57 protein-coding genes, 2 tRNA genes and 1 riboswitch (2 of these 60 only partly in view) are annotated in these 55,965 nt (G+C 62.5%); of the genes, 31 read left to right on the forward strand and 28 right to left on the reverse strand.

The genetic code is table 11. The features are described 5' to 3' along the window. On the forward strand, positions 1-927 hold the final stretch of the coding sequence (locus tag P8R33_RS03565) for an acetyl-CoA carboxylase biotin carboxylase subunit (RefSeq protein ID WP_278327611.1). 972 nt of this gene lie to the left of the window's left edge; 927 of the gene's 1,899 nt are visible here — the last part of the coding sequence; its start codon lies off the left edge, out of view; it ends in the stop codon at positions 925-927. Positions 928-1,066: 139 nt separating this feature from the next. Further along, positions 1,067-2,617, forward strand: coding sequence for an acyl-CoA carboxylase subunit beta (locus P8R33_RS03570; RefSeq protein ID WP_278327612.1), 1,551 nt, complete (start codon positions 1,067-1,069; stop codon positions 2,615-2,617). Here P8R33_RS03570 and P8R33_RS03575 read toward each other — a convergent pair. Next, positions 2,614-3,879: a multidrug effflux MFS transporter gene (locus P8R33_RS03575; RefSeq protein WP_278327930.1), complete on the reverse strand. Its 1,266-nt coding sequence runs from the start codon at positions 3,877-3,879 to the stop codon at positions 2,614-2,616. The genes P8R33_RS03570 and P8R33_RS03575 overlap by 4 nt on opposite strands. 65 nt (positions 3,880-3,944) lie before the next feature. On the opposite strand from P8R33_RS03575, the gene dinB reads away from it, so the two are divergent. Next, complete coding sequence (gene dinB / locus P8R33_RS03580; protein WP_278327613.1) at positions 3,945-5,072, forward strand: DNA polymerase IV; 1,128 nt, start codon at positions 3,945-3,947, stop codon at positions 5,070-5,072. Here dinB and P8R33_RS03585 read toward each other — a convergent pair. From P8R33_RS03585 to P8R33_RS03600, 4 genes are all read right to left on the reverse strand, one after another. Next, entirely contained in the window at positions 5,069-5,539 is a 471-nt protein-coding gene (locus P8R33_RS03585) for an NUDIX domain-containing protein (RefSeq protein ID WP_278327614.1), read from the reverse strand. The genes dinB and P8R33_RS03585 overlap by 4 nt on opposite strands. Further along, complete coding sequence (locus P8R33_RS03590) at positions 5,527-6,147, reverse strand: 6-phosphogluconolactonase (RefSeq protein ID WP_278327615.1); 621 nt, start codon at positions 6,145-6,147, stop codon at positions 5,527-5,529. Before P8R33_RS03590 ends, P8R33_RS03585 begins: the two co-directional genes overlap by 13 nt. Positions 6,148-6,219: 72 nt before the next feature. After that, on the reverse strand, positions 6,220-6,681 hold the full coding sequence (locus P8R33_RS03595) for a Dps family protein (protein ID WP_278327616.1): 462 nt from the start codon (positions 6,679-6,681) through the stop codon (positions 6,220-6,222). 90 nt (positions 6,682-6,771) lie between these two features. Further along, entirely contained in the window at positions 6,772-7,332 is a 561-nt protein-coding gene (locus tag P8R33_RS03600) for a TMEM165/GDT1 family protein (RefSeq protein ID WP_278327617.1), read from the reverse strand. Between the two features lie 79 nt (positions 7,333-7,411). Between P8R33_RS03600 and P8R33_RS03605 the strand changes: the two genes are divergently transcribed. Further along, positions 7,412-8,206 carry an SDR family oxidoreductase gene (locus tag P8R33_RS03605; RefSeq protein ID WP_278327618.1) on the forward strand — a complete coding sequence of 265 codons (795 nt, stop codon included), beginning with the start codon at positions 7,412-7,414 and terminating at the stop codon, positions 8,204-8,206. After that, the gene (locus P8R33_RS03610) at positions 8,203-9,282 is read left to right on the forward strand and encodes a PLP-dependent cysteine synthase family protein (RefSeq protein WP_278327619.1); all 1,080 of its coding nucleotides are present in this window, start codon (positions 8,203-8,205) and stop codon (positions 9,280-9,282) included. Before P8R33_RS03605 ends, P8R33_RS03610 begins: the two co-directional genes overlap by 4 nt. Before the next feature lies 1 nt (position 9,283). Here the strand turns inward: P8R33_RS03610 and P8R33_RS03615 are convergent. Continuing rightward, a tRNA-Gly gene (locus tag P8R33_RS03615) sits at positions 9,284-9,357 on the reverse strand. Between the two features lie 158 nt (positions 9,358-9,515). Here P8R33_RS03615 and P8R33_RS03620 point away from each other — a divergent pair. The 9 genes from P8R33_RS03620 to mmsB all read left to right on the forward strand — a co-directional run bounded on the left by P8R33_RS03620 (position 9,516) and on the right by mmsB (position 17,657). Continuing rightward, on the forward strand, positions 9,516-10,730 hold the full coding sequence (locus P8R33_RS03620; protein ID WP_278327620.1) for a DUF819 family protein: 1,215 nt from the start codon (positions 9,516-9,518) through the stop codon (positions 10,728-10,730). A gap of 89 nt (positions 10,731-10,819) precedes the next feature. Next, complete coding sequence (locus P8R33_RS03625; protein WP_278327621.1) at positions 10,820-12,313, forward strand: CoA-acylating methylmalonate-semialdehyde dehydrogenase; 1,494 nt, start codon at positions 10,820-10,822, stop codon at positions 12,311-12,313. A gap of 3 nt (positions 12,314-12,316) precedes the next feature. Next, positions 12,317-12,784, forward strand: coding sequence for a hypothetical protein (locus tag P8R33_RS03630; protein WP_278327622.1), 468 nt, complete (start codon positions 12,317-12,319; stop codon positions 12,782-12,784). A gap of 10 nt (positions 12,785-12,794) precedes the next feature. After that, positions 12,795-13,097, forward strand: coding sequence for an I78 family peptidase inhibitor (locus tag P8R33_RS03635; RefSeq protein WP_278327623.1), 303 nt, complete (start codon positions 12,795-12,797; stop codon positions 13,095-13,097). After that, a complete protein-coding gene (locus P8R33_RS03640; RefSeq protein WP_278327624.1) occupies positions 13,094-13,483 on the forward strand; it encodes a RidA family protein in 390 nt (129 codons plus the stop codon). The genes P8R33_RS03635 and P8R33_RS03640 overlap by 4 nt, the downstream gene beginning before the upstream one ends. A 49-nt stretch (positions 13,484-13,532) precedes the next feature. Next, positions 13,533-14,678 carry an acyl-CoA dehydrogenase family protein gene (locus tag P8R33_RS03645; RefSeq protein WP_278327625.1) on the forward strand — a complete coding sequence of 382 codons (1,146 nt, stop codon included), beginning with the start codon at positions 13,533-13,535 and terminating at the stop codon, positions 14,676-14,678. Between the two features lie 11 nt (positions 14,679-14,689). Then, entirely contained in the window at positions 14,690-15,736 is a 1,047-nt protein-coding gene (locus P8R33_RS03650; protein WP_278327626.1) for an enoyl-CoA hydratase/isomerase family protein, read from the forward strand. Further along, positions 15,733-16,515 (forward strand): enoyl-CoA hydratase-related protein, encoded by a 783-nt coding sequence (locus P8R33_RS03655; protein ID WP_278327627.1) that lies wholly within the window; start codon positions 15,733-15,735, stop codon positions 16,513-16,515. The genes P8R33_RS03650 and P8R33_RS03655 overlap by 4 nt, the downstream gene beginning before the upstream one ends. 275 nt (positions 16,516-16,790) lie before the next feature. Continuing rightward, entirely contained in the window at positions 16,791-17,657 is an 867-nt protein-coding gene (mmsB, locus tag P8R33_RS03660) for a 3-hydroxyisobutyrate dehydrogenase (RefSeq protein ID WP_278327628.1), read from the forward strand. Here the strand turns inward: mmsB and P8R33_RS03665 are convergent. Beyond that, entirely contained in the window at positions 17,644-18,366 is a 723-nt protein-coding gene (locus P8R33_RS03665; protein WP_278327629.1) for an Nmad3 family putative nucleotide modification protein, read from the reverse strand. The two genes, mmsB and P8R33_RS03665, sit on opposite strands and share 14 nt — an antisense overlap. Positions 18,367-18,431: 65 nt before the next feature. On the opposite strand from P8R33_RS03665, the gene P8R33_RS03670 reads away from it, so the two are divergent. Together P8R33_RS03670 and P8R33_RS03675 are read left to right on the forward strand one after the other, a co-directional pair. Further along, positions 18,432-19,244 carry an NTP transferase domain-containing protein gene (locus P8R33_RS03670; protein ID WP_278327630.1) on the forward strand — a complete coding sequence of 271 codons (813 nt, stop codon included), beginning with the start codon at positions 18,432-18,434 and terminating at the stop codon, positions 19,242-19,244. An 18-nt stretch (positions 19,245-19,262) separates the two neighbouring features. Next, a complete protein-coding gene (locus tag P8R33_RS03675; RefSeq protein ID WP_278327631.1) occupies positions 19,263-20,528 on the forward strand; it encodes a lipopolysaccharide biosynthesis protein in 1,266 nt (421 codons plus the stop codon). Here the strand turns inward: P8R33_RS03675 and gcvPB are convergent. The 10 genes from gcvPB to P8R33_RS03725 form a co-directional block, all read right to left on the reverse strand. Then, positions 20,525-22,207, reverse strand: a complete 1,683-nt coding sequence (gene gcvPB / locus P8R33_RS03680) for an aminomethyl-transferring glycine dehydrogenase subunit GcvPB (RefSeq protein ID WP_278327632.1) — start codon at positions 22,205-22,207, stop codon at positions 20,525-20,527. The two genes, P8R33_RS03675 and gcvPB, sit on opposite strands and share 4 nt — an antisense overlap. Beyond that, positions 22,204-23,571: an aminomethyl-transferring glycine dehydrogenase subunit GcvPA gene (gene gcvPA, locus P8R33_RS03685; protein ID WP_278327633.1), complete on the reverse strand. Its 1,368-nt coding sequence runs from the start codon at positions 23,569-23,571 to the stop codon at positions 22,204-22,206. The genes gcvPB and gcvPA overlap by 4 nt, the downstream gene beginning before the upstream one ends. Before the next feature lie 39 nt (positions 23,572-23,610). Then, the gene (gene gcvH, locus P8R33_RS03690; RefSeq protein WP_278327634.1) at positions 23,611-23,982 is read right to left on the reverse strand and encodes a glycine cleavage system protein GcvH; all 372 of its coding nucleotides are present in this window, start codon (positions 23,980-23,982) and stop codon (positions 23,611-23,613) included. A gap of 4 nt (positions 23,983-23,986) precedes the next feature. After that, positions 23,987-25,177 (reverse strand): glycine cleavage system aminomethyltransferase GcvT, encoded by a 1,191-nt coding sequence (gcvT, locus tag P8R33_RS03695; RefSeq protein ID WP_278327635.1) that lies wholly within the window; start codon positions 25,175-25,177, stop codon positions 23,987-23,989. Between the two features lie 154 nt (positions 25,178-25,331). Continuing rightward, positions 25,332-25,427: riboswitch (glycine riboswitch) on the reverse strand. Positions 25,428-25,500: 73 nt separating this feature from the next. Further along, a complete protein-coding gene (locus tag P8R33_RS03700) occupies positions 25,501-25,743 on the reverse strand; it encodes a hypothetical protein (RefSeq protein ID WP_278327636.1) in 243 nt (80 codons plus the stop codon). Between the two features lie 40 nt (positions 25,744-25,783). Next, positions 25,784-26,704 carry a sulfite exporter TauE/SafE family protein gene (locus tag P8R33_RS03705; protein ID WP_278327637.1) on the reverse strand — a complete coding sequence of 307 codons (921 nt, stop codon included), beginning with the start codon at positions 26,702-26,704 and terminating at the stop codon, positions 25,784-25,786. Continuing rightward, positions 26,701-29,325, reverse strand: coding sequence for a methionine synthase (metH, locus tag P8R33_RS03710; RefSeq protein WP_278327638.1), 2,625 nt, complete (start codon positions 29,323-29,325; stop codon positions 26,701-26,703). The genes P8R33_RS03705 and metH overlap by 4 nt, the downstream gene beginning before the upstream one ends. A 3-nt stretch (positions 29,326-29,328) precedes the next feature. After that, complete coding sequence (locus tag P8R33_RS03715) at positions 29,329-30,375, reverse strand: homocysteine S-methyltransferase family protein (RefSeq protein WP_278327639.1); 1,047 nt, start codon at positions 30,373-30,375, stop codon at positions 29,329-29,331. Position 30,376: 1 nt separating this feature from the next. After that, positions 30,377-31,276 (reverse strand): methylenetetrahydrofolate reductase, encoded by a 900-nt coding sequence (gene metF, locus P8R33_RS03720; protein WP_422785440.1) that lies wholly within the window; start codon positions 31,274-31,276, stop codon positions 30,377-30,379. A gap of 17 nt (positions 31,277-31,293) precedes the next feature. Continuing rightward, a complete protein-coding gene (locus P8R33_RS03725; protein WP_278327641.1) occupies positions 31,294-32,265 on the reverse strand; it encodes an ArsR/SmtB family transcription factor in 972 nt (323 codons plus the stop codon). 133 nt (positions 32,266-32,398) lie between these two features. On the opposite strand from P8R33_RS03725, the gene P8R33_RS03730 reads away from it, so the two are divergent. Continuing rightward, positions 32,399-34,432, forward strand: a complete 2,034-nt coding sequence (locus P8R33_RS03730) for a glycoside hydrolase family 3 C-terminal domain-containing protein (RefSeq protein ID WP_278327642.1) — start codon at positions 32,399-32,401, stop codon at positions 34,430-34,432. Positions 34,433-34,434: 2 nt separating this feature from the next. Here P8R33_RS03730 and P8R33_RS03735 read toward each other — a convergent pair whose 3' ends face one another. Further along, positions 34,435-38,019 (reverse strand): hydantoinase B/oxoprolinase family protein, encoded by a 3,585-nt coding sequence (locus P8R33_RS03735; protein WP_278327643.1) that lies wholly within the window; start codon positions 38,017-38,019, stop codon positions 34,435-34,437. A gap of 122 nt (positions 38,020-38,141) precedes the next feature. On the opposite strand from P8R33_RS03735, the gene P8R33_RS03740 reads away from it, so the two are divergent. Together P8R33_RS03740 and P8R33_RS03745 are read left to right on the forward strand one after the other, a co-directional pair. Next, the gene (locus tag P8R33_RS03740) at positions 38,142-40,232 is read left to right on the forward strand and encodes a RelA/SpoT family protein (protein ID WP_278327644.1); all 2,091 of its coding nucleotides are present in this window, start codon (positions 38,142-38,144) and stop codon (positions 40,230-40,232) included. Next, positions 40,229-40,594, forward strand: a complete 366-nt coding sequence (locus tag P8R33_RS03745) for a VOC family protein (RefSeq protein ID WP_278327645.1) — start codon at positions 40,229-40,231, stop codon at positions 40,592-40,594. Before P8R33_RS03740 ends, P8R33_RS03745 begins: the two co-directional genes overlap by 4 nt. Here P8R33_RS03745 and P8R33_RS03750 read toward each other — a convergent pair. The 3 genes from P8R33_RS03750 to P8R33_RS03760 are packed head-to-tail and all read right to left on the reverse strand — an operon-like array spanning position 40,591 to position 42,388. Beyond that, positions 40,591-41,025, reverse strand: coding sequence for an META domain-containing protein (locus P8R33_RS03750; RefSeq protein ID WP_278327646.1), 435 nt, complete (start codon positions 41,023-41,025; stop codon positions 40,591-40,593). The two genes, P8R33_RS03745 and P8R33_RS03750, sit on opposite strands and share 4 nt — an antisense overlap. Next, complete coding sequence (locus P8R33_RS03755; RefSeq protein ID WP_278327647.1) at positions 41,022-41,336, reverse strand: DUF1905 domain-containing protein; 315 nt, start codon at positions 41,334-41,336, stop codon at positions 41,022-41,024. Before P8R33_RS03755 ends, P8R33_RS03750 begins: the two co-directional genes overlap by 4 nt. Continuing rightward, positions 41,333-42,388, reverse strand: a complete 1,056-nt coding sequence (locus P8R33_RS03760) for a peptidylprolyl isomerase (protein ID WP_278327648.1) — start codon at positions 42,386-42,388, stop codon at positions 41,333-41,335. Before P8R33_RS03760 ends, P8R33_RS03755 begins: the two co-directional genes overlap by 4 nt. Positions 42,389-42,687: 299 nt before the next feature. Between P8R33_RS03760 and P8R33_RS03765 the strand changes: the two genes are divergently transcribed. Next, positions 42,688-42,778: transfer RNA gene (locus tag P8R33_RS03765), tRNA-Ser, on the forward strand. Between the two features lie 210 nt (positions 42,779-42,988). After that, positions 42,989-44,134 carry a tyrosine-type recombinase/integrase gene (locus tag P8R33_RS03770; RefSeq protein ID WP_278327649.1) on the forward strand — a complete coding sequence of 382 codons (1,146 nt, stop codon included), beginning with the start codon at positions 42,989-42,991 and terminating at the stop codon, positions 44,132-44,134. Here the strand turns inward: P8R33_RS03770 and P8R33_RS03775 are convergent. Further along, on the reverse strand, positions 44,131-44,673 hold the full coding sequence (locus P8R33_RS03775; RefSeq protein WP_278327650.1) for a hypothetical protein: 543 nt from the start codon (positions 44,671-44,673) through the stop codon (positions 44,131-44,133). The genes P8R33_RS03770 and P8R33_RS03775 overlap by 4 nt on opposite strands. Positions 44,674-44,899: 226 nt before the next feature. Between P8R33_RS03775 and P8R33_RS03780 the strand changes: the two genes are divergently transcribed. The 5 genes from P8R33_RS03780 (at position 44,900) to P8R33_RS03800 (ending at position 48,895) form a co-directional block, all read left to right on the forward strand. Beyond that, positions 44,900-45,112 (forward strand): excisionase family DNA-binding protein, encoded by a 213-nt coding sequence (locus P8R33_RS03780; RefSeq protein WP_278327651.1) that lies wholly within the window; start codon positions 44,900-44,902, stop codon positions 45,110-45,112. Positions 45,113-45,238: 126 nt separating this feature from the next. Further along, positions 45,239-46,171 carry a hypothetical protein gene (locus P8R33_RS03785; RefSeq protein ID WP_278327652.1) on the forward strand — a complete coding sequence of 311 codons (933 nt, stop codon included), beginning with the start codon at positions 45,239-45,241 and terminating at the stop codon, positions 46,169-46,171. 865 nt (positions 46,172-47,036) lie between these two features. Beyond that, positions 47,037-47,654, forward strand: coding sequence for a hypothetical protein (locus P8R33_RS03790; RefSeq protein ID WP_278327653.1), 618 nt, complete (start codon positions 47,037-47,039; stop codon positions 47,652-47,654). After that, positions 47,651-48,001 carry a DUF3768 domain-containing protein gene (locus tag P8R33_RS03795; protein WP_278327654.1) on the forward strand — a complete coding sequence of 117 codons (351 nt, stop codon included), beginning with the start codon at positions 47,651-47,653 and terminating at the stop codon, positions 47,999-48,001. The genes P8R33_RS03790 and P8R33_RS03795 overlap by 4 nt, the downstream gene beginning before the upstream one ends. Positions 48,002-48,037: 36 nt before the next feature. Next, on the forward strand, positions 48,038-48,895 hold the full coding sequence (locus P8R33_RS03800) for a hypothetical protein (RefSeq protein WP_278327655.1): 858 nt from the start codon (positions 48,038-48,040) through the stop codon (positions 48,893-48,895). Positions 48,896-49,434: 539 nt separating this feature from the next. Here P8R33_RS03800 and P8R33_RS03805 read toward each other — a convergent pair. After that, a complete protein-coding gene (locus P8R33_RS03805; protein WP_278327656.1) occupies positions 49,435-49,563 on the reverse strand; it encodes a hypothetical protein in 129 nt (42 codons plus the stop codon). A 45-nt stretch (positions 49,564-49,608) separates the two neighbouring features. Here P8R33_RS03805 and P8R33_RS03810 point away from each other — a divergent pair, with 45 nt between their 5' ends. The 4 genes from P8R33_RS03810 to P8R33_RS03825 all read left to right on the forward strand — a co-directional run bounded on the left by P8R33_RS03810 (position 49,609) and on the right by P8R33_RS03825 (position 52,330). Then, complete coding sequence (locus tag P8R33_RS03810; RefSeq protein ID WP_278327657.1) at positions 49,609-49,956, forward strand: thermonuclease family protein; 348 nt, start codon at positions 49,609-49,611, stop codon at positions 49,954-49,956. Positions 49,957-49,963: 7 nt separating this feature from the next. Then, complete coding sequence (locus tag P8R33_RS03815) at positions 49,964-51,121, forward strand: hypothetical protein (protein WP_278327658.1); 1,158 nt, start codon at positions 49,964-49,966, stop codon at positions 51,119-51,121. Between the two features lie 113 nt (positions 51,122-51,234). Next, positions 51,235-51,447 (forward strand): DUF6961 family protein, encoded by a 213-nt coding sequence (locus P8R33_RS03820; RefSeq protein ID WP_278327659.1) that lies wholly within the window; start codon positions 51,235-51,237, stop codon positions 51,445-51,447. Between the two features lie 217 nt (positions 51,448-51,664). After that, positions 51,665-52,330: a hypothetical protein gene (locus P8R33_RS03825; protein ID WP_278327660.1), complete on the forward strand. Its 666-nt coding sequence runs from the start codon at positions 51,665-51,667 to the stop codon at positions 52,328-52,330. Positions 52,331-52,625: 295 nt separating this feature from the next. Here P8R33_RS03825 and P8R33_RS03830 read toward each other — a convergent pair whose 3' ends face one another. The 4 genes from P8R33_RS03830 to P8R33_RS03845 form a co-directional block, all read right to left on the reverse strand. Then, the gene (locus P8R33_RS03830) at positions 52,626-53,132 is read right to left on the reverse strand and encodes a hypothetical protein (RefSeq protein ID WP_278327661.1); all 507 of its coding nucleotides are present in this window, start codon (positions 53,130-53,132) and stop codon (positions 52,626-52,628) included. A 2-nt stretch (positions 53,133-53,134) separates the two neighbouring features. Then, positions 53,135-53,638 carry a YfbU family protein gene (locus tag P8R33_RS03835; RefSeq protein ID WP_278327662.1) on the reverse strand — a complete coding sequence of 168 codons (504 nt, stop codon included), beginning with the start codon at positions 53,636-53,638 and terminating at the stop codon, positions 53,135-53,137. A gap of 161 nt (positions 53,639-53,799) precedes the next feature. Then, positions 53,800-54,294, reverse strand: coding sequence for a hypothetical protein (locus P8R33_RS03840; protein ID WP_278327663.1), 495 nt, complete (start codon positions 54,292-54,294; stop codon positions 53,800-53,802). 215 nt (positions 54,295-54,509) lie between these two features. After that, entirely contained in the window at positions 54,510-54,776 is a 267-nt protein-coding gene (locus tag P8R33_RS03845; protein WP_278327664.1) for a hypothetical protein, read from the reverse strand. Positions 54,777-55,068: 292 nt separating this feature from the next. On the opposite strand from P8R33_RS03845, the gene P8R33_RS03850 reads away from it, so the two are divergent. Next, the gene (locus P8R33_RS03850; protein WP_278327665.1) at positions 55,069-55,665 is read left to right on the forward strand and encodes a recombinase family protein; all 597 of its coding nucleotides are present in this window, start codon (positions 55,069-55,071) and stop codon (positions 55,663-55,665) included. An 87-nt stretch (positions 55,666-55,752) separates the two neighbouring features. Here the strand turns inward: P8R33_RS03850 and P8R33_RS03855 are convergent, their stop codons facing one another. After that, positions 55,753-55,965: the 3' end of a calcium-binding protein gene (locus tag P8R33_RS03855; protein ID WP_278327666.1), read on the reverse strand. Its footprint extends 10,203 nt past the window's final position; the window shows 213 of its 10,416 coding nt (coding positions 10,204-10,416); its start codon lies beyond the right edge, outside the window — the gene reads right to left on this strand; its stop codon occupies positions 55,753-55,755.

Below are 55,965 nucleotides of genomic sequence, written 5' to 3' on the forward strand. Positions count from 1 at the left end.
GCCATTCCGCTGAAGCAAGAGGAGTTAGGCATTAACGGCTGGGCGATGGAAGCGCGGCTCTATGCCGAGGATCCAACTTCAGGTTTTCTTCCCAGCATAGGACGCTTGGAACGCCTCGATCTCATGGACCACTCAGGCCGCAGCGACACTGGGGTGGTCCAAGGCAGCGAGGTTACTCCCTTCTACGATCCCATGATCGCGAAGATGATCGTGCACGAACCTAATCGATCGGATGCGATTGCTGGGCTCATCGACAAGCTGGAAACTGCCGTCGTTTGGCCGGTAAAAACGAACAAGGGCTTTCTGGTCAGGTTGCTCAACGATAAGGACGTACAGGACGCCGATCTCGACACCGGCTTGATTGCTCGAAAGTTTGACCAGCTAACAAAACGTCCAGTACCGTCCGACCGCGTCTTGAGTGATGCGGCAGCGTGGCTACTGCGCGAAAGCAGCGACTTCGATAGCGTCGTGACTGGCATTGGCGCCTTCCGCCTTAATGCGGCCCCGCCAAAAAGCATGCGGCTCACAGTTGACGGCGAGGAGCGCGAATTCGAATTTTCACCCACGCCTGAGGGTCAATATTTTGAACATGGGTTTGCTCCCATAGAGCAACCAGCCCATCAGTTCGTTCAGATTGAAGGCGACGTCATCGCAATTTCCCTTCCTCGAAACGACGCAGGCGGTGCCGCCTCCGCCGCCGATGGCGCGATCCTCGCCCCCATGCCGGGCAAGGTCATCGCGGTCGATGTGGCCGAGGGAGATGCGGTCACGGCGGGCCAGCGGCTTATGGTGCTCGAGGCGATGAAGATGGAGCACGCGCTCACCGCGCCGTTCGACGGGACCGTCACCGAACTTAACTCCAGCGAGGGTGGGCAGGTGCAGGTTGAGGCGGTGCTGTGCGTGGTGGAGCCTGTCGAAGAGGGCTGAATCCCTCTCCCATTCAGGGGAGAGGCAGCGAGACTTGGCGGCTTGCCGCCTAGTCGCAGCGGAGAGGGGTCTGCGGCGGGCATTGCGCGTCACGCCCCCACCCCCTAACCCCCTCCCCTGAAGGGGAGTGGGAACAGGCATGACCTGGCAGCGTGAACTCGAAGAACTGCGCCAGCGCGTAGCCCTTGCCGAGCAGATGGGCGGCGCGGACAAGGTTGCGCGCCAGCACGGGCGCGGGAAGATGGATGCGCGCGCCCGGCTCGCCGCGTTGGTCGACGACGGGTCTTTCCGCGAAATCGGCAAGATCGCGGGCAAGGGCTCCTATGACGCGGACGGCAATCTCGAGTCCCTCCTCCCCGCGCCGTTCCTGTTCGGCAAGGCCACGATCAACGGCCGCCCCGTGGTCGCCACGGCGGACGATTTCACCATTCGCGGCGGCGCGGCGGATGCCGGGATCAGCCGCAAGATGGTACAGGCGGAGAAGATGGCGCATGAGCTCAAGCTCCCCATCGTCCGCATGATCGATGGCACCGGCGGCGGCGGATCGGTCAAGACGCTGGAGCAGATTGGCGCGACATACATTCCCGCCGTGCCCGGCTGGTCGGACGTGGTGAAAAACCTCGATACCGTGCCGGTCGTCGCGCTAGCGCTCGGCCCGACGGCAGGTCTGGGTGCGGCACGGATCGTCGCCAGCCATTATTCGATCATGGTCAAGGGCCTCAGCCAGATCTTCGCCGCCGGACCGGCGGTGGTCGATGGCCTCGGCGATAGCTACAAGGGCTCGGACGATCACCAGCAGGCCAAGGAAGATCTCGGCGGCAGCGGCATCCACACGCGCAACGGCGTGGTCGACGACGAGGTCGCCAGCGAAGCGGAGGCCTTCGCCCGCGCGCGGCATTTCCTCAGCTTCATGCCCGAGCATGTCGGCCAGCTCGCCCGCCGCACGGAATGCCGCGATCCAATCGACCGACGCGAGGATGCGCTGCTCTCCCTCGTCCCGCGCGAGGACAAGCAGGTCTATTCCATGCGCCGCTGCATGGAGATGGTGTTCGACCAGGGAACCGTGTTCGAGATCGGCAAGATGTGGGGCCGCGCCTGCATCACCGCGCTTGCCCGACTAGACGGCTGGCCGGTGGCGGTGCTCGCCAGCGACCCGAGCTATCTCGGCGGCAGCTGGGATGCCAAAACCAGCGAGAAGGTCGAGCGGTTCGTAAAGCTCGCCGACCGGTTCCGCCTGCCGATCGTCCACCTGGTCGACAATCCCGGCTTCATGATCGGGCGCGAGGCGGAGATGGCGGGCACGATCCGTTACGGCGTGCAGGCGATGAATGCGGTCTACAAGGCCACCGTCCCGCTCGCCAGCGTGGTACTGCGCCGCGCCTATGGCATCGCCGGCAGCGCGATGAGCAATGCGGAGACCTATCAATACCGTTTCTGCTGGCCGAGCGGCGACTGGGGCAGCCTGCCGATCGCAGGCGGGCTGGAAGTCGCCTACAAGTCCGACCTCGAAGCGGCCGAGGACCCGGAGGCAGAACTCGCCGCGATCCGCGAGCGGCTGGACAAGGTCACCAGCCCGTTCCGCAGTGCGGAGCGCTTCAATGTCGAGGACATCATCGACCCGCGCGACACGCGGCCCTTGCTGTGCGAATTTGCGGATCTTGCCTGGCGCAGGCTTCGCGCAGAGGCTTAGTCCGTCTCCGGCTCCGGCGGACCGAACAAGGCGCCGCGCTCGCTGAACAGAACGAACACCAAACTCAGCACCGCGGTGCACAGCAATGCCAGCGCCAGCGGTCGGGCCGTGCCGTCGTAGGCATAACCGATGAACGCACCGAGCAGCGCGCCGCTGGTCATCCGCAGGAACCCCTGCGCCGAGCTGGCCGCGCCGGCGATATGCTTGAAAGGTTGCAGCGCGATACTGCCGAAATTGGCCCCGATGAAGCCGAGCAGGCTCATGTTGGCGGCCATGAGCGGCACGAAGGTCCACAAGCTTTCGTCCGGCTGATTGGCGAAATAGAGCTGGGCCGCCGCCACTGCGATGAAGGCGAACAGGGCCACGTGGCTGACACGCCTTGCGCCATACCGCTCCACGATGCGGCTGTTCGACCAGTTCGCGATCGCCATGCAACCGGCACAGATCGCGAAGATCAGCGGGAAGCGGTCGCCCGCGCCGAAGGCTTCGCCGATCAGCTGCTGGCTGGAATTGATGAAACCGAACAATCCGCCGAACACCAGCGCGCTGCCGAGCGTGTAGCCGATCGTCTCGCGCAGGGTGACGGCCGTGCGCATATTGCGCGCGATCACCGGTATGCGGATTTCCTGCTTGTCGTCCTCGTGCAGCGTTTCCGGCAGGCGGGTGTAGACCCACAGGCTCATCACGCAGCCCGCCACGGCCATGGCTGCGAAGATCCAGCGCCAGTCGCCGAATGCCAGCAGCACGGCCTGCCCGATGCTGGGCGCGACGGCGGGCACGAGCAGGAAAATAACGAAGATCAGGCTCATCATGCGCGCCATCTTGTCGCCGCCCACGCGGTCGCGGATGATGGCAGGCGGCAGGGCGATGATGCCGGCGGCGAAGAAGCCCTGCGCCGCCCTCAACCCCACGAGCATGTCGAATGTCGTCGCCAGCGCGCAGGCGACCGACAGCACGATGTAGAAGAACAGGCCGGTGAAGAGCACGGGCCTGCGCCCATACCGATCTGCAAAAGCACCCGGCACCAGCGTTCCGATCCCGGCGGCGAGCAGATAGGCGCCGACCACGAACTGTCGGTCGTTACCCTGCGCCCCGAGATCGCTCGCCACCGCGTCCAGCGCGGGCAGGATCGCGTCGATCCCGAAGGCGTTGAGCGCCATCAGCAGCGCCATCATCCAGATCAGCTCGCGCTCGCCGATGCGCGGGCGCGTCGCCGCTGCGGCCGAAGGGCGTTCGCCCGAAGCTAGCTGATCGTTTCGCATCTGCACAAAATGGCAGGTGGCTCACAAGGTTCCGCTTTGCAACCCACTGCCCTATCTATTCCTGCATGAGCGATGGCGAAAAACGCACGGGTGACGAGGAGGGAGGCGAGGCCGACGGCCTGCGCAAGATCATCCATGTCGACATGGATGCGTTTTTCGCCAGCGTCGAACAGCGCGACAATCCGGACCTGCGCGGCAAGCCGGTCGCCGTGGGCGGGTCGAGCGGGCGCGGAGTCGTCGCGGCAGCCAGCTACGAAGCGCGCAAGTTCGGCGTGCGCAGCGCTATGCCCTCGGTGACGGCCAAGCGGAAATGCCCGGAGCTGATCTTCGTCAAGAGCCGCTTCGACGCCTATCGCGAAGTCAGCCAACAGATCCGTGCGATCTTTCGCCACCACACCGACCTTGTCGAGCCGCTGAGCCTGGATGAGGCCTATCTCGACGTCACCGAGGACAAGCTCGGCATCGGCAGCGCCACCCGCATCGCGGAGCTCATCCGGCAGGAAATCCGCGCCAAGACGCGCCTTACCGCCAGTGCGGGGGTGAGCTACAATAAGTTCCTCGCCAAAATCGCCAGCGACCAGAACAAGCCCGACGGGCTGTGCGTCATCCGCCCCGGCGAAGGCGCGGAGTTCGTGAGCACGCTACCGATCCGGCGATTCCACGGTGTCGGCCCGAAGGGCGCGGAGAAGATGGCGCGGCTCGGTATCGAAACCGGCGGCGATCTCGCGGCCAAGGACATCGAATGGCTGCGCGCGCATTTCGGCAGCTTCGCCGATTATCTTTACCGCGCGGCCCGCGGGATCGATCTCAGGCCCGTACGTTCCAGCCGCATCCGCAAATCCGTCGGAGGAGAACGCACTTTCAGCCGCGACCTCTCCTCAGGCAGCGAGCTGCGCGAGACGATGGAGGAGATCATCGACATCGTGTGGGGCTATATCGAGCGGGCCGAAGCGAAGGGTCGCACGGTGACGCTCAAGATGAAATACAACGACTTCACGATCTTCAGCCGGGCAAAGACCGTGGATACGCCGATCACCGACCGGGAAAGTTTTGCCGGTATCGGCCGCGCACTGCTGGAAGAGGTCCTGCCCCTCCCCATGCCGATCCGCCTGATGGGCCTGACGCTGTCGAAGCTGGAAAGCAATGGCGAGGCCGAGAAGCCCCGCCCGGACGCCCAGCTCAGTCTGCTCTAGCTGCGGCGCTTGGTATAGACCTCCAGCCGCCGCCTTGCGCTGGGGGCCAGCGGCTCTGGCAGCGAATGGGTCGGGAAAAAGCGCGCCTCCACCACTTCGCGGCCGTCAGGCTTGGGCATGTCGTCGACCAAGCCGGTGAAGACATGCGCCATGTGCGGGGCGCCGGACAGCGTTTCATGCACCTCGCCAAGCGGTTTGAGGCCATCGATCTCGCAGCCGGTTTCCTCGCGCAGTTCTCGCCGGGCGGCATCTGCGGGGGCCTCGCCTCGCTTGAGTCCGCCGCCAGGGATGTACCAGCCCGGCGGACCGTAACTATGCCGCACGAGCAGCACCTGCCCTTCCAGATCGCGGGCAATCACGCAGACACCAGGCGGCGTCACGCCGCGCCATTTGCGCCAGTGATGCCGCATCTTGTGAGCGACACGCATGGCTTGGCGAACCAGCGGCGCGGGGATCAGACGAAGCATGTCACCTGTTGCTTAGCCGCGCCGAGCAGGCGTGCAATCGGCAAATCGTTCTCTTCCGCCGCCGCCGCATCGAACACCGCACGCTTTTCCTGCCCGCGCATGACGAAAACGAGCGCGTCGCTGGCAAGCAGCGAGGGCATGGTCAGGCTGATGCGGTCGAAGGGGGCTTCCGGCGGAAGCGGATCGGGCGTCAGCCGCAGGATCGGCCGCGGATCGTCGACCTTGGGATCGGTATTGGGGAAGAGCGAGGCGATGTGCCCGTCCGCGCCCATCCCCAGCCACGCGAGATCGAAATGGGGCACGGCCTCCATCACCGTCAACGTGACGACCTCGGCCCCCGCAGGCTCGAACAGGGCACGCAGCTTGCCGGTATTCGACGCCTCGTGATCTTCCGGCACGATCCTGTCGTCGCCGGGCCACACGACGAGTCGCGACCAGTCGAGGTCGTCCTGGAGCAGCTTTTCCATGATGGGAAAGGGCGTCGAGCCGCCGGGGACAGTGATGGTAACCGGCCCTTCGCTCTTCTCCATCCGCGTGCCGATTTCGCGCACGAACCAAGCGGCAATCGCCGCATCGTCCGCATTTTCGATCAATGTAATGTCAGCCATGCCCTCTGATACACGAAGGCCGCCCGCACCCAAGGGTGAAGGCGGCCGCTCATGTCACGAATAGCTATTCGCTTATTTGGACGTCTGGTTGAGAAACCAGATCCGCTCCTCGCACTGGTCGATCCAGTCGTCCACGATACCGCTGGTGGCGTTGTCGCCGACCTCTTCGGCCGCTTCCTTCACTTCGCCGAGGCGCTTGTGGAGCAGGCGGTTATCGTCGCGCAATTCCGCGACCATGGCATCGGCGGTGAGAGTGACGTCGTCCTGGTCCTTGATGCGAGTCTCGGACTGCACCATGCCGATCGAGGTTAGCGTGTACTCGTCGTTCTTGCGCACGCGTTCGCCGAGGTCGTCGACAGTGCCGATCAGCTGGGCGGCCTGTTCGTCGAACAGGACGTGGAGGTCGCGAAAACGCGGCCCCGCAACATGCCAGTGGAAGTTCTTCGTCTTGAAATAGAGCGCCATCGTATCCGCCAGCGCGCCATTGAGCGCAGTGACGAGTCCGACTTTTGCGTTGTCGCCGAGTTCGGCCATATCGAATTTCCCTTTTGTCTTCGGATTACGTATTTTCAACCGACAGCCGATCAATCGGTTTCCATGACCTTCCTTGAGATTGTGATCGATCTAGCCGATCAAGCCGCGTGCTGTCAGGCCGAGCCAGATTGCGAGCAGGAACAGCACGGCACCAAGGCACAGGCGCACGGCTCGCAATGGGAGGTGCTCCAGCCTGTCGCCCAGAAACCAACCGAGGCAGACCGCTGCCGAGCCCCCGATTGCGCCGCCGATGCCCGCCAGCATCGGCGATGCGAGCGCGGCCGCGAAGGCTGCGATCAGGAAGCGCGAGGCATCGGTCAGCTGCCTCAGGAACAGCACGATCCCGATGGCGCCGAGCGAGCGCGTTGGTTCTTGTGGCATGCGAGCGCGATTGGGCCAGGCACACTCGACCGCGGCCAGCAGCATGGCGATTGCGACGAACATGGTCGCCGCATCGCTCGAAAGCTGCCCGGCAAGTGTGCTCCCGAACCACGCGGCGATGAACGCCGTGGCGATGGCCATCGCCACGGCCATCAACAGCAATGCATACGAGGCTCCTAATCGCTCGCGCAGATGCGCGACGAGCAGCTGGTCGCGCGATCCCGTCGCCGCGAGAAAGCTCGCCACCATTGCGAACAGGAAGGATGTCATCTGCGATCGCCCCTTTGGCTTTGCCGTGCGCCCGTGCGATAGCACGCTTGGCTTTCAGGCAAAGGGTGAGGAGCAGGCAATGGAACTCAAGGCAGGTATGGCAGCAGTCGTCACGGGCGGGGCGTCGGGCCTCGGCAAGGCCAGCGCGCAGGCACTGGCAGATGCGGGCCTCAAGGTGACGATTTTCGACATCGACGAAGATGGCGGCAAGGCGCATGCAGAGGCCATCGGCGGCACATTCGCCAGAGTCGACATCACCGACGAGCAGTCGGTGGTCGACGGCTTCGCAGCAGCACGGGCTGCCCACGGGCAGGAACGCGTGACGGTCCATTGCGCGATGACCAGTCGGCGCGGCAAGACGCTCGGCTGGGACAAGGAAAACGGGCGCTACAAGCGGCTCGCGACCGAGGATTATGCCTTCGGAGCCGAGGGCATTCTCGTCTCTTCCTATCGCATTGCCAGCCTGTCCGCGCTCGGCATGGCGAACTCCGACCCGCTGAACGAGGATGGAGAGCGCGGCTGCGTCACGCTGACCGCCAGCGTGGCGGCGCAGGACGGGCAGATCGGCCAGGTGATCTACGGCAGCTGCAAGGCCGGGGTGAACGGCCTCGTCCTGCCGATGGCGCGCGATCTGATGGACATCGGCATCCGAGTGAATTCGGTGATGCCCGGCATATTCGCGACGCCGCTGATGCTGGGCATGAAGGACCGCAATCCGCAAATGTGGGACCAGCTCAACGCCAGCGTCCCCTTCCCCAAGCGGCTCGGGCATCCTGGGGAATTCGCCTCGCTGATCCTGGAGATCGCGCGCAACAGCTACATCAACGGTCACCAGTTCCGGCTGGACGGAGCGATCCGGATGCCTCCCAAGTGACGGGAAAACCGCGAGCGAACGATCGCGGCTGGGTGAACTGGGCGATCGGGCGGATCGAGGCGGATTTCACGCGCTCGGCCGACACGCATCTCATACCCCTGCCCGTCCCCGCACTGCCGGACATCGCGATCTATCTGAAGGACGAGTCCAGCCACCCGACCGGCAGCCTCAAGCACCGGCTGGCCCGCTCGCTGTTCCTCTATGGCCTGTGCAATGGCTGGATCTGCGAAGGCACACCGGTGATCGAAGCGTCGAGCGGATCGACTGCGGTTTCCGAAGCGTATTTCGCCCGCATGCTGGGCCTGCGCTTCATCGCTGTGGTTCCGCGCTCGACTGCAAAGCCGAAGATCGAGGCGATCCAGTTCCACGGCGGCGAATGTCATTTCGTCGATGCGCCGGGCGAGATGTATGCCGCCGCCCAAGCGCTCGCCGATGATCTCGGTGGCCACTATATCGACCAGTTCACCTTCGCCGAGCGGGCTACCGACTGGCGGGCGAACAACAACATCGCCGAATCGATCTTCGCACAGATGGCGCGCGAACCGCATCCGGTGCCGCGCTGGATCGTCTGCGGGGCCGGAACAGGCGGAACATCGGCCACCATCGGCCGCTTCGCCCGCTACAACCGGCACGATACGAAAGTCTGCGTCGCCGATCCCGAAGGCTCGGTCTTCCACCGCCACTGGGCCGACCGGTCGGTTACCAGGGTCGAGCATCCCTCCGGTTGCATCGAGGGGATCGGCCGCCAGCGGGTCGAGCCGAGCTTCCTGCCCGACGTGATCGACAGGATGGAAGCGGTGCCCGACGCCTGCTCGATTGCCGCCGCGCATGAAGTCAGCGACCGGCTCGGCCGTCGCTGCGGCGGATCGACCGGCACGAATGTATGGGCCTGCGCCATGATCGCCGCCGAAATGGCTGCGCGAGGCGAGGCAGGCTCAATCGTCTCGATCCTGTGCGACGACGGCGCGCGCTATGCCGACACGATCTTCGAAGACGGCTGGCTCGATGCGAAGGGTCTTAGCGTGACAGAACCGCGCGAGCGGATCGGGGGGTTCTTCGATAAAGGCGACTTCTGAGTGGAGCGGGTGAAGGGAATCGAACCCTCGTCGTCAGCTTGGGAAGCTGCTGCTCTACCATTAAGCTACACCCGCGCGCCGAACGGCGGCATTTGCCGCAGCGTGGAGACAAGGTCAACGCGAGAAACGCGTTCCTCGTAGCGATGTGGAGCTTGAGGACCAACACCTTGGCGTGCGCAGACGGAAGACGCTAGGCAGGCGCGCAAGATAACAGACGGGACACCACACGCATCATGATCAGCGACGATCGCATCATCCTTGGCCTGCTGGGCGCCTTGCTCGCCTTCGTTTTCGCAACGCGGGACCGGCCTGGCTGGCAGCGGTTCTACGTCTTCGTGCCGATCATTCTCGTCTGCTATCTCGTCCCGTCGCTATTCGTGACCACCGGGTTGATCGACACGAGCGAGAGCCAGCTGTGGCCGGTCGCGAAGGATTATTTCCTGCCCGCCGCGCTGTTTCTGATGACGCTGAGCATCGACATCAAGGGTATCCTCGGCCTCGGCAACAAGGCGATCATCATGTTCCTGACCGCCACGGTCGGGATCATCCTTGGCGGGCCGCTGGCGCTGTGGATCGTCGCGCAGTTCGAACCCTCGGTGATCGGATCGGGCGACACTGCGGCCTGGCGCGGACTGGCGACGCTGGCGGGCAGCTGGATCGGCGGCGGCGCGAACCAGACCGCGATGCTCGAAGTCTATGGCTATCCGCTGGAAGGCTTTGCCGCGCTGCTGGCGGTCGACATCATCGTGGCGGAAATCTGGATGATATTCCTGCTCTACGGGGCCGGAGCGACCGAAAGGGTCGACCGCTGGCTGGGTGCGGACAGTTCCTCCATCGCCAGACTGCGCGACAGCATGGCGGATTATTCCGAACGCATCGAGCGCGTGGCAAAGGCCAATGACTATGTGCTGCTCTTCGGCGCGACCATGGCCGTCGTCGGCGCGTCGCACCTGCTCGGCGGCTGGATCGGAGGCTGGTTTGCCAGCATGCAGGGGGAGGACGCGACACTCGCTAGCGAGTTCTTCTGGGTGGTCGTCATCTCCACCACCGCCGGCCTCGCCGCCAGCTTCACCCGCGCCCGCGAACTGGAGGGCATCGGCGCGAGCAAGTTCGGCGTGCTCTTCATCTTCCTGCTGGTGGCGATCATCGGCACGCGCATGGACGTGACCAAGATCATGGACGCCCCCGCATTCATGGCCATCGGCGCGATCTGGATGCTGTTCCACATCGTCCTGCTGCTGGTGGTGGCCAAGATCATCAAGGCGCCGTTTTTCTTCGTCGCGGTCGGCAGCAAGGCCAATGTCGGCGGGGCGGCGAGCGCGCCGGTGGTGGCGGCCGCTTTTCATCCGGCCCTTGCCCCCGTCGGCGTGCTGCTCGCTGTCCTTGGCTATGCGTTGGGCACCTATGGCGCGATCCTGTGCGCACAGATGATGGCGGCGATCGGATAGCCGCAAGCGATGCCGGTTTCATTTGATACCGGTTGATTTCGCAACCTTGGCTTGCCAGAGCCGTTGGCACGAAAAGAGAGGAATCTTTCATGCGCCAAGTCGACCATTTGATCGCCGGGGATAGCCCCGCCGCCACTCGCAAGCACAAGATCTGGAACCCCTCGACGGGCGAGGTCCAGGCCGAAGTCGCGCTGGGTGATGCCGCGCTGCTGCAGAAGGCTGTCGATGCCGCGAAGAAGGTCCAACCCGAATGGGCGGCGACCAATCCGCAACGCCGCGCGCGGGTGATGTTCGAATTCAAGCAGCTGGTCGAGGCGAACAAGCAAGAGCTGGCCGAACTGCTCTCCAGCGAACACGGCAAGGTCGTGGAGGATGCGCATGGCGACGTGCAGCGCGGGCTCGAGGTGATCGAGTTCGCCTGCGGCATCCCGCAGGCGCTGAAGGGCGAGTACACGCAGGGCGCAGGTCCCGGCATCGACGTCTATTCTATGCGCCAGCCGCTGGGCATTGGTGCAGGCATCACCCCGTTCAACTTCCCCGCCATGATCCCGATGTGGATGTTCGGCATGGCGATTGCGGCTGGTAACGCCTTCATCCTGAAACCGTCGGAGCGCGATCCTTCCGTTCCGGTGCGGCTCGCCGAACTGTTCCTCGAAGCGGGCGCGCCCGAGGGGCTGCTGCAGGTCGTCCATGGCGACAAGGAAATGGTCGATGCAATCCTCGACCATTCCGATATTCCCGCGATCAGCTTTGTCGGCTCGTCGGACATCGCGCAGTATATCTACTCGCGCGGAACGGCGAACGCGAAGCGCGTGCAGGCCTTCGGCGGTGCGAAGAACCACGGCATCGTCATGCCGGACGCCGATCTCGACCAAGTGGTCAACGACCTTGCCGGTGCCGCATTCGGTTCGGCTGGCGAGCGCTGCATGGCGCTGCCCGTGGTGGTCCCCGTGGGCGAAGACACCGCCGACAAGCTGCGCGAGAAACTGATTCCCGCGATCAACGGCTTGCGTGTCGGCGTGTCGAACGACCCCGATGCGCATTACGGCCCCGTCGTCACGCCCGAGCACAAGGCGCGCGTCGAAGGCTGGATCGACACGGCCGAGAAGGAAGGCGCCGAAGTCGTCATCGACGGTCGCGGTTTCAGCCTGCAGGGCCATGAGGACGGCTTTTTCGTCGGCCCGACGCTGCTCGACCGCGTCACGCCGGACATGGAAAGCTACAAGGAAGAAATCTTCGGCCCCGTGCTCCAGATCGTGCGCGCGAAGGATTTCGAGGAAGCCGTGAAGCTCCCGAGCGAGCACCAGTACGGTAACGGCGTCGCCATCTTCACCCGCAACGGCCACGCGGCCCGCGAATTCGCGAACCGCGTGAATGTGGGCATGGTCGGCATCAACGTGCCGATCCCGGTACCGGTCAGCTACCACAGCTTCGGCGGCTGGAAGCGTAGCGGCTTCGGGGACATCGACCAATACGGCATGGAAGGCCTCAAGTTCTGGACCAAGGCCAAGAAGGTAACCCAGCGCTGGCCCGACGGCGGCGGCGACGGCAGCAACGCCTTCGTCATTCCGACGATGGGCTGATACATGACCCGCCTAGCCCTCGCATCGCTTGCCGTGTTCACGCTGCTCGCCTGTTCGCCCGGCCAGACCACGCCGGACGATCCCGCCCCGCAGCAGACCGCCATCCCGGTCGAGCCCGATGGCGGTATCGGCGACGGCGCACCGCCCTTGCCGGAGCTTATCGGCACGATCCCGCCACGCTTTCGCGGGGTGTGGGATTATGTCGAAGGAAGCTGCGCCCCGGCGTCCGACCTGCGGCTCGAGATCGGCGAGGACTCCATCACCTTCTATGAATCCGCGGGCCAGTTGACCGGTATCGAGGACAGCGGGACCGGGAGCGTGATCGTCACGCTCGCCATGGAAGGCGAAGGCGAAACGTGGGAAGATCGCCGCGAGCTGGTGCTTGAAGATGGCGGAGCGCGGCTGCTTGTCCTGGACCCGGCCGACTCGAGTGCCGGCCGCGATTTGCCGCGCAAGCGTTGCGATAATTGAGGAGGACGATATGCGTAGTCTGTTTTTAGGTGTTGTGGCGCTGCCTCTCGCCGCGTGCGCAGGAACATACGGAGAAGCAACGGGCTCGGCCCCGGCAAACGAAGCCGGCAGCGAATGCGATGCCCAGCCGGTCCAGTATCATATCGGGCACGAGGCGAGCACCGAGATGGGTGCCACCATACTGCGAGAGAGTGGCGCAAAAACGCTGCGCTGGGGCCCGCCGAACTCTGCGTGGACGATGGACTACCGGACCGATCGCGTGAACGTGCGCTATGACGAAAGCCGCGAGATCATCGAGATCACCTGCGGGTGAGCGGCCGTCGCCGAGCCTTCACCGGCTCTCCGTTCGAAGCGCAGTTCGGCTTCGCTCGCGCGGTCCGCGACGGCAACCGGATCATCGTTGCCGGCACCGGCCCGGTGGAAGACGACGGTTCGACCACGCAAGGCGGTGCCGCCGAACAGGCGGAGCGATGCTGCGCCCTGATCCTTCGCGCGATCGAGGAACTGGGCGGGTCGGCAAGCGACGTCATTCGCACGCGCATGTTCCTGACCGATCCGGCCGACCAGAACGCGGTGGGCGAGGTCCACGCCCGCTATTTCGGCGAGGCGCGACCCGCCGCAACAATGGTAGGCTGCGCATGGCTTTGCCGACCGGAATGGAAAGTCGAAATTGAGGCCGAGGCAATCGTTCGCGACTGACCGGCCTCGCCCCTTCCCTTGGCCCTGCCAGAGAGCTAGAGCGCACCGCATGATAGGACAATTCCAGCTTACCGACGATCAGCTGGCCATCCAGGAAATGGCCCAGCGTTTCACCGCCGACAACATCACGCCGCATGCGGGCGAGTGGGACGAGAAAAGCCACTTCCCGCGCGAGGTGATCAAGCAGACCGCCGAGCTCGGTTTCGGCGCGATCTACGTTTCGGAAGAGAGCGGCGGCATCGGCCTCGGCCGGCTCGAGGCGGCGCTGATCATGGAAGCCATGGCCTATGGCTGCCCGACCACCAGTGCCTTCATCTCGATCCACAATATGGCCAGCTGGATGATCGACCGCTTCGGCGGCGAAGGGGTGAAGGAAAAGTACCTTCCCGACCTCGTCACCATGGAGAAGATCGCCAGCTATTGCCTGACCGAACCGGGCAGCGGATCGGATGCCGCGGGCCTCAAGACCAGCGCTGTGCTGGACGGCGACCATTATGTGCTGAATGGGACCAAGCAGTTCATCTCCGGCGGCGGGGTGAACGATGTCTATGTCACCATGGTCCGCACCTCCGACCACAAGACCAAGGGCATCACCTGCCTCGTGATCGACAAGGACACGCCGGGCGTCAGCTTCGGCGCGCCGGAAAAGAAGCTCGGCTGGAATGCCAGCCCGACCGCGCAGGTCATCTTCGAGGATGCCCGCGTGCCGGTGGAGAACCGGGTCGGCGATGAAGGCGAGGGCTTCCGCTTCGCCATGATGGGGCTCGACGGTGGACGCCTCAACATCGGCGCCTGCTCGCTCGGCGGCGCGCAACGCTGCCTCGACGAGGCGGTGGCCTACACCAAGGATCGCCAGCAGTTCGACACGCCGATCGCGGAGTTCCAGAACACGCAATTCATGCTGGCCGACATGGCGACCGATCTGGAGGCCGCACGCGCCCTCCTCTACCTCGCTGCCGCCAAGGTCACAGATAACGCGCCGGACAAGTCACGCTTCTCGGCAATGGCCAAGCGGCTGGCGACCGACAATGGCAGCAAGGTCGTCAACGATGCTCTGCAGCTGTTCGGCGGATACGGCTATCTCAAGGACTATCCGATCGAACGCTTCTGGCGCGATCTGCGGGTCCACTCGATCCTCGAGGGCACCAACCAGGTCATGCGCATGATCGTGGGCCGGGACCTGTTGCGACAGTAAGCGAGTATTCGATGACCGACGAAGTAAACATCCACACCCACGGCCGCACCGGCCACATCTCGCTCAATCGGCCCAAGGCGCTGCATGCGCTGACGCTCGACATGTGCCACGCGATGAGCGCGGCACTGTCCGGGTGGGCCGATGACGACGAGATCGAGGCAGTCATTCTCGACCATGCCGAAGGTCGGGGGTTCTGCGCAGGCGGCGACATCAACCTGCTGCGCCATTCCGCGCTGAACGATGGCGGGAATAGCGGTCGCGAGTTCTTTCACGACGAATATCAGCTCAACCACCAGATGATGACCTATGAAAAGCCCATCGTGGCCTTCATGGACGGCATCACCATGGGTGGCGGCGTGGGCATTGCCCTGCCCTGCAAATATCGCGTCGCGACCGAGAACACGCGCTTCGCCATGCCCGAAACGGGGATCGGCCTGTTCCCCGATGTCGGCGGCGGCTGGCACCTCTCGCGGCTCGGCGGACGGCTCGGCCAGTTCCTGGCGCTGACCGGCGCGCGGCTCGACGGGGCCGAATGCCATTTCGCCGGGATCGCAACGCATTATATCCCTGCAGAGAAGCTGGCCGAGGCCAAGGCGCGGATTACCGAGCATCCCGGCCGCATTGCGGGCATCCTGTCCGAGCTGTCGGTTACGCCGCCCGAGCCCCGGATCGAGGCCAATTGCGAGCGGATCAACAGGCACTTCGCTTCCGACCGCTACGAGGACATCCTCGCGAGCCTGGAGGCCGATGATAGCGATTGGGCTGCCAAGGAGCTCGCCACGCTGCGCACCAAGAGCCCGCAAACCTGCAAGGTCGCGCTGCGCCAGCTGGCGGAAAGCGAAAAGCTGGATAGTTTCGCCGACAACATGCGGATGGAATATCGCATCGCATCGCGCGTCCTGACCCGCCCCGATTTTGCCGAGGGCGTGCGCGCGGTAATCGTCGACAAGACCAACGACCCCCACTGGGATCCGGCAACGCCCGAGGGCGTGAGCGAGGAACTGCTCGACAGCATCTTCGCCCCGCTTCCCGCCGATGAGGAATGGAAACCCCTATGAGCTACGAAACCATCACCGTCGAACAGCGGGATGCCGTCACGCTGATCACGCTCAACCGCCCCAAGGCGCTGAATGCGCTGAACAGCAAGGTGCTGGAAGAGCTGATCGACGCTTTCGCCGCCTATCAGGCAGACAGCAGCCAGCTCTGCGCAGTGCTCACCGGTTCGGGCGACAAGGCCTTTGCCGCGGGTGCCGACATCAAGGAAATGAGCGAGAAGGACGCGGCAGACTTCTATCTCGACGATTTCTTCGCGCCCTGGACCAGCGAGATCGTCAAGAAGACCCGCAAGCCGTGGATCGCAGCCGTGAACGGTTTCGCGCTGGGCGGCGGGTGCGAGCTCGCCATGATGGCGGACTTCATTATCGCTTCGGAAAACGCCAAGTTCGGCCAGCCAGAGATCAAGCTTGGTGTTGCCCCCGGCATGGGCGGATCGCAGCGCCTGACCAAGGCCATCGGCAAGTCGAAGGCCATGGAAATGTGCCTGACGGGCCGCATGATGGATGCCGAGGAAGCCGAGCGCAGCAACCTCGTCGCGCGCGTCGTGCCGCATGACAGCCTGCTGGACGAAGCGATGAAGACTGCAACACAGATCGCCTCCATGCCGCCAATGGCTGCGATTGCGAACAAGGAAATGGTCAACGCCGCCTTCGAGACCAGCCTCGACCAGGGCCTGATCATCGAGCGCCGCATCTTCCAGATCCTCACCGCGAGCGAGGACAAGCAGGAAGGCATGGCCGCCTTCGTCGAAAAGCGCGAGGGGAAGTGGAAGGGGCGTTGAGTTTGTGGGGACAGGTCTCGTCGCATTGGCAACGCTCCTTTTTGGCGCCGCTATCAGTGTTACTTTGACGAGAACGGGAAAGACAAACCTCATCGTAGCGACGTCGATTGGCCTTGTAGTGTCTATCAGCGTCAGCACGGCTTTAAGCCCGGTCTACCCTTGGGACAGCCCTCATCTTCCCGGAGCCTTGCTAAGGTTAACCCTATTCAATCTGCCATTCATTTTCGCTGCGGCTGCGTTGGGAAAGTGGATGAGAAGCTAAAGAGGAACGAGAAATGAAAATCACCTTCATCGGCCTTGGCAATATGGGCGGCGGAATGGCCGCGAACCTCGTTAAGGCGGGTCACGAGGTGAATGCCTTCGACCTCAGCGAAGAGGCGCTTGCTACCGCCAAGCAGAATGGCTGCGCAACTTTCACCGATGCGGGTGAAGCGGTGCAGGACGCCGAAGCGGTTGTGACCATGCTGCCCAATGGCGGGATCGTGAAGTCGGTCTATGAAAGCAGCGTGATCGGCAAGGCTCCGGCGGGCGCGGTCTTGCTCGACTGCTCGACCATCGATGTCGCCACCGCGAAGGAAGTCATCGCCGCGGCCGAAGCTGCCGGATACGACATGGTCGACGCGCCCGTCTCGGGCGGGATCGCGGCGGCTAACGGTGGAACGCTTACCTTCATGGTCGGCGGGACCGAGAAGGCATTCGGACGCGCCGAAGAGGTGCTGCAGGCGATGGGCAAAGCCGTCATCCACGCGGGCGATGCGGGTGCGGGCCAGACCGCCAAGATCTGCAACAACATGCTGCTCGCCATCTCGATGATCGGGACCGCCGAAGCGATGAAGATGGCCGAAAAGCTCGGCCTCGATCCGCAAAAATTCTACGAGATTTCCAGCCAGTCCTCGGGCTATTGCTGGTCGCTCAATGCTTACACCCCGATGCCCGGGGTTGGCGTCGAGAGCCCGGCGGACAATGATTACAAGGGCGGCTTCGCTACCGCGCTCATGCTCAAGGACCTGCGGCTGGCAATGGATGCGGCGCAGGATGTCGACGCCACTACCGTGCTCGGTGCGAAAGCGGCGGAGATTTACGAGAAGCTGGCCGAAGAGCACGGCGCGCTCGACTTCTCCTCGGTCATCACAACGCTCTGATCTCGGCGATTATCCGCGCCAGCCAGTCGCGCGGCTTGGTGCGTTTGCCGATATCGGCGACGAATTCCTGACCGCGTGCTACACTTCGCAGTCTGCCGCCACGCAGCCAGCGGTCGGCGCGGTCGTGGTAGCTGAGGCCGCCCTTGCGTAGCCAGTCAGGGCGGCCCCACAGGCTCGGTGGCCCTTCGGGCACGGTCAGCCGCAGGGCATCGCTGGCGCGATTGGCGAGGCTGCCGGGCCCGGCGTAGATCGTGTCGTTCTTGCCGTGCATCGCCAGCGCATGCGGGTGCCGGTGTTCGACGAGCCACTCCGGCACCCTCTCCGCCAGTGCGATCACCTCCTCGACCTCGAGATAGCCGAAGATGCGGTGATGCGGATCGCCGCCGTCGGCGCGGAACAGGCCGAAGAACAGGAAAACGTCGCCGACCCCGACCCCGCGATTGGCGAGATGCGTTTGCGCTGCGCCGACCTGGCCGAAGAGGCAAATGCCCTCTTCGGTGAACATCGGATCGTGATGGCAGAGGTCTTCGGCATCATGTTGGCCCCGGCTGGCCGCATGCGCCAAGTCTCCCAGCCCGAGATCGCCATAGCTCGTGCGCGAGGCTCGTCCCGCCGGGATCGGCAGGCTGATCGGCCGCCCATCGACGATCGGCGAAGGTCCCCCGCCCGATGCGCTGTCGAAGCCCTTGCGACTGAAGATAATCCGCATGGCGCACTCGCTGCCCGCTGCGCTGCAAGGTGACAACCCCGCACTTCGGGCCTAAATGCGCGCCCATGGCTACGCAGACACACGCAAAGATCACCGCCCTCGTTATGGCCGGCAAGCGCTCCGGCGTTCTCGACCCGCTGGCCGAGCGTGCCGGTGTCGCCCAAAAATGCGTCGTGCCGGTCGGCGGCATGCCGATGATCGAGCGGGTGATCGCTAATGTCGCTGCCTGCGATCGCATCGGGGAAATCCGCGTTGTGGCGCATGAACCGGACGAGATCGCGGCGATCCCGTCGATCAAGGCGCTGATGGACGAGGGCCGACTGGTGTTCCGCCCCGGCGCGTTCAACCTCGTCGACAGCGTCTTCTCGGGCGCGGAGGGCGCGAGCTATCCGATCATGATCACCACGGCAGACAACTGCCTGTGGCTGCCGCACGACTATGCCGAATTCATCGACAAGGCGATCGCCAATCAGGCAGGCGCCGCCGCTGCCCTGGCGCGAAAGGAAGGGGTCATCGCAGCCGACCCGGTAGGCCAGAAGAAATTTTACGAGTTTTCCGACGGCGGCTATTCCAACTGCAACACCTATTGGATCGGCAGCGAGCAGGCTCTCGGCGCGGCGGAGATCATGCGCGGCGGCGGGCAATTCATGAAATTTCCCAGCCGCATCGCCAAGGCTTTCGGCGTGGTGAACCTGATCCGCTTCTTCCTCGGTTGGGGAACGAAGGAGAAACTGTTCGCGCAAGTCTCGCGACGTTTCGGCTTCAATTTGGTGCCGATCGAAATGAGCAATGGTCATTGTGCAATCGATGTCGATGAGGGGCGCAGCTTAGAAGTTACCGAACGCCTGCTGGCCAAGCGGAACGTCTCCGCCGCCTGAGGCTGCGACACCTGAGGGATGAAACGGCTTCTCCGCAATATCGGCTGGCTGCTCAGCGGCCGCGGCGTCAATGCCGTGCTGAGCCTCGTTTATCTGGCGATCGCGACGCGGACGCTGGGCCTCGACGGGTTCGGATATTTCGCGCTCATCGTCGCGCTCGGGCAGACGGTCACGGGCATCGCCAACTTTCAGACCTGGCAATTCGTCGTGCGCTGGGGCGCGGGCGAGGACGGCCCTGCGGAAGCGACCGGTTTCGCCATCGCGCTCGACATCCTGTCCATCGTGCTCGGGACTGTGCTCGCCGCCGCACTGTGCTGGTCGGCGCAATTCTGGCTACCCCTGCCGCCCGACTTGCTGTGGCTCGCCTTCGGCTTTTGCATGGTCTCGCTGCTGGCCATCCGCACCACACCGACGGGGCTGTTGCGACTGCGGTTCGAATACGGGCGGGCGACGGCAGCCGAGGCGGTACAGCCTATAATCCGCGCATTGGGCGCAATCCTCGCCGCGATCTTCATGCCGACCGTCACCGGCTTCATCCTCGCCTGGGCCGCGGCCGAAGTCTGCGTCGCTGCCGCGCTCTGGTTCGCTGCCGGCCGGACCGAACGCATCGACTTCTCGCAAATCAGCCTGTTCCGGCTCCCGTGCGAGCATGCCGGGGCGTGGAAATTCGTCTGGTCGACCAATCTTACCGGCAGCCTTAATGTCGGCTCCAAACAGGTTCTCATCCTGCTGGTCGGTGCGATCGGCGGCGAGGCGTTCGCCGGTGGCTTCCGCGTCGCCAGCCAGCTCGGCCAGGCCTTGGTGAGCCTGGCGCAGACCGTCTCCAAGGCGATCTATCCCGAGCTGGTGCATGCCCGCGACAATGCCCATGACATGGCGCGCCGCATGGCCAATATCGCGCTCGTCGGCGGCGCGCTGGCCGTGCTGGTGGCGATCTTCCTCGGGCGGCCCGGACTGGTCCTGATCGCCGGGCCCGAATTCCGCGTCGTCTACTGGGCGATGGTCATCCTCGCCATTGCCGGGGCGATCGAGCTGGTCGGTGCCAGCCTGGAATCGCTACTGGTCAGCGCCGGACGCGCCGGCACCGCCTTCGTCATGCGCGCGGTGCCAACGATCATCGGCCTGTCGCTGCTGCAGGTGGCGATGGACTGGAACGGCCTGAAGGGCGCGGCTTTCACCGTTCTCGGTGCCAGTGCGCTGTCCGTGATCGGGTTCTGGGTGGCGGTGATCTCGCTCAGCCAGATCACCATCACCGTGGAACCGAAAACCGACACCCGCGACTAGCGTGCGCCGACCTCGCTGGGGACCGGCGTTCCGGCTGGAGCGCTTTGATCCTTGTAGGCAAGCACCGGCTTCCTCGCAGCCTGCGTTTCGTCGAGGCGCCGCCGCGGGGCATAGAAGGGCGCAGTCTTGAGCGTCTCGTCGCCAGCCTTGGCCCGTTCCGCCACGCTGCGCAGAGCCAGGATGAACTGGTCCAGCGCCGCCTTGCTTTCCGTCTCGGTCGGCTCGACCAGCATGGCTCCATGTACGACCAGCGGGAAGTACATGGTCATCGGATGATAGCCTTCGTCGATCAACCCCTTGGCAAGATCGAGCGTCGACAGCCCATCGGCAAAGCCTTTGTCGCTGAACAGCGCCTCGTGCATGCAGGGCCCGCTGTGGGCGAAGGGCGCGTCGAGCACGTCTTCCAGGCTGCGCAGAATGTAATTCGCGTTGAGCACGGCATCCTCGGCCACCTGCCGCAAACCGTCCGCCCCGTGGCTGAGGATATAGGACAGCGCGCGGGTGAACATGCCCATCTGGCCGTGGAACGCGGTCATGCGCCCGAAGTGCCGCATGCGCCCGCCGAAATGTTCTTTGGAGAAGCTGTCGGCATCCTCTTCCTCGACGAGGTGGACGACGCCGTCCTTTGTCCGCGAGGTGTAGGGCAGCGGTGCGAAGGGGCTGAGCGCCTCGGAAAACACGACCGGGCCGGAGCCGGGGCCGCCGCCGCCATGCGGGGTGGAGAAGGTCTTGTGCAGATTGATGTGCATCGCATCGACGCCGAGATCGCCGGGGCGGACCTTGCCGACGATGGCGTTGAAGTTCGCCCCGTCGCAATAGACGAAACCGCCTGCTTCGTGGACCGCGTCCGAAATCGCCTTCAGGTCGCGCTCGAATAGGCCGAGGGTCGAGGGATTGGTGATCATCACGCCAGCCACGTCCGGGCCGAGGCGGCTCTTGAGCGCATCGAGATCGACGCGGCCGTCCGAATTGGCCGGAATGTCCTCGATCTCGTAACCGGCGAAGGCGGCGGTGGCGGGATTGGTGCCATGCGCGCTTTCGGGCACGAGGATGACCTTGCGTGCATCGCCGCGCGCTTCGAGTGCGGCGCGGATGCAGAGGATGCCGCACAGCTCGCCATGTGCGCCGGCCTTGGGGCTCATCGCCACTCCGTGCATGCCGGTGAGGTGGATGAGCCAGAAGGCTAGCTCGTTGATCACCTCCAGCGCGCCGCGCACCGTATCGACCGGCTGCAGCGGATGGACATCGGCAAAGCCGGGCATGCGCGCGACCTTCTCGTTGAGCCGCGGATTGTGCTTCATCGTGCAGCTGCCAAGCGGGAACAGGCCGAGATCGATGGCATAGTTCTGGCGGCTGAGGCGCGTGTAGTGACGCACGGTTTCCGGCTCGGTCAGACCGACGAGCCCGATCGGTTCGCTCCGCTCGAAATCACCGAGGCGGCCGGCCGGCGCAGGCGTCGGCGGGCTCGGCTGCTCCACTCCGGCAAGGTCCAGCTTGGCAGCGAAATCGAAATCGACGCCGGTGGTCTCGCTATGGCCGATCTCGAACAGCAGCGGCTCTTCGAGCATCAGCGCGCGGTTGCCGGTTGCGGTATCGGGACCGCCCATCGCGTTGTCGCCCTCGACCGGGGTGCCGGGCTTCCAGCCCGATGCGTTCGGAGTTTTCGTTGGCGCGTTCATGCCAGCACCTCCTCGAGCGCGGAGGCAAGGATTTCGATGTCCTCCTCCGTGGTGGTTTCGGTCACTGCGACCAGAAGTCCGTTGGCAAGTGCGTCGTTGCCGGGGAACAGGCGGCCGAGCGATACGCCCGCCAGGACATCCTGCTTGGTCAGCTTGCGCACGATCTGGCGCGCGTCGCCATCCAGCAGAACGGTAAATTCGTTGAAGAATGCCTCGTTCAGGACTTCGACGCCGGGTACCTTGGCCAGCCGGTCGGCGGCGATGCAGGCGAGGCGGTGGTTCTCCATCGCGAGCTGCCGCAATCCCTTTTCGCCGAGCAGCGTCATGTGAACGCTGAACGCCAGCGCGCAGAGGCCCGAATTGGTGCAGATGTTCGAGGTCGCCTTTTCGCGGCGGATGTGCTGCTCGCGCGTCGACAGCGTCAGCACGAAGCCGCGCTTGCCCTCGGCATCGACAGTCTCCCCGCACAGGCGACCGGGCATCATGCGGACATGCTTTTCGTCGCGCACGGCGAAAAGGCCGAGATACGGCCCGCCGAACTGCAGGCCGACGCCGATCGACTGGCCCTCCCCGATGACGATATCCGCGCCCATTTCGCCGGGCGATTTCACCGCCCCGAGCGCCACGGGCTCGGTATTGACCGCGATCACCAATGCGCCCTGTTCATGCGCCGCCTCGGCAATCTTCGCGATGTCGGGGAGGCGGCCGAGGATGTCCGGATATTGCAGCACGACGCAGCTCGTATCTCCATCGATCCGCGCAATCAGGCCGTCGTCATCGGGCTTGGCCGTCAGGCTGGGCGGAGCGCCGGCGATTTCGTCATCGGTGAATTTGGCCATCGTCCGCACCACCTCGGCGTAATGCGGATGGAGCGCGCCCGAGAGCACGACCTTGCGTTTCTTGCCGCGGGCGATGCGGCTGGCCATGGCGACCGCTTCCCAGCAGGCGGTCGAGCCATCGTACATCGATGCATTGGCGACCGCGCAGCCATAGAGCCGTGCGACCTGCGTCTGGAATTCGAACAGCATCTGCAGCGTGCCCTGCGCGATTTCCGGCTGGTAGGGCGTATAGGCGGTGAGGAACTCGCCGCGCTGGATGATGTGATCGACGCTGGCGGGGACGTGATGCTTGTAAGCGCCCGCCCCGAGGAAGAACGCCGCATCTGCCGCCGCGAGGTTCTTCTTGCTGAGCCGCCGCATGTGCTTTTCGACCGCCATCTCGCTGGCGTGCATCGGCAGCCCCTCAATCGGGCCGCTCAGCTGCGCCTCTTCCGGCACGTCGACGAACAGGGCGTCGATATCGCTCGCGCCGATCTTGGCGAGCATCGCCGAACGGTCGGTATCGGTCAGGGGTAGGTAGCGCATTTCATGTTCCCGTCGTCCCGGCGAAAGCCGGGAAGGCTATTAGAGACTGTCGCAGAAGCTCTTGTAGGCCTTCGCGTCCATCAGGCCTTCGAGCTCGCTCTTGTCGCCGATGGTCATCTTGAAGAACCAGCCGGTTTCCTCAGGCGAAGTGTTCACCAGCGCCGGGTCTTCCTCCAGCGCCTCGTTCGATTCCATCACTTCGCCGCTGATCGGGGCGTAGACGTCGCTGGCGGCCTTGACGCTTTCCACCACGGCGGCATCCTTGCCCTTGTCGATCACGCTGCCGACTTCGGGCAATTCGACGAAGACGATATCGCCCAGCTGGTTCTGTGCATAATCGGTAATGCCGACGGTGGCGCTGTCGCCCTCCACGTCGATCCATTCATGCTCTTCGGTGAAGTAACGGGCCATCGGGTCAGCTCCCTCGGTAATAGTTGTGGGAGACGAAGGGGAGCGTCACCACCTTCGCCGCAAGTCTCTTGTTACGAACCATGATCTCCAGATCGGTTCCCGCATCGGCGTGAGCGACATCGACATAGCCCATGGCAATCGGGTGGCCGAGCGTGGGCGAAAAGCCGCCGCTGGTGACGCGGCCGACCTTGTCGTCGCCCGCGTAGATTTCCGCACCTTCGCGGGCCGGCAGGCGCCCTTCGAGGGCAAGGCCCACGCGGCGTTCCTTCGGGCCGGACTCCATCAGCGTCTTCACCGCCTCGAAGCCCATCCAGCCGCCGGTCTCGCGGCGCTTCTTGGTGAGCGCGAAGGCGAGATCGGCACTGACGGGATCGACCGTGTCGGTCATGTCGTGGCCGTAGAGCGGCAGGCCCGCCTCGAGGCGAAGGCTGTCCCGCGCGCCGAGGCCTGCGGGACGCACTTCGATTTCCGCGCACAGGCGGTCGCACAGCGATTCCGCGAATTCGGCAGGGACCGAAATCTCGAACCCGTCCTCGCCGGTGTAGCCCGCCCGGGTGATCCGCAGCGGCCATTCGCCGAAATCGTGCTCGAGAGATTGCATGAAGACGAGCTGTTCGGGCACGCCGCGCATGATGCGGTTGAGCGCAGTTGCGGCATTGGGCCCCTGCAGCGCGACCAGAGCGTAATCGTCCATGTGGGTCAGCGTGACATCGTCATCGAGATGCTCGCGCAAATGGGCGATATCGTCCCATTTCATCGCGCCGTTGACGACGATGTAATAGGCGGGCTCGCCCCAATGGCCTTCAGTGCCGGCGTCCTCGTCGCCCTCGATCCACGGGGTGGCATTGGTGACCATCAGATCGTCGAGGATCCCGCCCTCGTCGTTGAGGAGCAGCGAGTAGCGGACCCGGCCCGGCTTCAGCGTGGCGATCGCGCCGGGAAGCAGCTTTTCCAGCTCTTCCGCAGCCTTCTCGCCGGTCACCATCAGCTGGCCCATGTGGCTGACATCGAACAGCCCGGCGTTGCTCCGCGTCCAGTCGTGTTCGGCGACGATCCCGCCGCCGGTTTCCTTGTTGTACTGGATCGGCATCCAGTATCCGGCGAACTCGACCATGCGAGCGCCCTTGCCGCGATGCCATGCATCGAGCGGCAGCGTGCCGGTTTCCTGCTGTTCGTTTTCTTCAGTCTCGCTCAAGTCCCGTCCTTCAAAGCATGGGCGCGCCGATCCCGGCGCGGGAAAACAACCCATGCCCCCTCTGTCGGGAAACCTGAGAGACTGACACGCGGATGGGCGTGCTTACCCCTTCGGTGGCTGGCCGCGATGGCGACCGGCGCTTTCCAGAGTGTCGATGGCCCGCACGGTCCGGTGGCCTGAGAGTTTCCGGGGCGGTTGCTCCTTCGGCGGTACGGGGACGCCGCCCCGCACGCTCTCCCGTGCGCGCCCGCTACAGAATCGCTCCCGCAGCCGACGCCTGTTGCACTGCGGCAATCCCCGCGCAGCGTCAATCGCGAAAAGCCTTATTCCCCGGCCTCGATCGCCCGGCGGACCATGTCGATTTCCTCGGCCGCGAAACCACCTTCGTCCGGCGATGTGCGATCGGGCAAGGCGGTGGCGAAGTAGACGAGGCCTTCGCTGTCGTCCTCCGCGATCCACAGGCCGGAGCGCAAGCCATACTCTTCGACCGCATGGCCGTCACGGCGTACACTGTCCGCGAAGAGATCGTCGCCGCAAGCATCCAGTGCCGGAGAGAGCGTGAGCACGCCTGTCCCGTAGTTGCCGCGACGAGCTAAATCATGTCGATCAGCTCCAATTGAGCCATAGCAGGTAAAGCGCGGACAGGACGATCCAACTGCCGTCGAGCGTCTTGAGGCGCCTCGCCCCAAGCCAGAGTGCAATCGGTCGCGCAAGGAACCCACCCAGTGCCGCCGCAGGCCCGGCCAGCAGTACCACCTCCCACTGAATCGTGCCCGCCTCGACATGCCAGAGAGCGCCTACGATGACGCTGACCGAGGAGATCAGGCAGGCTGCACCTGTGCAGAGCAGGACTGGGTAATGCCGGATGAACAGGTATAGCGCGACAAGTTCGCCGATGCCGACGGAGAACAAAGCCGTCAGCATGCCACCCGGTATTGCGAGCATCAGCAAGACAGCGAGGTCGAGACGTTCGAGCCGAGACTTTTCCGCACGCTCCAGATTGACCGTCCAGGTCGAGGCGATCAACGCAATGCCGAGCAGTATGGAAAAAGTCTTGTAGCCCATCAAGACTGCGTGCTGGTCGAAAGCCGTCAGGCGCTGGGTTGCAAGCATGGCAGGCAGCGACAGCGCCAGGACCGCCCCGGCCACGGTGAAGAAATCCCTCGGACGTACCTGGGCATGCAAGGGATCGGGTTGCGGCTGGTGATACAATCGGTCGGTCCAGCGCAGGGCCCCCATCGTCATGCCGAAACTCTGAATACACATGGAAACCCCCACCACTTGTAGTGGCTGAAGGTCCATTACCTGCCATTCGCGCAGGGCATTGAAGACCGGCACGAAGACCACCCCGCCGCCAGTACCTGACGTATTGGCGATGATTGCGCCAATCACACCGATCCCGGGGAGGAACCAGAGGCGAGAGATAAGTCGCGTATCGTAGAGGGCCAGGAACAACAGCGCCCCGAAGGCGAGCAGCAGAATGCCGCCGCCGATCCAAACCAGCCTCCCCTTCGGCAGGGTGCTCAATCGAGATTGGGCCTCAGCCATCGTTCGGCGGTCGCCATATCGACCCCGCGCCGCTGCGCATAGTCTTCCAGCTGGTCGCGCCCGATCCGGGCGACGCCGAAGTACTGCGCTTCCGGGTGACCGAAGTAGAATCCGCTGACCGCCGCCGTCGGCCACATGGCGAAATTCTCGGTCAGCGTCAGGCCGGCGTTACCAGGCACGTCGAGCAGGTCGAACAGGATGGGCTTGAGGCTGTGATCGGGGCAGGCCGGATAGCCCGGGGCGGGCCGGATGCCCCGATACTCTTCCTTGATCAGCGCCTCGTTGGTCAGCTGCTCGTGAGGCGCATAGCCCCAAAGGTCGGTGCGGACGTGCTGGTGCAGGCGTTCGGCGAAGGCTTCGGCGAAGCGGTCGGCCAGCGCTTTCAGAAGGATGTCCGAATAATCGTCCTTGTCCTCCAGGAAGCGCTTCGAATGCTCGTCGATCCCGTGAATGCCGACTGCGAAGCCGCCCAGCCAGTCGCCCGCCGGATCGATGAAATCGGCGAGGCACATATTCGCCCGGTCGCGGCTCTTCTTCACCTGCTGGCGCAGGAACGGCAGCATCACATCGTCGCGGTCGTCGAGATGCAGCGTTATGTCGTCGCCGTCTCGTGCGCAGGGCCAGAAGCCGGCCACACCCTTCGCGGTGAGCCATTTCTCCTCCACGATCCGGTCGAGCATGGCATTGGCGTCGGCGAACAGCTGCGTCGCCGTTTCGCCCACGACCTCATCCTCCAGGATCGCCGGGTAGTTGCCGTGCAACTCCCAAGCGCGGAAGAACGGAGTCCAGTCGATATAGTCGCGCAGATCGGCGAGCGACCAGTCGTCGAACACATGCACCCCGGGCTTGAGCGGCGGGGCGGCCTTGTCCGACAGGAAGGCATCGTAATAATTGGCGCGGGCGTCCTCCAGGCTCAGCAGCACGCTCTGCCCCTTCCCCGCCCGGGCATCGCGGACATGGCCATATTCGCTGGCCGTGGTCTCGACGAATTCGTCGCGCTGCGTGTCCGACAACAGGCGGCTGGCGACGCCGACCGCGCGGCTCGCGTCGAGCACGTGGATCACCGGCCCCTCATAGGCCGGATCGATCCGCAGGGCGGTGTGCACCTTGCTGGTCGTGGCCCCGCCGATCAGCAGCGGCATGTCCATGCCCGCCGTCTGCATCTCTTCGGCCACTGTCACCATCTCGTCGAGCGAGGGCGTGATGAGCCCGGACAGCCCGATCATGTCGGCTTTTTCCTCGCGCGCCGTCTCGAGGATTTTCGACCAGGGGACCATCACGCCCAGGTCGATCACGTCGTAGCCGTTACACTGCAGCACCACGCCGACGATGTTCTTGCCGATATCGTGGACGTCGCCCTTCACGGTCGCCATCACAATCTTGCCCTTGGCCTTGCGCTCGGCCTCGGGGAGCAGGTCCTTCTCTGCCTCGATAAACGGAATGAGGTGGGCGACGGCTTTCTTCATCACGCGGGCCGATTTCACGACTTGCGGCAGGAACATCTTGCCGCTGCCGAACAGGTCGCCGACCACATTCATGCCGTCCATCAACGGGCCTTCGATCACTTCGATCGGGCGACCGCCGGACGCTGCAACCAGCTCGCGGGCCTCCTCTGTATCGGCAACGACATGCGCATCGATGCCCTTCACCAGCGCGTGCTCCAGCCGCTTTTTCACCTCCCAGCCGCGCCATTCCTCGGCCGCCTTTTCGTCGGCGGCGCTCTTTCCCTTGTAGCTTTCGGCAAGGTCGATCAGCCGCTCGGTAGCATCCGGGCGCCGCATCAGGATCACGTCCTCGCAGGCCTCGCGCAGGGTCGGGTCGATCTGGTCGTAGACGTCGAGCTGCCCGGCATTGACGATCGCCATGTCCAGCCCGGCGGGAATCGCGTGATACAGGAACACCGAGTGCATCGCGCGGCGTACGGTCTCGTTGCCCCGGAAACTGAAGGAGAGGTTGGAGAGGCCGCCGCTGGTCTTGGCGTGCGGACAGGCCGCCTTGATCTCGGCCACCGCTTCGATGAAGTCGAGGCCGTAACGGTCGTGCTCCTCGATCCCCGTCGCCACGGCGAAGATATTGGGATCGAAGATGATGTCCTCTGCCGGAAAACCGATGCCCGTCAGCAGTTCGTAGGCGCGGGTGCAGATTTCGACCTTGCGGTCCTTCGTATCGGCCTGGCCGGTCTCGTCGAAGGCCATGACCACTAGGGCGGCGCCATAGTCCATGCATTTGCGTGCCTGCTCGAGGAACTGGTCTTCGCCTTCCTTCATGCTGATCGAATTGACGATCGGCTTGCCGGATACGCATTTGATACCGGCCTCGATCACATCCCATTTGGAACTGTCGACCATTACCGGCACGCGCGCGATATCGGGTTCCGCGGCGATCAGCTTGAGGAAGGTGGTCATCGCCTTCTCGGCGTCGAGCAGGCCCTCGTCCATATTGACGTCGATCACCTGCGCGCCGTTCTCGACCTGCTGACGAGCGACTTCGACGGCGGCATCGTAATCGTCCGCCAGGATCAGTTTCTTGAACCGGGCGGAGCCGGTCACATTCGTGCGTTCGCCGATATTGACGAAGCGGGCGGTGGTAAGGTCGCTCATGGGTCAGGCAGCAATCGTAAAGGGTTCCAGGCCGGCGAGGCGCATGTCCGGCTCGACAGTCGGCAGCTTGCGTGGCGCGATGCCGTCGACAGCCGCAGCCATTGCGGCGATGTGGGCGGGGGTGGAGCCGCAGCAGCCGCCCAGCGCGTTGACACGGCCATTCTCGGCCCAGACCTTGGTCAGCGCGGCGGTGGTTTCCGGCAGTTCGTCGTATTCGCCGAGGTCGTTGGGCAGGCCCGCATTGGGATAGACCATCAGATAGGTGTCCGCGATGTCCGACAGGATCTGGACATGGGGGCGCAGTTGCTCGGCTCCGAAGCTGCAGTTGAGGCCCATCGTCAACGGCTTGGCGTGGCGCACCGTGTACCAGAAGGCTTCGACCGTGTGGCCCGACAGATTGCGGCCCGACAGATCGGTCAGCGTGAGCGAGATCATGATCGGGATGTCCTGCCCGAGCTCGCGCTCCAGCTGCTTGACCGCCATGATCGCGGCCTTGCAGTTGAGCGTGTCGAACACGGTCTCGATCAGGATGAAATCCGCCCCGCCCTCGATCAGGGCGCGCGCCTGTTCGACATAGACGGCCAAGATTTCGTCATAAGTGACCTCGCGAAAGCCCGGGTCCTCGACATCGGGCGAGAGCGACAGCGTCTTGTTCGTCGGCCCCATCGCACCGGCAACGAAACGGGGGATGCCGTCCTTCGCCGTTGCCTCGTCCACCGCTTCGCGGACGATCCGGGCGGCGGAGACGTTGATCTCGTGCACCAGATGCTCGGCGTCGTAATCCGCCTGGCTGATGCGATTGGCGTTGAAGGTGTTGGTGGCAAGGATATGCGCGCCGGCATCGATATAGCTGTCGCAGATCGTCCGGATCACCTGCGGCTGCGTCAAATTAACGAGATCGTTATTGCCCTTCTGGTCGGCGGTCAGGCCGGTGTCGCCCGCATAGTCCTCCGGGGCTAGCCTGGCGCGCTGGATCTCGGTGCCGTAGGGGCCGTCCTTGATCAGGATGCGCTGGGTGGCGGCTTCGGCGAATTCGGTGCGCTTGGACATGTCAGGCCTTCGGTCGCAGGCCGAGCATGTGGCAGATCGCGTAGCTCAGCTCGGCGCGGTTGAGAGTATAGAAGTGGAACTGGCGCACGCCGCCGGCATAGAGGCGGCGGCACATTTCGGCAGCGATCGTGGCGCTGACCAGCTGGCGGGCTTCGGGCCGTTCGTCGAGTCCTTCGAACAGGCCCTCCATCCAATCGGGTATGGCGGTCCCGCACAGTCCGCTCATCCGCTGGACGGCGGCGAAGCTCATCACGGGCATGACGCCCGGCACGATCTCGCCCTCGATCCCGGCAGCTTCGGCCTTGTCGCGGAATTCGAAGAAACACTCGGGATCGAAGAAGAACTGCGTGATCGCGCGGGTCGCCCCAGCATCGAACTTGCGCTTCAGATTGTCGAGGTCGGCCTGACGATCGGGCGAATCCGGATGGACTTCCGGATAGGCCGCGACCGAAATTTCGAAATCAGCGATCTGCTTCAGGCCTGCGATCAGGTCTGCGGCGTTCTGGTAGCCGCCGGGATGCGGGGCGTAGCTGCCGCCACCGTCGGGGGCGTCGCCGCGCAGGGCAACGATATGCCGCACGCCCTCTTCCCAATATTCGCGCGCGACCTGGTCCACCTCCTCGCGGGTCGCCTGAACGCAGGTGAGGTGCGCAGCGGCGGGAATATCGGTTTCGCTCACGATACGGCGCACCGCTGCATGCGTGCGCTCGCGGGTAGAGCCACCGGCGCCATAGGTCACCGACACGAAACGCGGGTCTAGCGGGGCAAGAGTCTCCACGCTCTGCCACAGCGTCTGCGCCATTTTCTCCGACTTGGGCGGGAAGAATTCGAAGCTCACCTCGATATCGCCGGGCAGCCCCGAGAACAGCGGCGCCTCGAGCGCGCGCTGCGCTTCGCGCATCTGGTTGAGGGTTGGGCTCACGATACGGCCTTTCTTGCTTCGGCATCGCGCTCTGCGATCCAGATTTTCACGACCAGCTCGCCATCCTCCAGAGCGGCGGTCTCGCCGGGAACGAAGCCGGCGTCTTGCAGCAGGCCGCGCATCTGCGCGTCACCGAAGCCGAGCCGGGCATGAGCGTAGCGCTCACGCAGCTCCTCGCGCTGGTGGGCGGCGAAATCGACGATCGCTATGCGGCCGCCCACAGACGTGACCCGCGCAGCCTCTGCCAGGGCAGCGCGCGGAGCCTGAGCGAAGTGAAGGACCTGATGGAACAGCACCGTGTCAAAGCTCGCCGCGGCAAAGGGGAGCGATCCGAAATCGCCCTGGACGAGCTCGACCCGCTGGGCAGGCAAATTCTGCAGTTTCGCTCGCGCCACGCGTAACATCGCAAGGCTCTTGTCGAGCGCCACGATATGCTCGGCGCGCTCGGCAAAGATTTCGGCCATGCGCCCGGTTCCCGTGCCGATATCGAGCAAACGACCGAGCGGGGCGCTGCCCAAGGCTGCGTCCAGAGCGCTTTCGATCGCTTCGTCCGAGCTGTGCAGACGGCGCAATTCATCCCAATCATGCGCGTGGCGGGCGAAATACGCCTGCGCCTCGGCTTCGCGGGTTTCGCGGATTTCGGCTAGCTTGCGCCGATCGGAGGCGCATAGTTCGGCGAACTCGCTGTCCGCACGTTCCGCAACGTCGAGCAAACGGATGGCACCTCCGGCAAGCGATGGCTCTGCAGTCGTCACCGATCCAGCGCGGACGAACGTCCAGCTCCCCTCCCGCCGCCGCTCGGCAAGACCGGCGTCGCACAGAATGCCGATATGGCGCGAAACCCGCGGCTGGCTCTGACCGAGCACCTGCGCCACCTCCCCCACGGCAAGTTCCATCGACCCCAGCAGCCGCAGGATCCTGAGGCGCGTAGGGTCGGCCAGCGCGCGGAAGAGGGTTTCGGTATGCATTCCTACAATGGATATAAAGATATTTTTATATCTGTAAATCGCTGCTGAAGGGTCGCTGCCGAAGCACGGCCTGTCGCAGCAAGCGGTAATTGCAAACCGGATATTTACCATTCCCCGCGATCACCGGCGGGCAATGTCGCAAACGCCCTTCACTCCCGCTCCCGAGCGCGTCAGGTTCGTCGAGGACCTGCTCGATTACATGACGCTGGAAGAAAAAGCGGGGCAACTGGTGCTCCTGCCGGATGGATCGGCGAGCAGCGATCCGACGCGCATCGACCAGTTGCGGCGCGGGCTGGTGAGCGGGTTCATCGATCCGGTCGGCGCCATGCGCACCCACCAGTTGCAACAGATTGCGATCGAGGAAACGCGCCTCGGCATACCGCTCTTCTTCGCAGCGGACCCGGCGCAGGTCCTGCCCGGTCGCTTGCCCGCCCCGGTCGGTATGGCCGCCAGCTGGAACCCCGAGGCAGTAGCAGCCGCCGAAGAGGCGCTTGCCGAAGAATACCTTGCACTTGGCCTGAACTGGGCCTTTTCACCGGTCGTCGCGACGACAAATTATCTCACCGATGTCGGCTTCGAGCAGTCTTTCGGCGAAAGCGCCTGGCTCGCAGAGCAGATCGCTGCTGGCCGCGTACGCGGGTTGCAGGCGCAGCGCAGCGAGTATCGGCGGCAGGTTCTGGCCACGCTCGATTTCGCCTTCAACGACAGGACCGGGCGCCGCGGAGAAGGCAGCCTGCGAGAGCGCGAACAATTTCGCGCCATTCTCAAGACGGTCGAACAGGCTGCTCCCGCGACCATCGGTCTCGATATGATAGGCCAAGGCCGGCGCAACGTCTCCCGGATCGCGAACGACGCTTTGAAAAACCTGCGCCGCGCCGGGGGGTTCGATGGCATACTCTTGGCCGATTGGGCGCAACTGGCGGAGAAATCCGGACACCACGCCGAGGGACCGGCCTTCGTCGGCCTGTCGGTAGAGCGCCTGGTCGCAGCCGTCGAGGACGGGCGCCTCGGTGCCAGCGAGCTCGACGAAGCGGTGCGCCGGGTACTCGCGGCGAAATTCGATCTCGGGCTGTTCCGTCCGTCGGAGGATGTGGCGCCCGCTGCACCGGCACGGGCCACTGGCCCCGGCGACCCGGCACACGATCTGGCGAGCAAGTCGATCATTCTGCTCCGCAACCAGGGCGGACTGCTCCCGCTGTCGCCCGGTGGCGAAGACGTCCTCGTGGTCGGCAGCGCAGCTCGCGACCGTTCGCTTGCATTCGGCGGAAGCCGGGGCGATGCGTCTAGCATCATCGATGGTCTCGAAGCGCTCGGCATCGCCTACAAGTTCGTGGCCGGCCTTGCCCTGCGCGAAGGTCAGTCGGTCATCGACCGGATGATCCACGCCGATCGCATGGCCATAGGCATGGCCGGCGAAGCCGCGCGGCGCGCAGGCACAGTTATAGCGGTTCTCGGGCAGGGCAGCGAGCAACCGGGCGAGCCACTGGGCGAAGCGCAGACGGTCCTGCTCGAGACATTGCGCGCCGCCAATCCGAGAACCGTCCTCGTCACGCTCGGTTCGCGGCCCTGCGATCCCGATATTGGCGGAGAGCCGCTGCCCTGCATTCTCCATGCCGGAACGCTGGGCACGCAGTCGGGTCATGCAATCGCCGAGATACTGAGCGGACAAAGCGAGCCGTCCGCACGTCTGCCCTATACGATCAGGACGCGCAGCGGGGAGGTCCGCCTGCCCTTCGGGCACGGCTTGTCGTATGGCGAATTCACGCTCGGCGATCTGTCGCTCGAGCTGGGCGCCGATCGCATCCTTGCCAGCGCCCGCCTCCGCAATATCGGCGAGCGGCGCGGCGAAGAGATGCTGCAGCTCTACCTTCGCAGGCTGGACGGTCTCGACGCATCGCGAGAGGCCGTTCTCCGCGGGTTCCAGAGGATCGCGCTCGAACCGGGCCAAAGCACGCAGGTGACCTTCGAACTCGCTGCCGAGGCTCTCGCGCACTATGATGCGCAAGCGCGCTTCAAGGTGGAAGCGGGCGACTACGAAGTCCGGCTGGGCTTCAGCGCGGCCCGTGTCCGGGTGGGCGAAATCGCGCTGCCGCAGCCGGTTGCCGACGCGATGAACGGTGCAGGCAAAGCAACGACCTTGCCGCTGAAGGGAGCGGCCAACAGCTAGGGCTACTCGCTCGGTTCGGGAACGGCCGCCGCTCCGCACCCGCCGCCGCCCGGCGTGAGAATCGTGAAACGGTCGCCCGGCTGCATTTCGGCTGCTCCCGTCGCTCCGAGCGACTCGCGCGTACCATCCACGCGGTCCACCCAGTTTGCACCCGGCTTTGCATCGCCGCCGCCGCAGATCCCCTTGGGCGCGACCGTCCTGCGATTGGCGAGGATATTCGCGCGGATCGGCTCGAGGAACGTGACGCAGCGCTCGACGCCGTCGCCACCGCTATGCGCGCCCTCGCCTCCCGACCCGTGACGGATTGCGAATCGCTCCAGCCGCACCGGCAGGCGCGTTTCGAAAATTTCCGGATCGGTGAGCCGCGAATTCGTCATATGCGTCTGCACCGCGCTGGTGCCGTCGTGATCCGGCCCCGCCCCGGAGCCGCCGCAGATGGTCTCGTAATACTGGTGCCGCTCGTTGCCGAATGTGAAGTTGTTCATCGTCCCCTGGCTCGGCGCGAGGCGGCCTGTTGCGGCAAACAGCGCATCTGTGACGACCTGGCTCGTCTCCACATTCCCTGCGACCACCGCTGCGCCCGGCCTCGGATTGAGCATCGAGCCATCGGGCACGATCAGCTCGACCGGTCGCAGGCAACCGTCGTTCATGGGGATGGCATCGTCGATGAGCGTGCGGACGACATAGAGCGCAGCTGCTCTGGTGATCGACTTCGGCGCGTTGAAATTGTTCGGCAGTTGCGGGCTCGTACCGGTGAAGTCGAACACAGCGGAGCGCGCCTCGCGGTCGATGCGGATGGCAACCTTCACCACCGCGCCATTGTCCATCGGATAGGCGAATTCGCCATCGTCGAGCCGGTCGAGCAGCCGCCGCACGCTTTCTTCGGCGTTGGCGAGGACATGGCCCATGTAGGCCGACAGGATTTCGGCCCCGTGATCCTTCGCTGCCGCGTGCAATAGCTCGGCACCGCGCGTACAGGCGGCGAGCTGCGCGCGCAGGTCCGACAGGTTACGGTCCGGATTGCGCGCGGGGTATTTTGCGTCTGCCAGTGCTGCGCGCACTGCCGCCTCGCGGAATTCGCCTTCGTCGACCATCAGGAGATTGTCGATCAGCACGCCTTCCTGCTCGATGGTGCGGCTCTCGGGCGGCATGGATCCCGGCGCAATTCCGCCGATATCGGAGTGGTGCCCGCGCGCGGCGACGAAAGCGTCCGGTTCTTCGGCACCACCCTCATCGTAGAAGACGGGGACGATCACCGTGATGTCCGGCAGATGCGTGCCGCCGCGGAAGGGATCGTTCAGCACATAGGCATCGCCGCGCCGGAAACCGCGCCCGTCGCGCTTGTCGCCGCGCGTCTCGATCACCCGGGCGATACTGTCGCCCATGCTGCCGAGGTGCACCGGGATGTGCGGCGCATTGGCGATCAACGCACCATGCCGGTCGAACAGCGCGCAGGAAAAATCGAGCCGCTCCTTGATATTGACCGAGGTCGCGGTCGATTGCAGCACGACGCCCATTTCCTCGGCGATCGCCATGAAGTGGTTGTTGAAGATTTCGAGCCGGACCGGATCCGCCTCGGTCCCAGCGGCCCGGTCTCGCGCAATCGGCTGCGCGCGGGTAAGGACGAGGCTACCTTCTTCGGCGAGGCGTGCGCGCCACCCGTCCTCTACCACCGTGGTCGATCCGGGATCGATGATCAACACCGGACCCTCGACCGCCTCGCCTTCGCCCATCGAAGCGCGTTCGATGGTCCGCCAGCTCCCCGAAGCCTGGACACCGACCGCCTCCGGAGCGGCCTGCGCTTCGCCGAGGCCACCGGCATTGCCGCTAGCCTCGACGCTGAGCGCTTCGACGATGATCGGCGCCGAAGCATCGGAATAGCCGAAGCGCTGGCGGTGCAGCGCGCGGAAGGCCGTATCCCTTGCATCGCGATCCTCGCACTCGACCGCGAGCAGGCTGTCGCTCCCTTCGAAGCGCAGCCGGGCGCGGCTTTCGAGCACAATGGCGTCCGGTGCGATCCCCTGCTGCACTAGCGCGTCGCGCGCTTCGTCTTGCAGCGCTGCGAGTTCGGCATCGAAACTCTCGACCAATGGCCGCACCAGGCTGACCTCGTGGATCGCTTTCACCGGCGCGAGGCCGATGCCATAGGCGGACAGGATACCGGCGAGCGGGTGGACCAGCACCGTCTCCATGCCCAGCGCATCGGCGACCTTGCAGGCGTGCTGGCCGCCCGCTCCCCCGAAACAGGCCAGCGCATAGGCGGTTACATCGTGCCCGCGCGCGACGCTGATCTTGCGGATGGCATTGGCCATGCTGTCGACCGCGATGGCGAGGAATCCCTCGGCGATGTCCTCCAGCGGCTGCGGCTCCGGCATGACGGCTGCCACCTCCTCCAAGCGTGCGCGCGATGCGGCGGGATCGAGCGGTTCATCACCGCGCGGACCGAAGACGCGCGGGAAGAAAACCGGGTCGATCCGCCCGAGGAACAGGTTGCAGTCGGTCACCGTCAGCGGGCCGCCCTTGCGATAGCAGGCGGGGCCGGGATCTGCGCCCGCGCTATCGGGCCCGACGCGAAAGCGCGCTCCGTCGAATTGGCAGACCGAGCCGCCGCCCGCCGCGACGGTGTGGATCTGCATCATCGGCGCGGCGACACGCACGCCCGCGACCACGCTGTCGCCGGTCAGCTCGTACTCGCCCGCGTAATGCGCGACGTCGGTGCTGGTCCCGCCCATGTCGAAGCCGATCAGCTTGCCGTGGCCCAGCGCCTCGCCTGCTGCGACCATGCCGACCACGCCGCCGGCCGGACCCGAAAGGATCGCGTCCTTGCCGCGAAATGCGCCGACTTCCGCCAGTCCGCCGTTCGATTGCATGAAGCGAAGAGTACGGGTCTCGGGCAGGCTCGCCTGAAGGTTGTCGGTATAGCGCTGTAACACCGGCGAAAGATAGGCATCGACCACCGTCGTATCGCCGCGCGGGATCAGGCGGATCAGCGGCGCGACCTCGTGGCTGACGCTGACCTGCGCAAAGCCAAGCTCGCGAGCCATCGCGGCCAGTCGCGCCTCATGCTCGCGGTGCTGCCAGCCATGCATCAGCACTATGGCGATGGCGTCGAAACCGTCCGCGCGCAGCGCTGCGAATTGCGCGCGTGCCTGTGCCTCGTCCAGAGAGAGCAGCACTTCGCCAGTCGCAGCCACCCGCTCTTCGATCTCTACGACCTGCGCGGGCAATTGTTCGGGCAGCACGATGTGCCGCGCGAAAATATCGGGCCGGGCCTGAGTGCCGATGCGCAAGGCATCGCCGAAACCGCGCGTGATCGCGAGCGCGAGCCGCTCGCCCTTCCGCTCCAGCAGCGCATTGGTGGCGACCGTCGTGCCGATCCGGACTTCCGCGATCGGTCCCTCGCCGTGCTCCGCCATCAGCCGCCGCACGGCCTCGCTCGCTGCATCGGAATAGAAGCCGGGGTTCTCGGACAACAGCTTGTCAGTCACCAGCTTCCCGCCAGGCGTCGTCGCTACGACGTCCGTAAAAGTACCGCCGCGATCAATCGCAAAGCGCCAGCCCGAAGCGGAAATCTCATCATTGTTCATTTGCCCACTCTAGGCATACATAGATCGAGAACAAGCTATGCGGGTCGCACCGAGCAACCCGATCACGCCGCACAGCTTTTTTGCGTTGCAATAGGCGAGCGAATCCGCACATCCTGTCCACGATGCTGCGCCAGTACGAACTTGTTGAACGGGTCCAGGAATACGACCCCGACGCCGACGAGGCGCTGCTCAACCGCGCCTATGTCTATACGGTGCAGAAGCACGGCACGCAGACCCGCGCCAGCGGCGACCCCTACTTCAGCCATCCGGTCGAAGTCGCCGGGCTGATGACCGACCTGAAGCTCGATCAGGAAACGATCATGACCGCCCTGCTCCACGATACGGTGGAGGACACACTGGCAACGATCGACGATATCGAGGCGAATTTCGGCCCCGACGTCGCGCGGCTGGTCGACGGGGTCACCAAGCTCTCCAAGATCGAGCAGATGCCCGAGAACGAGCGCGCGGCGGAAAATTTGCGCAAGTTCCTGCTCGCTATGAGCGAAGATATTCGCGTGCTGCTGGTGAAGCTCGGCGACCGGCTGCACAACATGCGCACGCTGCACTTCATCAAGAAGCCGGAGAAGCGCCAGCGCATCGCGCGCGAGACGATGGATATCTACGCCCCGCTGGCCGAGCGGGTGGGCATGTACGAATACATGCGCGAGATGCAGATGCTGGCCTTCGAACAGCTCGAGCCCGAGGCCTTCGAGACGATCACCCAGCGCCTCGACCAGATCCGCAGCGAGGACGGCGGCCAGGTCGATGCCATCGCGCTCGACATGAAGCATGCCTTGTCGGAAGCGGGCATCGTCACCGAAGTCTCGGGCCGCGAGAAGCACCCCTATTCGATCTGGCGCAAGATGGCCGAGCGCCACGTCAGTTTCGAGCAGGTGACCGACATCATGGCCTTCCGCGTCATTTGCGAGGACGTGGCCGATTGCTACCGCGCGCTGGGCGTCCTGCACACGACCTGGCAGTTCCTGCCGGGCAAGTTCAAGGACTACATCTCCACGCCCAAGACCAATGGTTATCGCAGCCTTCACACCTCGCTGATCTACGGCAAGTCGATGCGCGTGGAGGTGCAGATCCGCACGCGCGAGATGCACAAGCTCAACGAGTTCGGCTATGCCGCGCACTGGGCCTACAAGCAGGGCGACCGGCCGGACGGGCAGGTCGGGTGGCTGCGCGATTTGATCGAGATCGTCGATGCGAGCCACGATGCCGAGGAGCTTCTCGAGCATACGCGCATGGCGATCTACCAGGATCGCATCTTCGCCTTCACGCCCAAGGGCGCGCTGTTCCAGTTGCCCAAGGGCTCGACCCCGGTCGATTTCGCCTTCGCCGTGCATACCGATCTCGGCGCGCAGACCGTCGGCGCGAAGATCAACGGACGGCACATGCCGCTGCGCACGCAGCTCAACAATGGCGACGTGGTGGAGATCATCAAGAGCCCGCAGGCCGATCCGCAGATGAGCTGGCTGGGCTTCGTCGTCACCGGGAAGGCGCGCGCTTCGATTCGCCGCGCGGTGCGCCTGAAAGAGCGCGCCGAGGTCGCAGAGATCGGCAAGAAACTGTTCGACGAGATCGCCCTTCGGGTGCCTGCCAAGATCGGCAAGAAGGCCACGCGCGATGCGCTCAAGCGGCTGGAGCTGGAGGAAGAGGAAGACCTCTTCTACGCCATCGGCGCCGCCAAGATCGAGGACCGCGCGGTGATGGAAGCGCTGGTCCCCGGCTGCACCGAGGGCATGGCGGAGGAACCCGACTGGGCCCGCGAAGGCAAGGCGCTGTCGATCCGCGGCCTGACGCCCGGCGTCGGCTTCCAGCTGGCCGAATGCTGCCACCCCGTCCCCGGCGACCGCATCGTCGGCATCCGCAAACCGGGCGAAGGCGTGGAAGTGCACGCGATCGACTGCGCGCAACTCGCCAGCGGGATCGATACCGACTGGCTTGACCTGTCCTGGAACAAGCGCTCGCGCGGGGCGGTCGGGCGGATGCGGGTGACGCTGTACGACCGGCCTGGCACGCTGGCCGAGATGGCCGGCATCTTCGCCAAGAACCACGTCAATGTGAAGAGCCTCGAACAGACGCAGCTCGACCACCCCTTCACGACCTACGAGATCGATCTCGAAGTGCAGGATCTCGCCCACCTTACCCGCATCCTCAGCGCGCTGCGGGCCAGCGATTCCATCGCCCAGGCGGAGCGCGTGTGACGCAGCTGGCCGGGATCGACCACATCCAGCTCGCCATGCCCCATGGCGGCGAACCCCACGCCCGCATGTTCTGGAGCGAGATCATGGAGCTGGACGAAATCGCCAAGCCTGCACACCTCGCGGTCAACGGCGGCTGCTGGTTCAAAGGCGGCGGGGTTGCGATCCATTGCGGGGTGGAGGACGGTTTCCTCCCCGCCCGCCGCGCGCATCCGGCATTGCTGGTAAAGGATTTGCGGGCCCTCATCGCCCGTCTCGAGCTGGCTGGCATTCCCTTCAAGCAGGGCAAGAAACTCGATGGCTTCATCCGTGGTGACATCGCGGACCCCTTCGGCAACCGCATCGAGCTGATGCAGCGGGTCTAGATTACGCGTTCGGTGAAGCGGACCAATTCGGCACGATGACTGGGTAAGGTCAAAACCATTCGGTCGCCGTCGACGCGCATTTGCGGACTTTCACGGGAAAAGCGGAAATAGAGCCGGTCGGAGGGCTGCTCGACACACGCCTGCAAGGTGCAGATCGTCATGCCCTCACCGCTGGTCCCGCAATAATTGCAGCCATTGTACCACCCGGACACTTCCCCCCAGTGGACGCGAACGGAATAGCCGACGCCCGATACGTCGCGCCCGTCGATCCGCTCGAAGCGCCACAGGCCGTCTTCCTCCGGCGCCGCGATCAGGTGCCAGAGCGTTTCGTTATGCGGTATTGTTGCGCTCGCGAGGCCGGCAATGCCCGCGACCAGCAAGCCTCCGCCGACCGCCCATGCCAGCTTCGAATGATGCTGCCCGCGCCTCACAGCAATTCCAGCGCGATTTTGGCCGTGTCGCCCGCCGCCAAATCCTCGGCCTTCAGGACCTTCTTTCCCACCAGCAGCAACCATTCGCCGGTCTTCGACGGAAACACCGAAATCTTCCACCGCGTATCGCCGATCGCTGCCAAGACCTTGACCGATCCGAAGCCCCGCCTGCCGCCGAATTCGAGGCGATGCAGTCGCTCGTGCATGGTGATCGCCTCGGCCATGTCGCCGCCGATGGTGACCATGTGATAGACTGCTGTCTCGCCTTCCCAGCGCCGGATCTCGGCGGTGCAGGCGAGCGTCTCGCTCACCTGCCCACGCGGCGCACCGGCACCGGGATATTGCAGATGTCCGCGCCCCCTGCCGGCACGATGAAGAAGGGATCGCGGCGGTTGGCGCGCGCATCTGCGTAGCGGGCGAAGGTCTCGCCCTCGGTGGAGAGGTATTCGTAAGCCGGCCGCTCGGCTTCCGGCAGATCGCTGGCGACGCGGATTGACAGGATCGGCGTACGCTTGTCCGCCTCGTCGGCCGTATAAAAGCCGAGGTCGCCCGTTCCGCGTGGTAGCGAAGAGAGGTGCTCCATCCCTTCCACGATCCGCCCGACGAGCGCGATGTTCCGGTCGAGGTGGCGCGGTGCATGGCCGATCACGGTGTAAAGCTCCGCGCCCGAGCCGGTGTCCGGGGACATCCCGCGCCCGACACCGACCATGCCGTAGCAGTGAACCGGCCAGACCGCCGCGGGTTCGCCCTCCGCCGCATCGCCGGCGTTGGTTGCCAGCGGCCAGCCGTTGTCGAACAGGGCCGCCTGCGAATAGGAATCGACCAGCCCGTTCGCCAGGATGATGCCGGTCGTCTCGTCCGTGCCGGCCAGAGCGTCTCCACGCTCCAGCGCGAGATCGCGCTCGCTGTCCGCCAGCTTTACCGACAGGGCGATCGCGTCGCCATCCACGGTGTAGGCGGCTTCCGGCACTGCGTTCAGCGAGTCCGGAAGCGGCTTCGCGGCACCGTCGGCCTCGGGATTGTCGTAATTTGGATCGCCCCACTGGACGACGTAATTGTCCTGCACGCGGTTGATGCTGATCCCGTCGTACCAGCCTGCGCGGGCCAGCATGCGGATGTTCTCCACCCAGCCTTGCGAGAAGGGCGCGGGCATCATTTGGATGGTCACCTTGCGCTCGTTGCCATCGGCATCTGGGGCAAGCGTCATGATGAGCAGGTCGTCAGCGGCGATCGTTACCCATTCCTCCGGGGAAGCCTCGGCGACGATCTCGTTCGGCGAAGCCGCGTCCTCCGGCGGTTCTTGCGCCGAAACCGGAAAAGCGAGCGCGACGGCTGCGGCGAGAGCTATGGACTGTCTGTTCATGGTATGGACGATGCCACGCCCCTGCCGAAAGGCAAGAGCGCTCGGTTTCGACGGCATCGGGAATCGAAAACCCCTTCCCGCACGTTTTCGAGGGCGGAAAGGGGCTTCGAGACGGTGTTCGCAGGGGATGCCTGATCCGCGCAGCACCGTCGCTGACCAGCACTCTACCATTAATTTCGCAAAGCGAAATAGGCCGCTGCCACTTCGGCTTGCGATTCCCACCTGTCACCGCTAGACGCGCGCCTTCCCGGATGACCTGCCGCGCTCAATCAGCGAAGCGGTAGCGCGCACGGGAATGCGGAGCAGTGGCCGAGTGGTCGAAGGCGCACGCCTGGAAAGTGTGTATACGGTAACCCCGTATCGAGGGTTCGAATCCCTCCTGCTCCGCCAGATACTGGATTTCTACGGGCCACCGTGAACTGCCATGCGCAACTGAAAGCGTCAATAAGCGAGGTTTTTCAACATTTTCGAGTCCAGATTGGTCCGCGCCAGACCATCGCAAGCCAGCCTCCGGTTGTTGTCTCATTGTTGTCTTGATTTGCATTTTTGTGCGTTTAAGCTGGCGTGGCCATGTCCTCGCGCGCGCGTAACAAACTGACTGTGAAACAGGTCGAAAGCCTCAAGAAGGTCGGCATGTATTCCGATGGCGGTGGTCTTTACCTTCGGATACGAGAATCAGGGCGATCATGGTTCTTTATCGGAACTTACAAAGGCCAGCGCCGCACTTTGGGAATTGGCAATGCGTTAGATGTTACTCTGGCGAAAGCACGGGAAAAGGCGAAGGAAGGCAGGCTGCTCATTCTCGATGGGAAGGATCCCAAGGAAGAATGGCGAAAGCGGGTTAAGCCGGATCAAAAGCCCACGACATTCGGCAAGTTTGCTAAAGAGTACGTCGCCGAGATCGAGGACGGCTTCCGCAATCCCAAGCATCGCCAACAGTGGCGCAACACGCTGGACACCTATGGCGAACCGATGGCGGACGTACCGCTCGCCAATATCGACACTGAAGACGTTTTGCGGTGCGTGCAGCCAATCTGGCTAGAGAAGCCTGAGACGGCTTCGCGAGTTCGAGGCCGCATCGAGAAGGTGCTCGATGCCGCCAAGGCAAAGGGCTATCGGACAGGCGAGAACCCGGCCAGAATGCGCGGACACCTTGAGCTGTTTCTGCCCAGGCGCAGCAAGGCGACCGTCAAGCACCATGCGGCACTCCCTTATGCCGAGATACCCGCGTTCATGATAGAGCTTCGCAAACGTGAAGGCGTCGCGGCCAAAGCCCTTGAGTTTGCTATTTTGACGGCGGCAAGGTCTGGCGAAGTTCGCGGCATGACTTGGGGGGAGGTCGATCTTGCTGCCAAGCTATGGACAGTCCCAGCAGGCCGCATGAAGGCATCGGAACAGCACGAAGTCCCATTAAGCGATGCGGCACTGTCCATCTTACGGGCTGTGCACGACGACGGGCTCCAGGCGGACGATGTTGTGTTCCCCGCACCGCGCGGGGGCTCGCTGTCGGACATGACCTTGTCGGCAGTCCTGAAGCGCATGGGGCGTCGGGTCACTGTGCATGGTATGCGATCGTCTTTTAGAGATTTTGCTGGTGACCTTACCGTTTTCCCACGCGACGTTGTCGAGATGGCGCTGGCCCACACAGTGGGCTCCGCCACGGAGCGCGCATATCGCCGGGGGCGCGCATTGGAGAAACGGCGTGAGTTGATGGACGTATGGGCATCATACTGTATCGGAAACTAGTTCAGCGGGGCGTAGGTTTCCCAAGGTGGAGGTGTCCTTGCCCAATCCTCCATCGTATCCACTTGGCCTTGCTTCTTCGCGGCCTTTTTCACGCCACCGATTTGCAGAATGAAGCCCCAAACTAGCTGGTGTGGAATGGAATGTTTCCATGCGTAGGCGAGAGCATTTGCGTATTCTGATCGGCTCTGCTTGCTGATGCCGAACGGATGATCAGTTTCGAACGCCTGAATGGCCAGGTTAAAGAGATTGCGCTGCTCTGGGTTATTACTTTCGCGAGCGGCCATCAGGTAGAAATCCTGCTTTAGCATATCGACATCCCTTTGTTCGAGAAGAGAAAGCACAAAGCGGTACACCTCGGAGAGATAATGCCCTCGCCAGCTTTTGCTGTGGCGACTGATGCCTTCTAGCTCCAAGCGGCCTAACCGTTGACTCGTCTCTTCGAAGAATGGTTCGCATCGATTCCAAGCATTGTCCGCTTGGGCCTTTTCCCGAACGCTTAGGTGATTGATTTTCGAAAACTTCCGCCGTGCCCTGATCATATCACCTTCTCTCGCTGAACGGTCAGAGAGATCAAGGATAGCGCCAAAGACACCATGGGTCCACAAAACTGCGGACTGCATATGTCTGCTTCTGGCGTCGTGGAGATCAGTTGACCAGTCTGGAAAGTGAATTCTCACAACAACGGTCCACAATTTCGCGGACTTCAGCTTCGACCGAATTTTTGACGGTACGATCGGTCCATCGACTCAAAAAAGGACCTCGAATATGCTCGAACGTAAAATCACCGTCGAAGAATGCTGTGTCATCGTAGGGTGCGGCAAGAGCCATCTCTACGCCCTCCTAAACGCTAATGAGATTGAGAGCTGGCTCGTCGGAAAGAGGAAGCGCGTCATCTCAGAGAATAGCGCCTACGAATACGTTGCTCAAAAGAAGGCTGCGGAGATCGCCAAGCAGAGGGCTGGCAAGGACGGGGGCTAGCCGAAATTTTATGTAAAGCAGGTGGATTCACGCCAACCACCACATCCACCACATCTACGCAGCCCCTAGACCCATCTAGCACGCTCTAGGGGCTGCTTTTTTTCTTGAAAAATACAGGAGTGTCTTATGGTCCCCAGCACGGCCAAGACCATCACCATGCACAGGGCAGAGAGGGCCATCCTGTCCTACCGGACACGCGTCGCCCTGGCTCAGGTACCTAGGGGAAAGCCTAACCGCAAGAAGCGTCCCGCCAATCTTCGTCAAGGGCCACCCGTCACCGTGGGAACGCTCGCAGACGATACAGCTCGTCTCCACGCCATCAGCGCCATGATAGATGCCAACAACGCCCATCGCAGGCGATATGTGAAGCTTGACAAGCTAGGTATCCACCGGCCTCGTCATTTCCTCTTCACAGGCTGCTATGACGACGGTCTCATCATCGGGGATACCATCACCGAGATGCAGATCGATCGTGTCATCGACAAGACCTACCGCCTGATCCGGGACATGGGCCTGCATGGTGTCTTCGCCCTCCAGATCGTTGGTATCCGTGATGAACGCGATAACACCTACCATGTATGGCTGCACGTCCACGGGCTCACCTTCACCCAAAATATCGACTTTACGCCTGTGAAGACCGCCAAGGCATTGTCTCAGCGCCGGGCTTACCCCAACACGCTGGGTGCCCCGAGCATCACGCTACGGTCCCGAAAGCACTCTGCTCGCCTCTTCCGGAATAAGCAGGCCCCGTTCTACAAGTTCGCCTATCGCAACCTCAAGCTCGATCAGACTAAAGCCTCGCTCAGCCATCTCGCTTATTACATCCTGCATCCGCCGGAATTTATGTTGAAGCTGGTGCCTTCCAAGACCGATCCGGCCAAGGGTAAGCTTCGCTCAAACAAGGGCGACTATCCGGCGTGGTTGGCAAACCGCATCCATCAATTGGAGAATCAGATCCCACTCGTAAAGGCCGTGTTCTCCGTGGGGCAGGGCAAAGAGATACGGTCAATGTGGAAACGCCTTTATGTTGCTAATTGCAATCTGGTTGACCGTTGCTGATGTCTACGCGGGAAGAACTGTAGAAAAGGGGCGCAGTAAGATGGCGATATTAACGAAAAGGCGCGCCTGGAAGCCGGTTTTTGGCAGCCAGGCGCGCTGAGATTCACGTAACGCTGGCTCCAGCGAATTAAACTTCGAAGAAGTTTTCCGAGTAGGGCCACATTCGAGGCAAGCCCCCGGTTTGCTCGAACGTTAAAGGAGCGCCTTCGAACCCCTCATTCGAGAGTCGCCAGCTATGAAAGAAACGCCTTTGCGGAGAGGGCGATGTCTGGCGATACGGCCAAATGCGGAGATATTCCCCGCGTCCACTTGAGCTGTTTGCCTTGAGATACAACAGGTCGCGGTCCCACATGATGGCTCCACAATATCCCCGACGCGTTGTCGTGTGAATGGGCCCGACGAAAAGCTTTACGGGCCCACGCCAATGCCCCTCAAGAACTGGATGCGCGTTTAAATGGAGATAGGCAAAGCGATGGTGCGACTCCTCTCCTTCAAGCTGGACGGCGACCTGCCCTATAAGGGACTCGAAGACCCAAAACAGGCGGCCACACAGGCTTTGGAAAAATCCGGAAGGTGTTTCTCGCGAAAGATGGGTTGATGAGGTTACTACTTGCATTGCAGACTCCTGTTTTAGAGACCGAATGCATACCCGAAGGCGAACGTTTGCGCTTTTAAAACAAGGGGCTCGCTAAGGTCCGTAGTGGACCGCTGAGGCCTTCCCTTGGTATGTTGACGCTCCAAATGTGGATCACCGCACACCACCCTCGTAAACTTCGATTCGGCCGCGCTGGTCAGTCGCACATAGCGGCAGGCGCAGCGTTGCTGACCGTCATTCCGACATCATCGAAGTGGAAGGAGCGTGGATATGTCCACCGCAGAGCAGAGCAACTTGGCCGCAGCAAAAGACCCGAAGATCACGGCCCGTATCGTCACCAACATCGAGCAGCTGGAGCACGATTACCGCTTAGCAGACGGCCATCTGAGCGACTGGCTGATGCGGATGATCACCATCTCGATGAAGGCTGTGGCCCCTGAGCCCTTTGCAATCGAGAGCACGGCGTGGAGCCCTTACGTCACTTGTCCCGATTGGAAGCCGACCAAGCGCATCGGCCGGGGCGATGCATGGCTAGAGATCGTCGAGTTCGCCCGCGATGAGCAAGACCATACCTGGCTTGCAGCAGCGGTTGGTGCCGGCCCGACTGAACTGAACCTCGAACTCATGTTCCGCGACGCTCTGTCCGGATACTTCGCCAAGCTTGAGGGCGATCAAGGTCTGGCTTCGAAGCTGCGCAAGAAGGGCTTCAAGATCGATACCGCCAATAAGCGGGTCTACCTCCCGATCGTCATCAAGGCCGACCTGCTCGCCAAGGCTCTGCCGACCGACGACTTCCAAGACGCCATGGCACCAGTCCGAGAAGCCACGGAACTCGGCATTGCTGCCAAGCCGGAAATCGACCTGCTGCTCAAGCTGGTGCGAGGATGAGCGCCGTGGCGGAAGTCGCGGTGCCACGAGCCGAAGCCATCGCCCGCCTCAACGACGCTCTTCGAAAGGAGGGCGTCGGAGGCACCATCATGGTCACACGGGGCGTCCTCTCCATTACAGGCTACAACTCACCGGAACTCGCAGAGGCACTTGCAGCCTACGACGCCTTTGATGCCGATAACGACCCGCACGGCGAACGAGACTTCGGCGACCTTACGCTTTGGGGCGAAGAGATGTTCTGGAAGATCGACTACTACGATGCCGACCTTCGCTACGGCTCAGACGACCCTGCCGATCCGGACAAGACCAAGCGGATCCTCACGGCCATGCTTACAAGCGAGTGGTAGGGCGTCATTTATTGGTCAGCGGTGCAATCGGCAGAAGTGGCAAGCGGACTGGTACAGACTGCGCTGGACGCCGAAGCGCTGTCGTGCTTCTTCACTCTGATGAGCAACGTCTATTACTTGGACGACTACCGTCCTGGGGCCGAAGCGCCCTTCGAGCCTGAAAAGAACCCGAGCAGTCGGGTCGAAACCGAAATCAGGCGGCGCAAGAAGCTCAAACTGAATAGAAGTAATCGGGTTGAGGAAGAGGTTAAACGTTTTGCAAAGCCTGAGCGAGACAGGCTGCTTGAGATCAAGCGCGCTCAAGAGGAGGAAGCACGTGCGACCAACTACCTGGAGCTGGCGACGCCCGTAATCCTCTACCATGTATATTGGGGACGGAACGCCTGGCACTCGACTTGGGTGGCTCGATACCAGCGCAACACACTAGCAGTATCGAGAAGGGAAGCTGAAGCGTTCATCGGCGAACGGCTCAAGCAAGGCACGGCTTTCCGACTAACCGTTATGCCTGGATGGCATCTCAAGTTTAGAGACTCGTCGTTTCTCGTAGCTGAGATCAATACACACACACCATTTGCACGATTGCTTGATCCTAAATTCGCACGTCGCATGACCTTGCAGAAAGACGCGCTCGAACTCCTTAAGCCAGACGCAAAGATCTGGGATGGTCCGGTGCCGGACCATGACAATGTGATCGTGCAGGAGACGAACCGACCAGCCGAAGAATTTGAGGCTTGGTCGTCCAAGACCGAATTACCGCAGCAAGTGCGCACACCCGGCGCATACCGGCGTGAGATCGACGGGGCGCGATGGTGGATGGAGGCAATAAACGGCTCCGGCCCCATTGATTATGATTTCTCGGCTTTCGAGCGTGCGTTGAGACAGTTGGAGGCTTGAGCGAGCGCTTCACGAGCGACCAGAAACTACGGAAAGGTATCACTAGCCCGGTTCGTCCGAGATCGGACAGAACGCTGCCAGTCTGCTCTCGGCCCCACCCACGCCATCGCGCCAAAGTCCGCTTTCGACACCAACATCGGCAAAGTTGATTGTCGCGAAACCACTCTGAAAGTCGACGCCGAGATCAGGTGTGGTTGCTAGCTAAGAGGGCGCTCGAGACCGAACCCATAGCGATACGCTCTTGCCACCAGCCATCAGCATAACGCTTGCGTATTGTCTAAAGTGGGTTGGATCACAGTGTCTCTATTCCTTCGTAGATAAAGCAAAACCGGGGCCACAACGCACATTCTTTGAGCCACATCCCGAGCACCTTAGTCGCGCTACGACGGACGCCATCTGCCGCGACCATCCTTTGCGGTTGCATAGCCGTAAGAGGACCGTCGGATTGATCACCGCCACGCGGCCACAGGACCGACAGTCGACCCGCAAGTTGTAACCGTGGCGTCGGAAATCGCCAATATCATCCAGTCGTTTGCTGCTCACGGTTTGCGCCTGAGTGACCAGACCAGCGCCGAGACGGCAGTCAGCAGGGCTGCGAAGGCAGCAACAATGGGGGCATCTAGAACAATCATGGCAATCTCCGAATCGAAATCGGCCTTGTTCCACATTTGTTCCGAGTAGGAAAATTGGTAAACTGCCGCTAAGCCAGCGACATGCTTCTGCTTGCTGCTGCCCTTGCCGTGTGCTCACCAGGTCCCCGCGACCACTGTGTCCATGATGGCGACACGGTTTGGATCGACGGCGAGAAAATCCGTATCGCCGACATCGATACGCCGGAATTGAACGGAAAGTGTGCCTCTGAGCGAAACTTGGCGCTTCGCGCACGTAGTCGGCTGATTCAGCTATTGAACGCTGGTCCGTTCACAATCAGCCGCTCTGGCACTGATCGCTACGGCCGCACTCTTGCCGTGCTGCATCGCTCAGGCCGATCAATTGGAGACCAGCTCGTTGCGGAAGGTTTAGCTCGAGCTTGGTCCGGCCGCCGCGAACCTTGGTGCTGACCCGCTAATGTCATCTCTTCTCGTAGACCTGTTCAAATATCGCAGCCGCGAAAAGCGGGAAGCCATGGAAGATTGGCTGACCGAATGCCTGGCCGCAATTCTGCGCGCCTTGCCTGACAAAGTGTTTGCTGAAGTTCTGAAAGACTTGACTGGACAAGACTGTCGGCCCGCTCTCGAGGCGAACGCACAGAGAATAGTTCTAACGCAGCATACCGTAGCGCGGGAAGGAATCGCGGAGCGGTTGCGACCAGACTTGATGGTCAAGATCGATGACATTTATTGGGTCGTCTTCGAAAATAAAGTCGACGCAGCCCATGGAGCTGGCGACGACCCACAAGCTAACACCAAGGAGATCGTTCGAGCGGCCAATCAACTCGAATGCTACGCGCGGTGGTTCGCTGAAGAACAAGAACCAGGTTTTTGCCTGCCGAAGACGCTCGTTTTCTTGACCCATTACACTCCGCCACCACCAAATTTCACTTCGAAAGGCGCTGCAAGCGGTGTATTCCGTGGTCTGGAACGACGAGTTTCGTCGTGGGGCCGTCTCGCCCGTTCAATTGTGAGACGAACAGGCGATCTCGATGCAGACTCGCTTTCTCGATCACTATCCCTAGCATTCCTCGATTTTCTAATGGAGCATGACTTGGCCCAAGAGCAGCCGACCACTCACGATCTGACCCTTTTTGGCGCAGCTCTCGAGAACTTCTCTCAGGTCGAGGCCTTCGTCAACGCGATGCTCTATCGTTTGGAAGAGGGCCTGCCCGTCCGCTCAAAATATGATTATGCCTCTGCGAGCAGTAGCGCTGGCATCTTCTCCGCCGGTCGGCCCATCACCACTCCTTCGTCATGGCCAGACAACGTATCGGTAGGCGCAGGAATTTGGTATCCTCACCTTGATCGTGGCTGGTATCGAAGCGAACTTGAAGATGCGAAGCATTTCGTTTCTGAGACACCGAAAATCTTCGTCCACGTTTATCACAAAGTCGACGGCGAGCTCGGCGACATTGGCGGAAAACCGGGGCCTGATTGGCATCGCCCGGTCACCGACTTTTTCACCTATATAGACTTCGCCTCCTTCTCGAATGACCCGGATGAGCGTGCCACCGAGATTCATAGCTGGATTGAAAAGAAGCGCGTCGAGATAAAGGACTTCTTACAAGCGTGAAGCAACAGCGCCGGGCTTGGCATTAAGGCAATGAACCACGAACGAGCCATCCTATACGCCGAATTCAGCCTGCTGCTGGCTTTCCATATTTGGATGCTGGTCTTGGCCGCACGATGGGTCTGGTCATGGCTGTGACGCGCGAACAGGAGCGATGGGCGATGGCACTGTGGGTCGATCGTGAGCACGGCGAAGAAGGCGAGCGCTTCATTGCCGAACGTGTCCTACATTTCGATGCTGAAGGCGATGATGGCGGCAAGCAGCTCTGGACGGATGTGGCACGTCGGTATGTTCAACTGAAACAGGTTGATGACCCATTGCCGCACTGATGCAAATGCGGACGGTTCAAGTTTCGCCTTTCCCGCGAGCCGCGCGCAAGAATTCAAAGCATAGGATCGTTTGAGCACGTCCCGTCTCGATCCAGCAGACACCTTCGGAAGTTACCCGCGATTTTGTTCTCGCTTTTTTAAGCAAAGGGTTGCACCAGAATGCAATCTGGATGCCCGACAGGGGGTCATAGTATCCAGATCAATAGGGGGTCATTAAATGAAAATTACTGTTGTCGCGGCTACCGCCGCGCTTGTCTTGTCGCCGATCGCTGTTCAGGCGCAGGAGGCAGCACCCATGCCCGTTTACGTTCAGAATGAGGCACCGGCTGGCAATGCCATTTTGCCCGCCAATACCGAAGTCCTGCTTCGCATGGCTCAGGAAGTGACGACTAAGGGCAAGACGTGGGACGAAGGCGACACCTTCCGCCTTACCGTCGCGCGCGATGTGATGATGGGCGATTTTGTGGTGATTCCTGCTGGGTCTCCCGCCAAGGGCCGCATCACTTGGCTCACAAGTCGCGGTGCTTTTGGCAAATCCGGAAAGATGGACATCGAACTCGAGGAAGTGACGGTCGGTGGCCGCATGATCCGCCTTGACGGAACCTATCGTCAGGAGGGGGAAGGTGCGACTATGGCTACGGTAGGCGGTGTGCTTCTGGCAGGCGTGTTCGCAGGTTTCATCACCGGCAAGTCGGGCCGTATTCCTGAGGGGCGCGAGTTGATGGCGACTACCGAAGGTCCTATCGAACTCGCGATCAGCGCCGACGCCGTGCGCAACTCCACTCGCCAGGTTGGACTTGCGCCGATGGCCCAGCAGGCTGAAGTGAACGCTGCAGGTGCCGCGCCAGTTGCCGAAGTTGAAGCGGAAGTCGCTTCGAAATAGTCTATTAAGATGCGGCGGTGAGAATTGAGTCTCACCGCCGCAGCCAGTTGGTAAGAAACGCACCCCGCAATCCAGCTGCTCGACGAATGAGACAGCTCGTCTGAAAGTGGGCCGGAAGAAGACGGTCAGCTTTGGGACAGAGTCATTCACAATCCGACCAGTCAGATCGAACCCTGCCCTATGCGAGGGCCGGACCGCCCGCTGCCATTCCATCGTTTCCAAGGGGTGCGACCGCCATCCGAGAAAGGGGTAGCGATAATGGCCGATCTGCTTGGTTTGGCGCTGTCGTTGAACGCTAATCTGTGGCGACTTCATCAGCAAAGGTCCCGGCATCTAGAGCTTTCTTGATGTTCCCGCTGAAAGTGCTGATCTCCAAGTAGATCGCCTTCCCCTTGGGCAAGCGGCCTCCATCGGTCTGCGCTGCGCCGAATTCATCCAGCAATCGATTGATTCTATCGCGCACTTGTACGCAGTGGCCGCCGAATGCCTTGGTCAACATTTCGGTGTTCCTATCCAGTGCAGCGGTGAAAGCCCGAACGGCGTTCGCATCACTATCAGCAGAGGCCCCAATCAGCCTCGTAACGCTACTGCCGGGCCCATACTTTTCCATCGCGCTTAGAGCAGCTGAAAGCACACCGTCGAGCGCACCCAATTCCCCATGTTGGTACCGGCCAACGATCTGTTTGCGGGCGGCCTCGACTTTCTCAGCCGCAGTGCGCGCTCGATGGGCCTGCCAGATCGCAATCCCGGCCCCAAGGATCGAGAAGGCGGTGCCAATCCACGTGACGGTCTCACTGGTCACGGTCAGTCACCGAGAAGCGCGGCTATCTGTTTGCGTCCGAGATTGTGCTGCCGGTCGAGACCCCGCCAACGCACCAACATCTCGCGATACGTGTCTAACATTGGGCAGTGGCTGTTGAAGTAGGGATATTCGTCGTGCTTCAATATCTCGAAGCGGTTGAGCTCGACAACGAAGTAGCGGACATACGCCATCAGGTGCGTTTCGTTGTTGCCGTCGAACCCCGGGAAACGCGCCATTTGGTGCTCCCTAAGCTTGTCGCCCTTGTCCAGCTTCTCGATGCCCCACGCGATTTCGCTGAACATATCGAGGATGTCGATCACCTCGCGGCACTGTTCTTCGCTTAGCTCATCGTAGAGGTGTTCGACCATCCAATCGTAATGGTAGGTGTACCCTTCTTCGAGAGCGGTCCTGTTCTTTGCGTAATGATCTGCATCGTCAGGATACAGTGCTTCAAGAATACGAAGCTGATAAATGAATGACAGTCGCTCTTTCTTCGTCAGTTCCATGACTTTCCTCGTTCGGTGTGCGGCAACTCATACTTGGTGAACAGTCCCGCGCAAACCAAGTTGGGAACCTACCCCCTCAGGGGTCGGGTCGCCGGCCGCCAGTCCATCTTTCCCATCCCCGCCACCGCCCCTTATCGCCGGGGTAGCGGCGAGGAGTACGCTTAGTAGATTTGGACCTTGTAACCGTTTCTTTCGAACAGTCTTTGAAGCCCAGCCTTTCCGGAATTAAATGCACATGAAAATTCGGTTTCCGCAACTTTGTCACCAGTCGCAAAGCGGCCTGCGATTTTCACAGTCGTATTTCCAAAAGTGAGGAAGCTGTTTCCAGAAAGTGTAACGGAACTTGTCTCGTTGTTTGCGATCAGCAGGTCCGATTCCGCCAGCTTGAATTTGCGTTGCAGCATGTCGATCGTTCGCGCGAGCTCTTCTTGCTGAGGTCGGTTGATCGCCTTGTCCACTCCGAGCACTGCGAGGGCTACGGGAATGGCCACGATTGGGACGGCAATTCCTGCCAATACTGCTACCGAAACAGCCAGATCATCTAGTAAGCTGCCTTTCCTCGGAAACGCAATGATATGGCCATTGTCAATCGCAACCCCCATTCGCCGCTTCTTCCCATTGAAAGTGAAATCTGCGCTATCAGTCAGGTAGTCCATCTTTCGCCCCCAATCGTGATCGACAATTAGTACATCCAAATAGCACGCGCGCAAATTGAGCGGTGCTTTGCGATCAATGCTTCGCCGTTCGTTCCTTTCGCCACTTTGGGCAAGAAATGGATATGGCTCAATGGCCGAAATGGGGGCGCAAAGCTGACCTTATTGCTCGCCGTTTCGGATGATGAGTGGCGGGCCGATCGATCCGCCAATGACAGTTAAGCGCGACCTTGCCTTTCATCATCGAAGAACGTGGAGGCCATTGCGAGATGGTCTTCGAATTTTCCGGCGCCTTCATCACAGGCGCATAACCACATGAGGTCTGCCAACACGTTTCCAATGATCTCGCCAGGCTCCAGCAAGCCATCACAATTGTAGCTGTCGAGAAATGCCCGCGCGCTTTCGAACCGATGCCGGTTGGTAGCCACGATCTCACTGGGGATCACACAGTTAGTTTTTTCAAATTTTTGGACGTGCATTTCCAATCTCCTTAGGCCGCACCTCGGAATTGACGGCGCAACGGAGATTTACCGGATGCGTCTCGCAGAAAGTCCGGATGTAAGTTTCTGGCCGTTTTCTTGGGTCAGAAATTGGCATCCGTCCTTGGACACCTCAACGCGAATGGCGGAGGTGTAGGTCAATCTAACGCGTGGCGTTCGAAAAGGAGCATTAGCGATACAGCGATCTGATTTACCAGGCGCTACTCCAAATATAGGCCGACGCATTTCGATACACTAATTTGTTTCGTGACACGCTTTCGATACGAGGAGTTAGCCCATGTCGCGAATATTTGCATATTGCCGCGTAAGCACAGCCGAACAGACTACAGAAAACCAGATCGCAGAAATCGAAGCAGCGGGTTTCCATGTCGAACCCCGCCGAACTTACTGCGAGACGGTCTCTGGATCGGTCCCCGCTATGGACCGGCCAAAGTTCGCTCGAATGGTTGACCGCTTAGATTGGGATGACGTTCTCATCGTCACCAAACTTGACCGACTGGGGCGCAACGCAATGGATGTTCGCACTACGGTTGAAAGGCTCGCCGAAAATAACGTGAGGGTTCATTGCCTCGCGCTCGGCGGCGTTGATCTCACCAGTGCGGCTGGTAAAATGACGATGTCAGTCATCAACGCGGTCGCAGAGTTCGAACGGGACTTGTTGATCGAACGCACGCAAGCTGGACTGCGCCGCGCCAAGGCCGAAGGTAAGAGGCTTGGCAGGCCCCGCGCGCTAGATGATCAGCAGCAGGCGGATGTGATTGCGATGCGCAAGGCAGGCCACTCCTTGACTTGTGTCGCCGAAAAGATGGGCGTGAGTCGATCAGCCATCCAGCGCGCAGAAAAGCGTTGTGCTTCAGCTACGCGGGGTGATTGAAATTCGCGTCACAGTGCTTTCAGTCGGACAATCCTCCTTCTAGTTCGCGAATGCTGCCGTCGTGCAGGCATCAACCGATCAGGATTGCTAAACTACCCAGGTATCGCTCCCCAAAAAGTTCGCCATTCCAGTTTCCAGTTCGATCAGAACGGGGCGTGCCGATGCCTGCGGTGCTTCAAGATCGTAGGAAGCCATTCTGACAGGCGATGACCCAACTTGATTGGGGTGTGCAGCATCGAACCACGCGTCCAAATCGAAGTTGCTTTGTTCGAACTGGGGACCATTTAACTGATCGACTTC

This window comes from Qipengyuania flavescens (assembly GCF_029688735.1).
Lineage (GTDB): Bacteria > Pseudomonadota > Alphaproteobacteria > Sphingomonadales > Sphingomonadaceae > Qipengyuania.

Excerpts from the sequence above, each read along its gene's own strand:
- P8R33_RS03735 (WP_278327643.1), bottom strand. The coding sequence starts at position 38,019 with ATGAACAATGATGAGATTTCCGCTTCGGGCTGGCGCTTTGCGATTGAT.
- P8R33_RS03835 (WP_278327662.1), bottom strand. The coding sequence starts at position 53,638 with ATGGAACTGACGAAGAAAGAGCGACTGTCATTCATTTATCAGCTTCGT.
- P8R33_RS03655 (WP_278327627.1), top strand. The coding sequence starts at position 15,733 with ATGAGCTACGAAACCATCACCGTCGAACAGCGGGATGCCGTCACGCTG.
- P8R33_RS03630 (WP_278327622.1), top strand. The coding sequence starts at position 12,317 with ATGACCCGCCTAGCCCTCGCATCGCTTGCCGTGTTCACGCTGCTCGCC.
- P8R33_RS03585 (WP_278327614.1), bottom strand. The coding sequence starts at position 5,539 with ATGCTTCGTCTGATCCCCGCGCCGCTGGTTCGCCAAGCCATGCGTGTC.
- P8R33_RS03730 (WP_278327642.1), top strand. The coding sequence starts at position 32,399 with ATGTCGCAAACGCCCTTCACTCCCGCTCCCGAGCGCGTCAGGTTCGTC.
- P8R33_RS03805 (WP_278327656.1), bottom strand. The coding sequence starts at position 49,563 with ATGTGGAACAAGGCCGATTTCGATTCGGAGATTGCCATGATTGTTCTA.
- P8R33_RS03775 (WP_278327650.1), bottom strand. The coding sequence starts at position 44,673 with ATGATCAGGGCACGGCGGAAGTTTTCGAAAATCAATCACCTAAGCGTT.
- P8R33_RS03675 (WP_278327631.1), top strand. The coding sequence starts at position 19,263 with ATGAAACGGCTTCTCCGCAATATCGGCTGGCTGCTCAGCGGCCGCGGC.
- P8R33_RS03670 (WP_278327630.1), top strand. The coding sequence starts at position 18,432 with ATGGCTACGCAGACACACGCAAAGATCACCGCCCTCGTTATGGCCGGC.
- gcvH (WP_278327634.1), bottom strand. The coding sequence starts at position 23,982 with ATGGCCCGTTACTTCACCGAAGAGCATGAATGGATCGACGTGGAGGGC.
- gcvPB (WP_278327632.1), bottom strand. The coding sequence starts at position 22,207 with ATGAACGCGCCAACGAAAACTCCGAACGCATCGGGCTGGAAGCCCGGC.
- P8R33_RS03650 (WP_278327626.1), top strand. The coding sequence starts at position 14,690 with ATGACCGACGAAGTAAACATCCACACCCACGGCCGCACCGGCCACATC.
- gcvPA (WP_278327633.1), bottom strand. The coding sequence starts at position 23,571 with ATGCGCTACCTACCCCTGACCGATACCGACCGTTCGGCGATGCTCGCC.
- P8R33_RS03665 (WP_278327629.1), bottom strand. The coding sequence starts at position 18,366 with ATGCGGATTATCTTCAGTCGCAAGGGCTTCGACAGCGCATCGGGCGGG.
- P8R33_RS03570 (WP_278327612.1), top strand. The coding sequence starts at position 1,067 with ATGACCTGGCAGCGTGAACTCGAAGAACTGCGCCAGCGCGTAGCCCTT.
- P8R33_RS03605 (WP_278327618.1), top strand. The coding sequence starts at position 7,412 with ATGGAACTCAAGGCAGGTATGGCAGCAGTCGTCACGGGCGGGGCGTCG.
- P8R33_RS03840 (WP_278327663.1), bottom strand. The coding sequence starts at position 54,294 with ATGGACTACCTGACTGATAGCGCAGATTTCACTTTCAATGGGAAGAAG.
- P8R33_RS03620 (WP_278327620.1), top strand. The coding sequence starts at position 9,516 with ATGATCAGCGACGATCGCATCATCCTTGGCCTGCTGGGCGCCTTGCTC.
- P8R33_RS03575 (WP_278327930.1), bottom strand. The coding sequence starts at position 3,879 with ATGCGAAACGATCAGCTAGCTTCGGGCGAACGCCCTTCGGCCGCAGCG.
- P8R33_RS03715 (WP_278327639.1), bottom strand. The coding sequence starts at position 30,375 with ATGTCCAAGCGCACCGAATTCGCCGAAGCCGCCACCCAGCGCATCCTG.
- P8R33_RS03795 (WP_278327654.1), top strand. The coding sequence starts at position 47,651 with ATGAGCGCCGTGGCGGAAGTCGCGGTGCCACGAGCCGAAGCCATCGCC.
- P8R33_RS03810 (WP_278327657.1), top strand. The coding sequence starts at position 49,609 with ATGCTTCTGCTTGCTGCTGCCCTTGCCGTGTGCTCACCAGGTCCCCGC.
- P8R33_RS03850 (WP_278327665.1), top strand. The coding sequence starts at position 55,069 with ATGTCGCGAATATTTGCATATTGCCGCGTAAGCACAGCCGAACAGACT.
- P8R33_RS03725 (WP_278327641.1), bottom strand. The coding sequence starts at position 32,265 with ATGCATACCGAAACCCTCTTCCGCGCGCTGGCCGACCCTACGCGCCTC.
- metF (WP_422785440.1), bottom strand. The coding sequence starts at position 31,276 with ATGCGCGAAGCGCAGCGCGCGCTCGAGGCGCCGCTGTTCTCGGGGCTG.
- P8R33_RS03760 (WP_278327648.1), bottom strand. The coding sequence starts at position 42,388 with ATGAACAGACAGTCCATAGCTCTCGCCGCAGCCGTCGCGCTCGCTTTT.
- mmsB (WP_278327628.1), top strand. The coding sequence starts at position 16,791 with ATGAAAATCACCTTCATCGGCCTTGGCAATATGGGCGGCGGAATGGCC.
- P8R33_RS03590 (WP_278327615.1), bottom strand. The coding sequence starts at position 6,147 with ATGGCTGACATTACATTGATCGAAAATGCGGACGATGCGGCGATTGCC.
- P8R33_RS03825 (WP_278327660.1), top strand. The coding sequence starts at position 51,665 with ATGAAAATTACTGTTGTCGCGGCTACCGCCGCGCTTGTCTTGTCGCCG.
- metH (WP_278327638.1), bottom strand. The coding sequence starts at position 29,325 with ATGAGCGACCTTACCACCGCCCGCTTCGTCAATATCGGCGAACGCACG.
- P8R33_RS03635 (WP_278327623.1), top strand. The coding sequence starts at position 12,795 with ATGCGTAGTCTGTTTTTAGGTGTTGTGGCGCTGCCTCTCGCCGCGTGC.
- P8R33_RS03645 (WP_278327625.1), top strand. The coding sequence starts at position 13,533 with ATGATAGGACAATTCCAGCTTACCGACGATCAGCTGGCCATCCAGGAA.
- P8R33_RS03625 (WP_278327621.1), top strand. The coding sequence starts at position 10,820 with ATGCGCCAAGTCGACCATTTGATCGCCGGGGATAGCCCCGCCGCCACT.
- P8R33_RS03785 (WP_278327652.1), top strand. The coding sequence starts at position 45,239 with ATGGTCCCCAGCACGGCCAAGACCATCACCATGCACAGGGCAGAGAGG.
- P8R33_RS03780 (WP_278327651.1), top strand. The coding sequence starts at position 44,900 with ATGCTCGAACGTAAAATCACCGTCGAAGAATGCTGTGTCATCGTAGGG.
- P8R33_RS03740 (WP_278327644.1), top strand. The coding sequence starts at position 38,142 with ATGCTGCGCCAGTACGAACTTGTTGAACGGGTCCAGGAATACGACCCC.
- dinB (WP_278327613.1), top strand. The coding sequence starts at position 3,945 with ATGAGCGATGGCGAAAAACGCACGGGTGACGAGGAGGGAGGCGAGGCC.
- P8R33_RS03595 (WP_278327616.1), bottom strand. The coding sequence starts at position 6,681 with ATGGCCGAACTCGGCGACAACGCAAAAGTCGGACTCGTCACTGCGCTC.
- P8R33_RS03600 (WP_278327617.1), bottom strand. The coding sequence starts at position 7,332 with ATGACATCCTTCCTGTTCGCAATGGTGGCGAGCTTTCTCGCGGCGACG.
- P8R33_RS03790 (WP_278327653.1), top strand. The coding sequence starts at position 47,037 with ATGTCCACCGCAGAGCAGAGCAACTTGGCCGCAGCAAAAGACCCGAAG.
- P8R33_RS03815 (WP_278327658.1), top strand. The coding sequence starts at position 49,964 with ATGTCATCTCTTCTCGTAGACCTGTTCAAATATCGCAGCCGCGAAAAG.
- P8R33_RS03820 (WP_278327659.1), top strand. The coding sequence starts at position 51,235 with ATGGGTCTGGTCATGGCTGTGACGCGCGAACAGGAGCGATGGGCGATG.